This window comes from Pseudenemella bisphenolivorans (genome assembly GCF_051133435.1).
Classification (GTDB): Bacteria; Actinomycetota; Actinomycetes; order Propionibacteriales; family Propionibacteriaceae; genus JAAYAO01.
This window is the reverse complement of record NZ_JBPGNY010000001.1, coordinates 1-57,671: the sequence shown is the minus strand read 5'-3', so window position 1 is coordinate 57,671 and position 57,671 is coordinate 1. Positions and strand designations below refer to the sequence as shown.

At 66.8% G+C, this 57,671-nt stretch carries 50 protein-coding genes, 2 tRNA genes and 1 other RNA gene (1 of these 53 running past the window's edge); 36 read left to right on the top strand and 17 right to left on the bottom strand.

The window, feature by feature from the left end:
* Both ACR4XW_RS00265 and recO read left to right on the top strand, forming a co-directional pair.
* A protein-coding gene (locus tag ACR4XW_RS00265; RefSeq protein ID WP_434759377.1) for a ribonuclease J crosses the window boundary here: on the top strand, positions 1-928 show its 3' portion. The gene continues 758 nt to the left of window position 1, outside the view; the window shows 928 of its 1,686 coding nt (coding positions 759-1,686); its start codon lies beyond the left edge, outside the window; the stop codon is at positions 926-928.
* 10 nt (positions 929-938) lie between these two features.
* Positions 939-1,679: a DNA repair protein RecO gene (gene recO / locus ACR4XW_RS00260; protein WP_434758506.1), complete on the top strand. Its 741-nt coding sequence runs from the start codon at positions 939-941 to the stop codon at positions 1,677-1,679.
* Between the two features lie 130 nt (positions 1,680-1,809).
* On the opposite strand, the gene ACR4XW_RS00255 is transcribed toward recO, so the two are convergent.
* Both ACR4XW_RS00255 and ACR4XW_RS00250 read right to left on the bottom strand, forming a co-directional pair.
* Complete coding sequence (locus ACR4XW_RS00255; RefSeq protein ID WP_434758505.1) at positions 1,810-2,208, bottom strand: Fur family transcriptional regulator; 399 nt, start codon at positions 2,206-2,208, stop codon at positions 1,810-1,812.
* Between the two features lie 14 nt (positions 2,209-2,222).
* Entirely contained in the window at positions 2,223-2,522 is a 300-nt protein-coding gene (locus tag ACR4XW_RS00250) for a putative quinol monooxygenase (protein ID WP_434758504.1), read from the bottom strand.
* Positions 2,523-2,607: 85 nt separating this feature from the next.
* Between ACR4XW_RS00250 and ACR4XW_RS00245 the strand changes: the two genes are divergently transcribed.
* The 6 genes from ACR4XW_RS00245 to ACR4XW_RS00220 all read left to right on the top strand — a co-directional run bounded on the left by ACR4XW_RS00245 (position 2,608) and on the right by ACR4XW_RS00220 (position 9,440).
* On the top strand, positions 2,608-3,996 hold the full coding sequence (locus tag ACR4XW_RS00245) for a glycine--tRNA ligase (protein WP_434758503.1): 1,389 nt from the start codon (positions 2,608-2,610) through the stop codon (positions 3,994-3,996).
* Between the two features lie 113 nt (positions 3,997-4,109).
* On the top strand, positions 4,110-5,258 hold the full coding sequence (dusB, locus tag ACR4XW_RS00240) for a tRNA dihydrouridine synthase DusB (protein ID WP_434758502.1): 1,149 nt from the start codon (positions 4,110-4,112) through the stop codon (positions 5,256-5,258).
* Positions 5,259-5,319: 61 nt separating this feature from the next.
* The gene (locus tag ACR4XW_RS00235; protein WP_434759376.1) at positions 5,320-6,402 is read left to right on the top strand and encodes an HD domain-containing protein; all 1,083 of its coding nucleotides are present in this window, start codon (positions 5,320-5,322) and stop codon (positions 6,400-6,402) included.
* Between the two features lie 76 nt (positions 6,403-6,478).
* Entirely contained in the window at positions 6,479-8,344 is a 1,866-nt protein-coding gene (gene dnaG / locus ACR4XW_RS00230) for a DNA primase (protein ID WP_434758501.1), read from the top strand.
* Positions 8,345-8,465: 121 nt separating this feature from the next.
* Positions 8,466-9,308 carry a sigma-70 family RNA polymerase sigma factor gene (locus ACR4XW_RS00225; protein WP_434758500.1) on the top strand — a complete coding sequence of 281 codons (843 nt, stop codon included), beginning with the start codon at positions 8,466-8,468 and terminating at the stop codon, positions 9,306-9,308.
* Positions 9,309-9,364: 56 nt separating this feature from the next.
* Positions 9,365-9,440: transfer RNA gene (locus ACR4XW_RS00220), tRNA-Asn, on the top strand.
* A gap of 217 nt (positions 9,441-9,657) precedes the next feature.
* Here the strand turns inward: ACR4XW_RS00220 and ACR4XW_RS00215 are convergent.
* Positions 9,658-11,124 (bottom strand): apolipoprotein N-acyltransferase, encoded by a 1,467-nt coding sequence (locus tag ACR4XW_RS00215; RefSeq protein WP_434758499.1) that lies wholly within the window; start codon positions 11,122-11,124, stop codon positions 9,658-9,660.
* Between the two features lie 102 nt (positions 11,125-11,226).
* On the bottom strand, positions 11,227-12,351 hold the full coding sequence (locus ACR4XW_RS00210; protein ID WP_434758498.1) for an Rv3169 family protein: 1,125 nt from the start codon (positions 12,349-12,351) through the stop codon (positions 11,227-11,229).
* Between the two features lie 169 nt (positions 12,352-12,520).
* Between ACR4XW_RS00210 and ACR4XW_RS00205 the strand changes: the two genes are divergently transcribed.
* On the top strand, positions 12,521-14,140 hold the full coding sequence (locus ACR4XW_RS00205; protein WP_434758497.1) for an ABC transporter substrate-binding protein: 1,620 nt from the start codon (positions 12,521-12,523) through the stop codon (positions 14,138-14,140).
* A 126-nt stretch (positions 14,141-14,266) separates the two neighbouring features.
* On the top strand, positions 14,267-15,880 hold the full coding sequence (locus ACR4XW_RS00200; protein ID WP_434758496.1) for an ABC transporter substrate-binding protein: 1,614 nt from the start codon (positions 14,267-14,269) through the stop codon (positions 15,878-15,880).
* A gap of 32 nt (positions 15,881-15,912) precedes the next feature.
* On the opposite strand, the gene ACR4XW_RS00195 is transcribed toward ACR4XW_RS00200, so the two are convergent.
* Together ACR4XW_RS00195 and ACR4XW_RS00190 are read right to left on the bottom strand one after the other, a co-directional pair.
* Positions 15,913-16,425, bottom strand: coding sequence for a hypothetical protein (locus ACR4XW_RS00195; protein ID WP_434758495.1), 513 nt, complete (start codon positions 16,423-16,425; stop codon positions 15,913-15,915).
* On the bottom strand, positions 16,412-17,830 hold the full coding sequence (locus ACR4XW_RS00190) for an alpha,alpha-trehalose-phosphate synthase (UDP-forming) (protein WP_434758494.1): 1,419 nt from the start codon (positions 17,828-17,830) through the stop codon (positions 16,412-16,414). The genes ACR4XW_RS00195 and ACR4XW_RS00190 overlap by 14 nt, the downstream gene beginning before the upstream one ends.
* A gap of 62 nt (positions 17,831-17,892) precedes the next feature.
* On the opposite strand from ACR4XW_RS00190, the gene otsB reads away from it, so the two are divergent.
* Positions 17,893-18,705 (top strand): trehalose-phosphatase, encoded by an 813-nt coding sequence (otsB, locus tag ACR4XW_RS00185; RefSeq protein WP_434758493.1) that lies wholly within the window; start codon positions 17,893-17,895, stop codon positions 18,703-18,705.
* Here the strand turns inward: otsB and ACR4XW_RS00180 are convergent.
* Positions 18,702-19,640, bottom strand: a complete 939-nt coding sequence (locus ACR4XW_RS00180; protein WP_434758492.1) for an NADP-dependent oxidoreductase — start codon at positions 19,638-19,640, stop codon at positions 18,702-18,704. The genes otsB and ACR4XW_RS00180 overlap by 4 nt on opposite strands.
* Positions 19,641-19,682: 42 nt before the next feature.
* Here ACR4XW_RS00180 and ACR4XW_RS00175 point away from each other — a divergent pair.
* From ACR4XW_RS00175 to ACR4XW_RS00165, 3 genes are all read left to right on the top strand, one after another.
* Positions 19,683-19,756 (top strand) — tRNA-Ile (locus tag ACR4XW_RS00175).
* 111 nt (positions 19,757-19,867) lie between these two features.
* Entirely contained in the window at positions 19,868-20,461 is a 594-nt protein-coding gene (locus ACR4XW_RS00170; RefSeq protein WP_434758491.1) for a TetR/AcrR family transcriptional regulator, read from the top strand.
* A 137-nt stretch (positions 20,462-20,598) separates the two neighbouring features.
* Positions 20,599-21,006 carry a hypothetical protein gene (locus ACR4XW_RS00165; RefSeq protein ID WP_434758490.1) on the top strand — a complete coding sequence of 136 codons (408 nt, stop codon included), beginning with the start codon at positions 20,599-20,601 and terminating at the stop codon, positions 21,004-21,006.
* 78 nt (positions 21,007-21,084) lie between these two features.
* Here the strand turns inward: ACR4XW_RS00165 and ACR4XW_RS00160 are convergent, their stop codons facing one another.
* From ACR4XW_RS00160 to ACR4XW_RS00140, 5 genes are all read right to left on the bottom strand, one after another.
* Positions 21,085-22,350 (bottom strand): sulfotransferase family protein, encoded by a 1,266-nt coding sequence (locus tag ACR4XW_RS00160; RefSeq protein ID WP_434758489.1) that lies wholly within the window; start codon positions 22,348-22,350, stop codon positions 21,085-21,087.
* Positions 22,351-22,432: 82 nt separating this feature from the next.
* Positions 22,433-23,107 carry a potassium channel family protein gene (locus ACR4XW_RS00155; RefSeq protein WP_434758488.1) on the bottom strand — a complete coding sequence of 225 codons (675 nt, stop codon included), beginning with the start codon at positions 23,105-23,107 and terminating at the stop codon, positions 22,433-22,435.
* Between the two features lie 8 nt (positions 23,108-23,115).
* Entirely contained in the window at positions 23,116-24,456 is a 1,341-nt protein-coding gene (locus ACR4XW_RS00150) for a TrkH family potassium uptake protein (protein ID WP_434758487.1), read from the bottom strand.
* Positions 24,453-25,307: an HAD hydrolase family protein gene (locus tag ACR4XW_RS00145; protein WP_434758486.1), complete on the bottom strand. Its 855-nt coding sequence runs from the start codon at positions 25,305-25,307 to the stop codon at positions 24,453-24,455. Before ACR4XW_RS00145 ends, ACR4XW_RS00150 begins: the two co-directional genes overlap by 4 nt.
* Positions 25,304-26,266, bottom strand: coding sequence for a hypothetical protein (locus tag ACR4XW_RS00140; protein WP_434758485.1), 963 nt, complete (start codon positions 26,264-26,266; stop codon positions 25,304-25,306). The genes ACR4XW_RS00145 and ACR4XW_RS00140 overlap by 4 nt, the downstream gene beginning before the upstream one ends.
* A 133-nt stretch (positions 26,267-26,399) precedes the next feature.
* Here ACR4XW_RS00140 and ACR4XW_RS00135 point away from each other — a divergent pair, with 133 nt between their 5' ends.
* From ACR4XW_RS00135 to ACR4XW_RS00115, 5 genes are all read left to right on the top strand, one after another.
* Positions 26,400-27,428, top strand: coding sequence for an AAA family ATPase (locus tag ACR4XW_RS00135; protein ID WP_434759375.1), 1,029 nt, complete (start codon positions 26,400-26,402; stop codon positions 27,426-27,428).
* A gap of 3 nt (positions 27,429-27,431) precedes the next feature.
* A complete protein-coding gene (locus ACR4XW_RS00130; RefSeq protein WP_434758484.1) occupies positions 27,432-28,478 on the top strand; it encodes a DUF58 domain-containing protein in 1,047 nt (348 codons plus the stop codon).
* Positions 28,478-29,437 carry a VWA domain-containing protein gene (locus ACR4XW_RS00125; RefSeq protein ID WP_434758483.1) on the top strand — a complete coding sequence of 320 codons (960 nt, stop codon included), beginning with the start codon at positions 28,478-28,480 and terminating at the stop codon, positions 29,435-29,437. The genes ACR4XW_RS00130 and ACR4XW_RS00125 overlap by 1 nt, the downstream gene beginning before the upstream one ends.
* Complete coding sequence (locus ACR4XW_RS00120) at positions 29,428-30,387, top strand: VWA domain-containing protein (RefSeq protein WP_434758482.1); 960 nt, start codon at positions 29,428-29,430, stop codon at positions 30,385-30,387. The genes ACR4XW_RS00125 and ACR4XW_RS00120 overlap by 10 nt, the downstream gene beginning before the upstream one ends.
* Positions 30,388-30,494: 107 nt before the next feature.
* On the top strand, positions 30,495-31,205 hold the full coding sequence (locus ACR4XW_RS00115; protein WP_434758481.1) for a YggS family pyridoxal phosphate-dependent enzyme: 711 nt from the start codon (positions 30,495-30,497) through the stop codon (positions 31,203-31,205).
* Positions 31,206-31,239: 34 nt separating this feature from the next.
* Here the strand turns inward: ACR4XW_RS00115 and ACR4XW_RS00110 are convergent, their stop codons facing one another.
* The 4 genes from ACR4XW_RS00110 to ACR4XW_RS00095 form a co-directional block, all read right to left on the bottom strand.
* The gene (locus ACR4XW_RS00110) at positions 31,240-33,165 is read right to left on the bottom strand and encodes an alpha/beta hydrolase family protein (RefSeq protein WP_434758480.1); all 1,926 of its coding nucleotides are present in this window, start codon (positions 33,163-33,165) and stop codon (positions 31,240-31,242) included.
* A 5-nt stretch (positions 33,166-33,170) separates the two neighbouring features.
* Entirely contained in the window at positions 33,171-33,539 is a 369-nt protein-coding gene (locus ACR4XW_RS00105; RefSeq protein WP_434759374.1) for an FKBP-type peptidyl-prolyl cis-trans isomerase, read from the bottom strand.
* 157 nt (positions 33,540-33,696) lie between these two features.
* Positions 33,697-34,065, bottom strand: a transfer-messenger RNA (tmRNA) gene (ssrA, locus tag ACR4XW_RS00100).
* A gap of 54 nt (positions 34,066-34,119) precedes the next feature.
* Positions 34,120-34,686 carry a DUF1707 domain-containing protein gene (locus ACR4XW_RS00095; RefSeq protein ID WP_434758479.1) on the bottom strand — a complete coding sequence of 189 codons (567 nt, stop codon included), beginning with the start codon at positions 34,684-34,686 and terminating at the stop codon, positions 34,120-34,122.
* An 85-nt stretch (positions 34,687-34,771) separates the two neighbouring features.
* Between ACR4XW_RS00095 and ACR4XW_RS00090 the strand changes: the two genes are divergently transcribed.
* From ACR4XW_RS00090 to hpf, 9 genes are all read left to right on the top strand, one after another.
* A complete protein-coding gene (locus ACR4XW_RS00090; protein ID WP_434758478.1) occupies positions 34,772-35,350 on the top strand; it encodes a YqgE/AlgH family protein in 579 nt (192 codons plus the stop codon).
* Between the two features lie 57 nt (positions 35,351-35,407).
* Positions 35,408-36,088: a hypothetical protein gene (locus ACR4XW_RS00085; RefSeq protein ID WP_434758477.1), complete on the top strand. Its 681-nt coding sequence runs from the start codon at positions 35,408-35,410 to the stop codon at positions 36,086-36,088.
* A 16-nt stretch (positions 36,089-36,104) separates the two neighbouring features.
* On the top strand, positions 36,105-37,400 hold the full coding sequence (locus ACR4XW_RS00080) for a hypothetical protein (RefSeq protein WP_434758476.1): 1,296 nt from the start codon (positions 36,105-36,107) through the stop codon (positions 37,398-37,400).
* A 3-nt stretch (positions 37,401-37,403) separates the two neighbouring features.
* Entirely contained in the window at positions 37,404-38,396 is a 993-nt protein-coding gene (locus ACR4XW_RS00075) for a hypothetical protein (protein WP_434758475.1), read from the top strand.
* Positions 38,397-38,519: 123 nt separating this feature from the next.
* The gene (gene mtrA / locus ACR4XW_RS00070; protein WP_434758474.1) at positions 38,520-39,218 is read left to right on the top strand and encodes an MtrAB system response regulator MtrA; all 699 of its coding nucleotides are present in this window, start codon (positions 38,520-38,522) and stop codon (positions 39,216-39,218) included.
* Complete coding sequence (gene mtrB, locus ACR4XW_RS00065) at positions 39,218-40,783, top strand: MtrAB system histidine kinase MtrB (RefSeq protein ID WP_434758473.1); 1,566 nt, start codon at positions 39,218-39,220, stop codon at positions 40,781-40,783. The genes mtrA and mtrB overlap by 1 nt, the downstream gene beginning before the upstream one ends.
* Positions 40,784-40,794: 11 nt before the next feature.
* Positions 40,795-42,513 carry an LpqB family beta-propeller domain-containing protein gene (locus tag ACR4XW_RS00060; protein ID WP_434758472.1) on the top strand — a complete coding sequence of 573 codons (1,719 nt, stop codon included), beginning with the start codon at positions 40,795-40,797 and terminating at the stop codon, positions 42,511-42,513.
* Positions 42,513-43,187, top strand: a complete 675-nt coding sequence (locus tag ACR4XW_RS00055) for a ComF family protein (RefSeq protein ID WP_434758471.1) — start codon at positions 42,513-42,515, stop codon at positions 43,185-43,187. Before ACR4XW_RS00060 ends, ACR4XW_RS00055 begins: the two co-directional genes overlap by 1 nt.
* Before the next feature lie 203 nt (positions 43,188-43,390).
* Positions 43,391-44,047 carry a ribosome hibernation-promoting factor, HPF/YfiA family gene (hpf, locus tag ACR4XW_RS00050; RefSeq protein ID WP_434758470.1) on the top strand — a complete coding sequence of 219 codons (657 nt, stop codon included), beginning with the start codon at positions 43,391-43,393 and terminating at the stop codon, positions 44,045-44,047.
* A gap of 268 nt (positions 44,048-44,315) precedes the next feature.
* Here the strand turns inward: hpf and gnd are convergent, their stop codons facing one another.
* Positions 44,316-45,770: an NADP-dependent phosphogluconate dehydrogenase gene (gnd, locus tag ACR4XW_RS00045; protein ID WP_434758469.1), complete on the bottom strand. Its 1,455-nt coding sequence runs from the start codon at positions 45,768-45,770 to the stop codon at positions 44,316-44,318.
* A 167-nt stretch (positions 45,771-45,937) separates the two neighbouring features.
* Between gnd and ACR4XW_RS00040 the strand changes: the two genes are divergently transcribed.
* From ACR4XW_RS00040 to ACR4XW_RS00005, 8 genes are all read left to right on the top strand, one after another.
* The gene (locus tag ACR4XW_RS00040) at positions 45,938-46,555 is read left to right on the top strand and encodes an SMI1/KNR4 family protein (RefSeq protein ID WP_434758468.1); all 618 of its coding nucleotides are present in this window, start codon (positions 45,938-45,940) and stop codon (positions 46,553-46,555) included.
* Positions 46,556-46,558: 3 nt separating this feature from the next.
* Positions 46,559-47,380: an SDR family NAD(P)-dependent oxidoreductase gene (locus ACR4XW_RS00035; RefSeq protein ID WP_434758467.1), complete on the top strand. Its 822-nt coding sequence runs from the start codon at positions 46,559-46,561 to the stop codon at positions 47,378-47,380.
* Between the two features lie 98 nt (positions 47,381-47,478).
* Positions 47,479-48,048: an RNA polymerase sigma factor gene (locus ACR4XW_RS00030; protein ID WP_434758466.1), complete on the top strand. Its 570-nt coding sequence runs from the start codon at positions 47,479-47,481 to the stop codon at positions 48,046-48,048.
* Positions 48,035-49,090 (top strand): hypothetical protein, encoded by a 1,056-nt coding sequence (locus ACR4XW_RS00025; RefSeq protein WP_434758465.1) that lies wholly within the window; start codon positions 48,035-48,037, stop codon positions 49,088-49,090. The genes ACR4XW_RS00030 and ACR4XW_RS00025 overlap by 14 nt, the downstream gene beginning before the upstream one ends.
* A 198-nt stretch (positions 49,091-49,288) precedes the next feature.
* Positions 49,289-50,308: a hypothetical protein gene (locus ACR4XW_RS00020; RefSeq protein ID WP_434758464.1), complete on the top strand. Its 1,020-nt coding sequence runs from the start codon at positions 49,289-49,291 to the stop codon at positions 50,306-50,308.
* Between the two features lie 29 nt (positions 50,309-50,337).
* Positions 50,338-51,519 (top strand): winged helix-turn-helix domain-containing protein, encoded by a 1,182-nt coding sequence (locus ACR4XW_RS00015; RefSeq protein WP_434758463.1) that lies wholly within the window; start codon positions 50,338-50,340, stop codon positions 51,517-51,519.
* A gap of 319 nt (positions 51,520-51,838) precedes the next feature.
* Entirely contained in the window at positions 51,839-54,358 is a 2,520-nt protein-coding gene (locus ACR4XW_RS00010; protein WP_434758462.1) for a helicase-related protein, read from the top strand.
* Positions 54,351-57,671 (top strand): class I SAM-dependent DNA methyltransferase (locus ACR4XW_RS00005; protein ID WP_434758461.1); only part of this gene is annotated, 3,321 nt, incomplete at its 3' end. The genes ACR4XW_RS00010 and ACR4XW_RS00005, both read left to right, overlap by 8 nt.

The window sequence follows — 57,671 nt, the reverse complement described above, 5'->3', positions numbered from 1 at the left end:
CGCGGTGCGCTCGGGCCGCAAGGTCGCCTATGTCGGACGCTCGATGCTGCGCAATATGAAGGTCGCCGCCGACCTGGGCTACCTGCAGGTGCCGCCCGGGGTGCTGATCAACCTCAACGACCTCGACAACCACCCGGCCCACGAGGTTGTCATCATCTCCACCGGCTCCCAGGGCGAACCGCTGTCGGCGCTGTCGCGGATGGCGAACCGGCAGCACCAGGTGGTGCACCTGACCGAACGCGACACCGTGGTGCTGGCCTCCTCGTTGATCCCGGGCAACGAAACCTCGGTGTTCCGGGTGATCAACGGGCTGATCACCCTGGGCGCCAAGGTCGTCCACCAGGGCAATGCGCTGGTGCACGTGTCGGGGCACGCCTCGGCCGGGGAGTTGCTGTATTGCTACAACATCGTCCAGCCCCGCAATGTGATGCCGATCCACGGTGAATACCGGCACCTGATCGCCAACCGCGACCTGGCCGTGGCCACCGGGGTGCCGGCCGACAACGCGATCGTCACCACCGACGGCGGCGTGGTCGATCTTCGTGACGGCAAGGCCGAACTGGTGGGCAAACTCGATGCCGGCTACATCTTCGTCGACGGCACCTCGGTCGGTGCGGTGTCCGAAGCCCTGCTGACCGACCGGCGAATCCTCGGTGAGGAAGGTTTCGTCTCGGTGATCGCCGTGGTCAGCACCCAGAGCCGGGAACTGATCTCCGGGCCCGACATCCACGCCCGCGGATTCGGAGTCGACGAATCGGTCTTCGACCAGATTCGCGACGAGATCGCCCAGGCCCTCCTCGACGCCCTGGCCGAAGGGGTGGACGACCCGCACCGCCTGCAACAGGTGATGCGCCGCCGGGTCGGTCGCTGGGTGGGCAACACCTTCCGTCGCCGGCCGATGATCGTGCCGGTGGTGATCATCGCCTAGGTGTGACGTCGTGCCCACCTATCGTGACGAGGCGCTGGTGCTGCGCACCCACAAACTGGGGGAGGCCGACCGGATCGTCACCCTGCTCACCCGCCGCCACGGCAAGGTGCGGGCGGTCGCCAAGGGAGTGCGGCGCACCTCGTCGAAGTTCGGGGCCCGGCTGGAACCGGCCAGCCATGTCGACCTGCAGCTCTACGAGGGCCGTAACCTCGACACGATCACCCAGGCCGAGTCCCTGCATCCGTACGGGGAACGGATCGCCCACGACTACGGTCGCTGGACCGCCGCCCAGGTGATGTTGGAGACCACCGATCGGCTGGTGGCCGAGGAACGCGAACCCTCCCACCCGCACTTCCGCCTGTTGCAGGGGGCGCTGCGGGTGCTGGGGGAGGGCACCACCGACGGGCCGCGGCCGGCGACCATGATCCTGGCCTCCTACCTGTTGCGGGCCCTGGCGCTGGCCGGTTGGGAGCCGGCGTTGAACCAGTGCGCCACCTGCGGGCGGCCCGGGCCGCACGAGTGGTTCGCCCCGGTCGCCGGTGGCATGGTCTGTGTGCACTGCCGCCCGGCCGGTTCGGCCCGCCCCCGGCCACGCACCTGGCAACTGCTGGGGCAACTGATGGTGGGCGATTGGGCTGCCACCCGCGATGTCGATGAAGCGGTGATGCGCGAAACCGACGGGTTGGTGGCGGCCTTCGCGCAATGGCACCTGGAACGGGGCCTGCGGTCGCTGCCGCACGTCGACCGCTGAGACCTGCGGCCGCCACGCGCGTGTTTACCCGCGCTCAGCCTGCAGCGCGCAGGTTCTGATGCTCAGCCTTCTGCTGCAGCACGCATGTTCTGAGGCTCAGCCTTCGGCTGCGGCACGCATGTTCCGGTGCTCAGCCTTCGGCTGCAGCACAGTCGCTGCACAGGCCGTGCACCTCGAGCTCGTGGGTGATGTCATGGAATCCGTGCGTGGTGGCGAGTTCGGCCGCCCAGCGTTCCACCACCGGGGCGCTGATCTCCACGGTGTGTCCGCAGTTGCGGCAGACCAGGTGATGGTGGTGCCCGTCGGAGCACTTGCGATAGGAGGTCTCCCCGTCGGCGGTGCGCAACATGTCGAGTTCACCGGCCTCGGTCAGCGCGGTCAGGTGCCGATACACCGTGGCCAGACCGATCTTCACACCCCGTCCGCGCAGTTCGTCGTGTACTTGTTGGGCGGTTCGGAACTCGGCGATCTCGCTCAGCAGATCGCGCACCGCCGCGCGTTGCGGGGTATTGCGGGTGGCCGGTTGCATCGGATGGTCCTTTCTCACAGCGCCTCCGGTGCGAGGTATGCCGACGGCTCGTCGATCACCCATTTCATCACCGGCAACCACATCGTCTTGGCCGGGCCGCCCAAACCGATCCTGCGGTAGGCCCCGACATCGGCCCAGCGGGCCCACAGCAACCACAGGTCGGGCTCGTCCAGATTGCGGGTCAGACCGCCGTCGAGCCAGCCCGGGTTGGTTCGCCAGTGGGCGAGCAGCGCCTCCACCCCGTCGCGCAACGGCGCCACGTCGTCGGCGGGCACCCGAAAGCGGTGAATGGTATGCAGGCTGTGGTCGCTCACCTCACTCACCATAATCGGCTAGCCTGTGAGCTTGTGTGACCGACGCCAGCCGGGCGTGCGGTTCTGTGGTGAGAAAGTGGGAGTTGTGGCACCGACCAGCAAGCTCGACAACGTGATCAGCCTCGCCAAGCGGCGGGGTTTCGTCTTCCCCTGCGGCGAGATCTACGGCGGTACCCGCTCCGCCTGGGACTACGGCCCGTACGGCGTCGAGTTGAAGGAGAACATCAAGCGTCAGTGGTGGCGTGCGATGGTCACCGCCCGCGAGGACATCGTGGGCCTCGACTCTTCGGTGATCCTGCCCACCAAGGTGTGGGAAGCCTCCGGCCACCTCAAGGCCTTCGTCGACCCGCTGGTGGAGTGCAAGAACTGCCACCGCCGCTACCGGGCCGACCACCTGCAGGAGGAGTACGCCGAGAAGAAGGGCATCGACAACCCCGACTCGGTCGATCTGGCCCTGATCGCCTGCAGCAACTGCGGCAACCGCGATTGGTCCGAGCCGCGGATGTTCAACGGTCTGCTGAAGACCTACCTCGGTGCGGTCGAGGACGAGTCCGGCCTGCACTACCTGCGCCCCGAAACCGCACAGGGCATCTTCGTGAACTTCGCCAATGTGGTGCAGAGCGCCCGCAAGAAGCCGCCCTTCGGCATCGCACAGACCGGTAAGTCGTTCCGCAACGAGATCACCCCGGGCAACTTCATCTTCCGCACCCGCGAGTTCGAGCAGATGGAGATCGAGTTCTTCGTCAAGCCCGGCACCGACGAGGAGTGGCACCAGTACTGGATCGATGCCCGCCTCGACTGGTACACCGGGCTGGGCCTGAACCGCGACAACCTGCGGCTGTACGAGCACCCGCAGGAGAAGCTGTCGCACTACTCCAAGCGCACCGTCGACATCGAGTACCGCTTCGGATTCGCCGGTTCGGAGTTCGGTGAGCTCGAGGGCATCGCCAACCGCACCGACTTCGACCTGTCCACCCATGCCGAGCACTCCGGGCAGGACCTGTCGTACTTCGACCAGGCCGCCGGTGAACGCTGGGTGCCGTACGTGATCGAGCCCTCCGCCGGTCTGACCCGCTCGCTGATGGCCTTCATGATCGAGGCCTACACCGAGGACGAGGCCCCCAACACCAAGGGCGGGGTCGACACCCGCACCGTGCTGAAGCTCGACCCCCGCCTCGCGCCGGTCAAGGCCGCGGTGCTGCCGCTGTCGCGCAATGCCGACCTGTCACCCAAGGCCCGGGACCTGGCCGCCCAACTGCGACAGAACTGGAACGTCGACTTCGACGACGCCCAGGCGATCGGCCGCCGCTACCGCCGCCAGGACGAGATCGGCACCCCCTACTGCATCACCGTCGACTTCGACACCCTCGAGGACAATGCGGTCACCATCCGCGAACGCGACTCGATGACCCAGGAGCGGATCGGGCTCGATCAGGTCGAGGGCTACCTCGCCACCCGCCTGATCGGCTGCTGAACCCACCCCAGCCGCAAGCGCCGGGTACCGGAGTGATCCGGGCCCGGCGTTTCGCATGTAGTGGGCTGCTGCACGTGGTCGGGCCGGCTTGTCCGGCACCCTAGAATGGCGCGGTGAGTTCAGCCCTGGTTCTTGATGCGCCGTCCCGTCCGGGGGCGGTGCAGGTCGACGTTCCGGTCATCCTGGCGCCGATGGCCGGCATCACCAACGCCGCCTACCGGCAGTTGTGCCGCGAACAGGGCGCCGGGCTGTACGTCTGCGAGATGATCACCTCCCGCGGCCTGGTCGAACGCGACCGCAAGACGATCTCGATGCTCGAGTTCGATCCGGGCGAGACCGTCCGGTCGGTGCAGTTGTACGGGGTCGACCCGGGCACGATGGCCGAGGCCACCCACATCCTGTGCACCGACTTCGGCGTGCAACACGTCGACCTGAACTTCGGCTGCCCGGTGCCGAAGGTGACCCGCAAGGGCGGCGGCGGGGCGCTGCCGTGGAAGCGCGATCTGCTCGAGGCGATCCTGCGTCGCACCGTCGAGGCCGGGGACGCCCACGGGGTGCCGGTGACGATGAAAACCCGGATGGGCATCGACGACGACCACCTCACCTACCTGGATGCCGGCCGGATCGCCGCCGACACCGGTTGTGCCGCGATCGCGCTGCACGGTCGCACGGTCGTCCAGGCCTACTCGGGGCAGGCCGACTGGTCCGCTATCGCCGAGCTGGTCGAGGCGGTCGACATTCCGGTACTCGGCAACGGCGACATCTGGGAGGCCGGCGATGCACTGCGGATGGTCGACGAGACCGGTTGTGCCGGGGTGGTGATCGGACGCGGCTGCCTGGGCCGTCCCTGGCTGTTCGCCGACCTGGCCGCGGCCTTCACCGGCCGGGAACACCGCGCCCTGCCGACCCTCGGCGAGGTGGCCGCGATGGTGCGTCGGCATGCGGTGCTGTTGGCCGGGTTGATGGGCGAGGAGCGCGGCCTGACCGACCTGCGCAAGCACATGGCCTGGTACTTCAAGGGTTTCCCGGTCGGCGGGGAGATCCGCCGCGGGCTGGGTTTGGTGTCATCACTGGCCGACCTGGATGAACAGTTGGCGAAGTTTGACCAAAACGTCGCCTTCCCGGCCGAAATCCTGGGTGCGCCGCGTGGACGCCAGGGATCGCCGCGTGATCGAGTAGTGGTTCCCCAGGGATGGTTGGACGACCGGTGCGGTCTGGGACTGGACCTGTCGGCGGCAGAATCGGACGTCTCGGGCGGTTGAGCAGGAGGAAGACAGGTTGAGCGGCGAACTCATGCCCCGGGCCAAAGCCTGGGCGAACACGATGGCCGGCCACGATCACGGCGAGTTGGTGCGCGCCCACCGCAACTCCACCGCCACGATCGGCCCCCGCAAACCCCAGAGCCGTGAGGAACGCGAAGAGCTCGAGCGCCTGATCCTGCTGCCCGGCGCCACCTTGGCCAAGGGGGCCGGCAACCGGCTGATCGAAGAGGAGCCCGACAGCGAACGCACCTGCTTCGAACGCGACCGCGACCGAATCATCCACTCCACCGCCTTCCGCCGACTGGCCGGCAAGACCCAGGTGATGGTGCACCCCACCGACCACCAGCGCACCCGGCTCACCCACGCCATGGAGGTTGCCCAGGTGGCCACCTCGATCGCCCGCGGGCTCGGGGTCAACGTCACCCTGGCCGACGCGATCGCGCTCGGCCACGACTGCGGCCACGGCCCCGGCGGCCACGCCTCGGAGGACGCCTTCGACGCCTTCATCCCCGAGGGGTACGACCACGGCCCCTGGGGTGCCGATGTGGTGCTCACCGGGCTGAACCTGTGCGCCGAAACCCTCGACGGCATCCGCAACCACTCCTGGTCGCGGCCGGCCCCGAGCACCGTGGAGGGTGAGATCGTCTCCTGGGCCGACCGGATCGCCTACGTCGCCCACGACCTCGAGGACGCCTACCGCGCCGGCGTCGTCGACCTCGCAGACCTGCCGCCGGAGATCACCGAGGTCTGCGGCAGCACCCGCCGCGACCAGATCCGCACCTTCGTGCACGCGGTGGTGCGTTCCACCACCAGTACCGGGGTGGTCGGGATGGACCCGGACAATGCCGCGGCACTGGCGGCCCTGCGGGCCTTCAACTACGAACGGATCTACACCCGACCGGCCTCGGTCGCCCAGGCTCACGCGGTGATCGCGGTGCTGCACGGGCTGGTCGAGCACTACGCCGCCCGTCCGCACAAACTGCCCGGACGGGTCGAGGCCGACCCGGATTCCCCCGAGGCGGTGCGCGCAGCGGTCACCTGGATCGGTGGGATGACCGACCGGTACGCCTTCGACACCGCGGTGCGCGAGCTCAACTGGGACGTCGACAAGCTGCCCAAGTCGATGGACGAACTGGGCGAATGAGCCCCGATCGGTTCGCGAGCACGGTCGGCACCCGCGGGGCCGGGTCGTTGCGTCCCTAGCGCTACACTCACCGACCATGGCGGGACGGATTCGGGACGAGGACGTGGCGCTGGTGCGCGAACGTGCCCGGATCGAGGACGTCGTCGGCGCCACGGTGATGCTGCGCAAGTCCGGTGGCGGTTCACTGAAGGGCCTGTGCCCCTTCCACGAGGAGAAAACCCCCAGCTTCCAGGTCACCCCCAGCCGCGGGCTGTTCTACTGTTTCGGCTGCGGTGAGGGCGGGGACGTGATCACCTTCCTCGAGAAGCTGGAGAACCTGAGCTTCACCGAGGTCGTGGAACATCTCGCCGACAAGTACGGGGTGCAACTGCGCTACACCGACGAGCGCGGCCCCCGGGTCGAACCGGGCCTGCGTCAGCAAATCATCGAGGCCAACAAACAGGCCGCCGAGTTCTTCGCCGAACAACTTGCCCGTCCCGACGGATTGACCGCCCGACAGTTCCTGGACAGCCGCGGCTTCAACCGCGCTGCGGCCGAACACTTCGGGGTCGGCTACGCCCCCCGCGGCGGCCGGGAACTGGCGAGGTTGCTGCGGTCGCGTGGTTTCAGCGACGAGGTGTTGATCCGGGCGGGGCTGATCCGCTCGGGAGGTTGGGACTTCTTCCAGGGCCGGGTGTTGTGGCCGATTCGCGACGCCGGCTCCTCGGTGCTCGGTTTCGGGGCACGCCGGTTGTTCGACGACGACCGGATGCCGGCGAAGTACCTAAACACCCCCGAAACCCCCGTGTACCGCAAATCCCACGTGCTCTACGGGCTCGACCTGGCCCGGCAGAACATCGGCAAACGCCACCAGGCCGTGGTGGTGGAGGGCTACACCGACGTGATGGCCGCCCATCTGGCCGGGGTGACCACCGCGGTGGCCAGTTGCGGCACCGCCTTCGGCGATGACCACGCCCGGTTGCTGCAACGGCTGATGGGTGGTGACGCCTTCGCCGGTGAGGTGATCTTCACCTTCGACGGCGATGCCGCCGGCCAGGCCGCGGCCCTGAAGGTCTTCGGGGGTGACCACCACTTCATTGCCCAAACCTATGTGGCGGTCGAACCCAGCGGGCTGGACCCGTGCGACCTGCGCCTGGAACGCGGTGACGAGGGGGTGCGCGACCTGGTGGCCCGCCGGATCCCGCTGTACAAGTTCGTGATGCAGAACGTGCTGGATCGCCACGACCTGGACCGCGTCGATGGCCGGCTGGCGGCTCTGCGGGAGGCCGCACCGTTGGTTGCCAGCATCCGCGACCGGTCGATGGTCGACGGCTATGCCCGGGAACTCAGCCAACTGCTCGGCATGGATCTGGACGAGGTGCGCCGCGAGGTGCATGGCGCCGCCGGTCGCGGCCGACGACCCGAGCCGGCCGAACGTCCGGCCGAGCCGGTCACCGAGGCACCACGCAGCGGAGTGCCGTGGCCGGACCCCGGCGAACGCGAACTCAGTGTGGAACGCGGTACCGCCCACCTGCTGGTGACCCGTCCCGACCTGTTCGGCCCCGAATGGTCGGGGTTGACCGAACAGGACTTCCGGCACCCGGCGTACCGGGAGATCTTCCGGGCGGTGTCCCGGGCCGAACCGACCCCGGCCGGCCCCGAATGGGTGCAGGCCCTGCGGTCGGTGGTCGATGACCCCACGGTGGTGCGGTTGCTGGCGTCCTTGGGGGTGGAAACACCGCTACGGGAGCCGGACGCGGCCTACGTCACCGCGCATGTCGCGAGCCTCCAGGTGCTCACCGTCACCCGGCAGATCGATGACCTGAAATCGAAGCTGATGCGCACCAACCCGGTGGAGTACCAAACCGAGTACAACCAGATGTTCTCGACGCTGCTGGGCCTGGAGAACCGCCGCCAGGAACTCGTCCAACGCAGCGTGGTCACCAGCACCGACCTGATCTGAGGGGTGCCGCGGGCGGGCACGATTGTGAGGCGTCCACAGAGATTGGTGTTGTCCGGTTGAGTCATCCACCGATTCGTTGCGGGGTCTTGTCGGACGTTCGGCGTCGGGGTGTGCTGAGGGCATGGACCTCTACGAAGATCTGGACCGGCGCATCTTCGCCGACCTGTGTTGTGACAACCCGTCCGCGCGGCTGACCGCCGAGCAAGAAGCGCATCTGGCCCGCACCATCGAGGTCGGAACCTTGGCGGTGGATGCCTCTGCGGAGGTGTTGGACGAGACCGAGCGACGGATTCTGATCGCCCGTGGGCTGGTCGCCCACCAACGGATGATCCTGGCGAACCTGCCCCTGGTGTCGTGGGTGGTGGCCCAGGAATGGCGCAGCGACGAGCGCGAAGACCAGTTCCAGGAAGGAGTGCTGGGGCTGGATCGGGCGGTGCGCGGCTACGACCATCGCCGGGGCGGTTTCGGCACCTATGCGATCAAGTGGATCCGTGAGGCGGTCTTCGGGGCCCGTGCCCACCAAGTCGGGCGCGGTGCGCGCTGGATGCGCGAATGGCACCGGCTGCGCGGGCTGGAGGATTCCCTCACTCAGGAGTACGGCCGCACCGTGGACGCCGGCGATCTGGCCGAGGCGGCCGGGCAGAGCAGTGATTGGATCCATGACCGGCTGCAACGACCGGGCCCGCTGCTGGGCCTGGAACCGGAACTGGCCGACTCCGCCGTCGAACCCGAGCAGATGGCCCTTCCGGCCGAAGAAGTGACCGCGATGCTCGATCGGTTGGCACGCCTGCCGCGAAGGGTGCTGGAACTGCGTTTCGGCATCGGTCGGCGGCCCCATTCCCGGGTCGAGATCGCCCGAACCCTGGGGCTCAGTACCAAGCAGGTGGCCGGAATCGAGGAGCGAGCCCTGGAGGAGTTGCGCGGGGTGTGCCCCAGCCAACTGGGGGAGTACCTGGCCGCGTGATACCGATTGGGCAGTTCGGTGCGGTTGCGCTACAGTTACTGGTCGCAGCACAGCGATCCCCTGTAGCTCAATTGGCAGAGCATTCGACTGTTAATCGAAGGGTTACTGGTTCGAGTCCAGTCGGGGGAGCCACGAAAACAGGCCTCTGACTACGGGCAACACCGACGGTCAGAGGCCTTTAGCTTTGCCCGGGCATCACGTGGGCGAGCGCTCACGGCCCGGCATGAGCAGACCGATGGATGAAAACGCACCCGGAAACCGATTTCTGGGAGACGAACGCAAGGGATTCCCGGTTCTGGGGTGCGTTTTCATCCATGCAGCTTCGGTAGCGAGGCAAGAGGAATCGGCGCTACTGATCCGTCCGGCGGCCGAAGGCGGCATAGCCGATGACGCCGATCGCGAAGAGCAACGAGGCCCAGCCGAAGCCGTCGCCGATGTGGCTGTAGAGGGTGGTCGCCCGGGGCGTGTTCGGGATGTGTGCTGCAAGAACCTGGTGTGGCGTGCCGGACGGAGCTTCGGCCAAGACCCGGCCCCGCGAGTCACTCACCGTGAGCCGGCCGTTGCGGGCACTGCGCACCACGGTCGTGCCGTTCTCGACCCCGCGCAGCATCGCGATGCGGGAGTGGAACCAGGCGTCGGCGTCGAAGTCCCAGGCCGGTACCAGCATCACCGCTGCGTCGTAGCCGCGGATGGTGCCCGGAAAGTCCATGTCCTTGCAGATCGCGACCCCGGCCTCCATCCCGTCCAAACGGGTGGTCAGGTTGGTCGAGCCTCGGTCGAAGTGGGATTCGAACCCGGGAATCATGTGCCGCTTGTCGTAGTGGATCGCGTCGGCGCCGGGGGAGATCAGGTAGGCCCGGTTGTGGTCCTCGATGCCGAGTTCGGTGATACCCACCACCAGATGCACGCCGTATTGCTCGGCCAACTCCTCGGCACGGGACAGGAACACCTGAGCGTCCTCGCTCGAGACCTGGAACAGCTTCTCGGGCAGCACGATGATCTGTGGTTCGGTTTCGGTGGCCTCGGTGATCGCCGACTCGTAGCCCGCCCAGACCCGGCGCCAGTCGTCGGGGGTGTTGTCGAACTCATCGCCGGCGATCAGCGCCACCGGGACGCCGTCGACAGGTACCTGGCCGGCCAACCGCCAGGCCCCGAAGCCGAGCGCGAGAACCAACACCAACCCTGGTGCGATCACTCCGCGCCGGGTCCGCTGTCGATGCGCCAGCAGCGAGGCGACCGCACTGGCGAAGAGCATCGGCAGGAACACCACCCCCGCGGTGCCGCCCAGAGCGGCCACCTGGATCACCGGCAGCGCGTCCATTTGGCTGTAGGCCGGTGACCCGGCCGAACCGTGCGGCGAAGCGATGGTCATCAGGACATCGAAACCGGCCAGGAAGGCGGGCACCACGAACATCGCCAACACCACCGGCAGCCGGGTGATGGCCAACCGGGCGACCAACGCCACGATCGCCCACTGGGCCGCGCGCAGCGCCGAGATCGACAGCGCATCGATCGGCCCGCTCAACCCGATCAGATACGGCAGCAAGGACACCGACGCGACCGCTCCGGTGATCGCGCCCAAGCCGGCAGCCGTACGCCACCGCACGGATGCGACCACCGCAAGTAGCGGAATCGGCGCCAGCCAGGTCGCACCCCACCAGGGAGTCAGCCCATAGGCCCAGGCGAGCAACAAGCCTGAGACCACCGCGGCAACAATCGGCAACCACGTCGGCAGGGTGCGGAACCGGGAGTCACCCGGGTCTCCCACTGCCTGCCGGGTCGTCGACTCGGGGACGGTGCGGGACTCGTCGGCCACCTCAGCTCCTCATCCGGTGAACTGGATGACAAGCTACCCAACCCGGAGCCCATCCTCGGCCCACCACGAAACCGTGGAGGGCGAAGGCGGCTGCGAGCGGGCCTACCCCCGCCAACCGTCGTACATGCCGCTCAGACCGGACGGTTCGTGATCACCGATCACCAACTGCTCCAGGAGCCCGACCCCCTCGCGGTCACCCCAGGTGACCCGACAGACGGTTTGGACGTGCACGTTCTCGTATCGTTCCCGGTCGACCTCGGTCAGCACATGGGTTTCGCGGCCCACCTGCAGGTCGCCGTGCGCCCGGCCGTGCAACCAGTGCGGGTGACCGTAACCAATGCCCATCTGTAGAAAGGTCGCCACCGGGGTGAACTCCATCCGCTGTGGCCCATCGGCACTGTCGAAGGTGATCGTGGCGGCCTCGATCTCGCGGGTACCGGGACGCCACCGCAGGTCGTGCACCACATTGCGCACCGGCTGCGGGGCCGGCACCGACGTACCCCAGGTGGGGGAGGAGGCCGGGTCGTCCAACAGCGGCACCAACACCGCCTGCTCCAACCACCGGAAGCCGTTCGAGAGTTCGAAGGCGGCCAGGTGGGTGCAGACATCGTCGAAATGCAGCGGCGCCCACAGCCAGAACACTTGCGGGGTGCGCGCCGGCAGATTTGTCGGCGTCCTGTCGCCGAGCGGCCGCACGCCCCAGGAGCGGTCGCGCACCCCCACCACCCGGTCGTCCGAGACCTCGAGGGTGTGCTCACCGACGCTGATCCGGCCCGACCAACGGCCCCACTGCGCCATTCGGGTGTAATCCATCGTCAACACGCCCTCGCGGCTGCTGGTCTGCCGGGGTTCGGCCAGAGCAGCCGTCCTGGCCCGGAAGGTCAGCTCGGCCTCGATCCCGGACTCGGCGTCGTCGATCAGCAGCCGCACCACCCGCAGGGGTTCGTCGATCTGCACCGTGATCGGGCCGAGGGACGTACTGCGGTCGCGCGGCAGCCGTCCGGAGGCGAACACGCAATGCTGCACCCCGTCGATCACCACCGAGAAGGCCGCGTCCATCACATTGCGGTTCGGATACAGCCCCATCGCCGCCGCGAACAGCACCGTGCCGGAGGCGTCGTGGCCACCGAAATAGAACCGGTCGTAGAAGTTCGGGTCGCTGGTGCCAGGTTCGGTCACCGGGGCCGGGGTCTGGTGAATCGGAAAATCATCGAAGGGCGTGATCATCGAGTACTCCGCGCTTGCCGTTGGGTTTCGCCAGACTAGGGCTCCCGGCCCGGTGCCCGGCAGCAACGATCCCGATCAGGGGTAAACCTTTTCGACATCGTGGGCAAGCGGATGTTGCTGAGTGGAAAGACTGGTTGTGCCGCGATAGGCGACGCTTCACACTGCCGGTGTGTTTCAGAAACCATTTTCCGCCGCACTGGCGATGAAAGCGACCGCCGGGCTGCTCGGCCTGGCCCTGGCGCTCAGCGGCTGCGCCCGCCCCGACACCGACCCCGACAAGCCGGGCACGGACAACCAGAGCGAATCGATGTTCCGCAACGGGATGATCGGCGAGCAGGATGCTCCCGGTGAGCCCACCGAGGGCGGCACCCTGAGCTTCGCCGCCTACTCCGAGGCCCGCAGCCTCGACCCGGCCAAGACGATCAACACCGGCTCGACCGGGGGTACCGAGATGGCTGCGGTCTACGACGTGCTGTTGCGCCACAACGAGGAGACCCTCGAGTACGAGCCCTGGTTGGCCGAGTCCTTCGAGACCACCGATGACAAGACCTATGTGCTGAAGCTGCGCGAGGGCGTGACCTTCAGCGACGGCACCCCGCTGAATGCCGAAGCGGTGGTGTGGAGCATCAACCGCTACATCACCAACAAGGGCGGCCAGACCGCGGTGTGGATGTTGGCGGTCGAGAAGTTCGAGGCCACCGGCGACCTGGAAGTCACCTTCACCCTGACCCGTCCCTGGACCGGCTTCGGCTACCTGCTGGCAACCGCGCCGGGCATGATCGTGGCCAAGTCTTCCGATGGCGCCGGCGAGGAGTTCACGCCGACCGGCGCCGGCCCGTTCACCCTGGAGAGGTACGCCCCGGGGGAGGAACTGGTGCTCAAGCGCCGCGACGACTACTGGAAGGGCACACCGCACTTGGAGAAGCTGCGGTTCTTCAGCATCACCAGCCCCACCGGCCGCTACGAGACGATGACCAGCGGTCAGTCCGACATCGCTTATCTGCGCGAACCCCACGTGGTGGTTGACGCCCTGAAGGCCGGGTACCCCGGATTCATGGAGGTCTCCAGCCTCGGGCGGCTGGTGCTGGTGAACCACCGCGAAGGGTCCAACACCGCCGACGTGCGGATTCGCCAGGCGATGTCGATGGCCCTGGATCCGCAGTTGATCGCCGATCGGGAGTTCGAGGGCGAAGGCATGCCGACCCTGGCGATGTTCCCGAAGGAATCGGAGTGGGCGCTCGACACCGAGCCGCTGCCGCACGACCCCGAGCAGGCCAAGAAGCTGGTCGAGGAGGCCAAGGCCGACGGACACCCCGGCACCGTGCGCTTCCTCGGTATCGCCAATGCCGGTGAGGCGCAAGGGTTGGCGCTGAAAGCGCAGTGGGAGGCCGTGGGTCTGGAGGTCAAGATCGAGAACGCCCCGTCGGTCAGCGACCTGGTGCAGACGATGTATGTCAGCGGCGACTTCGACACCGTGACCTGGAGCTTCGGGGTGCCCGACGGGGGTGTGTTGCCCGAGATGTACGAGTCCTTCCACTCCAAGGGTGGTGGCCCCAACGCCTATGCCGACGAAGAGATGGACAAGCTGGTGATCGAGCTGATGGAAGCGCCCGACCACGACGCGCAGAAGGCGGTGCTGGAGAAGATCCAGAAGCGCTACAACGAAACCGTCCCGTCCATCTCATTGGGGGCCACCCCCGAGTACGTCGCCTGGCAGAAGAACGTGCACGGCGTGATGCCTTCGGTCGACTCGGTGGTGCTGCTCGGAGAGGCGTTCAAGGCCGAGTGAACACCTGACCCGCACCGGTGGGAGGAGCCCCGGCACGTCGGACGGGCTCACCCCATCGGTGCGGCACTCCCGCTGCTTGAGTCTTGCGCTTGACCATGGGGCATGACATGCGCGCACACTGCGCGCGTGAAAAGAACTCATTTCGCCGCGATGGCGATGAAACTGACCGCCGGATTCCTTGGGCTCGGCCTGGTGCTCAGCGGGTGCGCCCGTCCGGGTGAGGAAGCCCCCACCGAGGAGCCCGGCGGCAACACCGATTCGGTGTTCCGCAACGGGATGATCGGCGAGCAGGATGCTCCCGGTGAGCCGACCGAGGGTGGGCAACTGACCTTCGCCACCTACTCGGAGGCCCGCAGCCTCGATCCGGTCAAGACCATCAACACCGGGTCCAGCGGCGGCATCGAAATGGCCGCGGTCTACGACGTGTTGCTGCGCCACAACGACGAGACCCTCGAGTACGAGCCCTGGTTGGCCGAGTCCTTCGAGACCACCGATGACAAGACCTATGTGCTGAAGCTGCGCGAGGGCGTGACCTTCAGCGACGGCACCCCACTGGACGCCGAGGCCGTGGTGTGGAGCATCAACCGCTACGTCACCAACAAGGGTGGGCAAAGCGCGGTGTGGCAGGCCTCGGTCGCCTCCACCGAGGCAACCGGGCCGTTGGAGGTGACCTTCACCCTGCAACGTCCGTGGTCGGGCTTCGGCTACCTGCTGGCAACCGCACCGGGCATGATCGTGGCCAAATCCTCCGACCAGGGTGAGGACTTCACCCCGATCGGGGCCGGCCCGTTCACCTTGGAGAGGTTCGCCCCGCAGGAAGAACTGGTGCTCAAGCGCCGCGACGACTACTGGAAGGGCAAGCCGCACCTGGAATCCCTGCGGTTCTTCCACCTGACCGACGAGTCGGGCCGATACGACACCTTCAAGAACGGCCAGACGGACATGGCCTACCTGCGGGAGGCGAAGATTGTCACCGACGCCATCGAGAACGGGGCTGTCGGGTTCATGGAGGTCTCCAGCCTCGGCCGACTACTGCTGTTGAACCACCGCGAGGGCTCCAATACCGCCGACGTGCGGGTGCGCAAGGCGATCGCCCAGGCCATCGACCCGAACTTCTTCGGTGACCGGGTGGACGAGGGTAAGGGCATCCACACCACGGCGATGTTCCCCGAGATGTCTCAGTGGCATCTGGACACCGAGCCCCTGCCTCATGACCCGGACGCGGCTCGCAAGCTGCTCGAGGAGGCCAAGGCCGACGGGCACAGTGGTGTGGTGCGGTTCTCCGGGGTGGCCAAGACCAGCGAGAACGCCGCCCTGGCGCTGAAGGCGCAACTGGAAGCGGTCGGTTTCACCGTCGAGTTCAAGTACTCGCCCTCGATCAGCGACCTGGTGCAGGACATCTTCGTGAGCGGTGACTTCGACACCGCGATCTGGAGCTTCGGGGTGCCCGACGGTGGTGTGCTGCCCGAGATGTACGAGTCCTTCCACTCCGCGGGCGGCAACCCGGGCCAGTACTCCGACGAGGAGATGGACGCCCTGGTGCTGGAACTGCAGCAGGCCATCACGCCCGAGGATCAGAAGGCGGTGCTGGAGAAGATCCAGAAGCGCTACAACGAAACCGTCCCGGCGGTGTCCCTGGGCGCGGCAGGCGAGTTCGTCGCCTGGCAGGACAACGTGCACGGGGTGGTCACCTCGATCGACTCGGTGGTGCTGCTCGGGGAGGCCTTCAAGGCCGAGTAACGCCCCAGCACCCCGTTCCGTAGCCGGTGGGGTCAGCCTCGTTCGTACTCGTTGCGGAGTCGGGCGAGGATGACCTCACCGGTTTCGCGTGCCCCGGGGGTCTGCCAGGTCGTGCCGCGGCCGAGGGTGACGTGCCATTCGACCTCACCACCGGTCAGCGGACGCCGGGCGGCGATCACCAGGCCGTCGCCGGGGTCGCCCGGCACCTTCGCCGCGTGCTGCAGCACGATCGAGGCGTTGATCCGCTCCCGGAAGAACTCGGGGAAGTCGCCGGCGTCGTCGAGGGTGATTCGGCGGCGCGTGCGGTCGTAGGAGGTCCACCGCATCTGATCGGTTTCGCGATCCCAACTGCCGCGGGCGATCCGGTGCCATCCGATCTCTTCCCAACGGCCGGGGCCGCCGACCAGCATCCGATCGATCAGGCCGATCAGCCACACCTCGTCGCTGTCGAAGCCGTGCGCCCACGACAGCACCCGATCCGTGGTCGTGGTGCGGATCTGCGCGGCGACCTCCGTGGGGAGTTTGCGGCGGTCAAACAGCCCCATCGCGGGCCTTACCGACCTCGTCCAGATCGTTGAGGAAGGAACTGGCCCACCGGTCGATGTCGCGCTCGAAGACGGTCTTGCGCAGGGCTCGCATCCGGCGGGCCTTGTTGGAGCCGGCGTCGTGATGAGCCAACTCCATGGTGGCCTTCAGTCCGTTGATGTCGTACGGGTTCACCTGGTAGGCCTGTCGCATCTCCTTGGCCGCCCCGGCGAACTCGCTGAGCACCAGCGCGCCGTGGTTGCCGCTGCGGCAGGCGACGTACTCCTTGGCGACCAGGTTCATGCCGTCGCGCAGGGGAGTGACGACCATGACATCGGCCGCGGCGTACATCGCGGCCATCTCCTCGCGGGGGAAGGACGCGTGCAGGTAGGTGATCGGCGGATTGCCGATCGTGCCCAGGTCACCGTTGATCCGTCCGACCAACTGGTCGATCTCGTCGCGCAGCATCTTGTATTGGTCGACCCGTTCCCGTGACGGGGTGGCGACCTGCAGGAAGACCGCTTCCTCCGGGTCGATCCGGCCCTCGGCGACCAGCTCCCCGAAGGCTCGGAGGCGCTGTTTCAGGCCCTTGGTGTAGTCGAGGCGGTCGACACCGAGGAACAGCGTCTTGGGGTTGCCCAGGTCGGAGCGGATCTCCTTGGAACGCTCTTGGACATCGGGGCGGTGGGCCAGTTCGTGGAAGGCCTTCGCGTCGATCGAAATGGGGTAGGCCCGCGCGGTCGCCACGCGTCCGTTCGGCAGGGTCACCCGGTCGCCCTTGGTCTCCATCCGCAGTCGCTGGCGCACCAGACGGACGAAGTTCTGCGCTCCACCTGGCACCTGGAAACCGATCAGGTCCGCACCGAGCAGGCCCTTGATGATCTCGGAGCGCCACGGCAACTGGTGGAACAACTCCGTGGGCGGGAACGGGATGTGCAGGAAGAAGCCGATCTTCAGATCGGGCCGGGCCTCGCGCAAAAGCTGGGGTACGAGCTGCAATTGGTAGTCCTGCACCCACACCGTGGCACCGTCGTCGGCGACCGCAGCGGCCCGCTCGGCGAAGCGCCGGTTCACCGAGACGTAGGCGTCCCACCATTCCCGGTGGAATTCCGGCGGGGCGACCACGTCGTGGTACAGCGGCCACAGGGTCGCGTTGGAGAAGCCCTCGTAGTACTCGGCGACTTCCTGTTCCGACAGGGGCACCGGCACCAGGTGGATGCCGTCTTCGACGAAGGGTTCGAGTTCTTCGTCGGGGGCACCGTGCCAACCCACCCAGGCGCCCTCGTGTGCGCGCATGACCGGTTCGAGCGCGGTGACCAGTCCACCCGGGGAGGTTCGCCACGACACCGATCCGTCGGGTAGTTCGACCCGGTCGACAGGCAGACGATTGGCAACGACTACGAACGAAGCTTTATCTGTGCCCATGCCCTGACGATAGTCGATCGGGCTGGATTCGCCCGGGCAGGGTGACGTGGGAGACTGCTGTCATGACCGATGTGACCCCCGGTTCCGACGGCCTCTCGGCACTGGTTGCCGCCCCCGAGCGGGGACTGGTCGCGGTGGATTTCGACGGTACTTTGGCGCCGATCGTGCCCGATCCCGAACAGGCCGTGGTCGATCCGACGGCTCGGGCCGCGTTGGCCCGGATGGGCCGGTTGGTGGGCACGGTGGCGGTGATCACCGGTCGTCCCACCCGTACCGCTGTGCGGCTCGGCGGGTTCGAGGGGGTCGAGGGTCTGGAAGACCTCATCGTGTTGGGCCAGTACGGGGTGGAGCGCTGGGATGCGGCCACCGGCGAATACCTCGACCCGCCCATACCCCGCGAGGTCATCGAGGCCAAGGACGCCATGGCCGAGTTGATCGCTGACGAGGGCGTGATGCTGGAGGACAAGGGACGCGCCATCGCGCTGCATTTCCGCAATGCCGAACGTCCCCAGGACACGATGGACCGCTACCGGGATGCGGTGCGCCGGATCGCCGAGCAGCGCGGCCTGACCGTCGAGCCCGGCCGGCTGGTCTTCGAAGTGCGCGCCACCGGGATGGACAAGGGGCAGGCGCTGCGGGCACTGGTCGCCGAGCGGGAGGCCCGGGCGGTGATCTTCTGCGGTGACGACCTGGGGGATGTCGCGGCCTTCGCCGCTGTCGACGAACTTGCCGCCGAGGGTGTGCCCGGGGTGAAGGTGGCCGTGGTCAGCCAGGAACAGCAGGCGCTTGCTGCTCGCGCCGACGTGGTGGTCACCTCACCGGCAGATCTGGCCGGGTGGCTGGACGAAGTGGCCGAGAAACTGGCCCGACCCTAACGGCGCAGGTCCAGCACCAGCTTGCCGGGCGCATGCCCGGTCTCCAGGATCCGATGCGCCTCGGCCAGGTCTTCCATCGCGAACACCTGCGCCACCTTGGTCGACACCCGCCCGGCGGACAGGTCGCGGCCCACCCGGGCCAGCACCTCGGGGTCGGATTCCATGATCGCGATGTGGGCCTCGATACCGCGTTCCTCGGCGGGGGAGAGGTCGGCCAGGGACGGCACCGCGATGATCCGGCCGCCCTCGGCCACGTGGTCCAAGGACGGTTCGAAGGTGTCGAAGTAGACGAGGTCGATGACCACATCGGCCGGCTCACCCATCGCGGCGAAGACGTCACCGGCGGTGTAGTCGAGGTGCTCGGCCCCCAATTCGGTCAGCCTCTCCCGGTGCCTGGTGGAGGCACTGCCGAAGACCGTGGCCCCGGCCAGCACGCACCACTGGACGACCCATTGGCCCACCCCGCCACCGGCGCCGTGAATCAGCACCCGGTCACCGGACTGCACCCGGCCGTACGTGTGCACCGCCGTCCATGCGGTCAGGGCGGCCATCGGGGTGCCACCCAGGATGATCGGATCCACGTCCTCGGGCGCATGGGCGATCCGGTCGGCGGCGAAGACCGCGTACTCGGCGTGGCAGCCCTCCTTGGGGGCCATGCCCGGGTGACCGAACACCAGGTCGCCGACGGCGAAGTCGCTCACACCGGAACCCAGGGCGGTAATCCGACCCGCGCCCTCGCGTCCGGGAACGAAGGGGAAGTCGGTGAACCCCTCGAGCCACACCGACTTGCCCTGGCGCATCTTGTAGTCGACCGGGTTGATGCCGGAGGCGATCATTTCGACCAGCACCTCGCCGGGGCCCGGCTCGGGCACCGGGGCCTCGATCACCTGGAGTACTTCGGGGCCGCCGTATTCGAAGATCGCCACCTGCTTCATGTCCGACAGTCTAGGCACAGGCTCGCTAGACTGCCGATGCTCGGGGCATTAGCTCAGCCGGTCAGAGCAGGGGACTCATAATCCCTGGGTCGCGGGTTCGAGCCCCGCATGCCCCACCCCGCACGACCAACAACGTGTGACATCTTGTGCGTCAGTCGAACAAGAAGTCACACGTTGTTTTGCGTCCGGTCTTTACAGTGGCAACTTTACAGTGGATAGTTACTTCCATGGGCAAGTACCACCACGGAGATCTCCGGCGGGCAGTGCTCGATCGAGCACTGGAAGTTGTGGCCGAGAGCGGGCCCCGGGCACTGAGCCTGCGGGCCATCGCGGCCGACCTCGGTGTCAGCCACACCGCCCCGCGGCACCACTTCGGTTCCAACGCGGGCCTGCTGAGCGCGATCGCGGTCGAAGGATTCCGAATGCTGCGCGAGCGGCTCGTGGTGTTGCGCGAGGCCGGTGCGCCGCTGCTGGACCTCGGCGTCGCCTATGTCGAGTTCGCGACGGAGTATCCGGCGCACTTCGCGGTGATGTTCGAACCGACCCTCACCGACCCGGACGACCCCACCCTCGCCCAAGCCGCGGACGAGGCATTCGGTGAGCTTCGCGCGGGCGTGGCAGCCATGGCCCCGCACAGCGGCACCGAGGATGCGGCCGCCCTGGTCATAGCCGCCTGGTCGTTGATGCACGGTCTGGCCACCCTCGAACTGACCGGAAATCTGGCCCGTTCACAGATCCGGGGGCTGCTCGGACTGACCGACTTCTCCGAAATCGCACGTCGCGCCGGTGTGCTCCTGACCGGCGCGGAGGAAGACACGTAGCAACCCGAACCCACCCAACCCGATGATCGCGATCCGGATCGGCACAGGTCCGGCTCGTTCACCCTGCCCCGAGAATCTCGGCCGAGAACGACAAGGAATGTCATGAACAGAGCCCACCTCGACGAACGGAATCAGACATGAGCAACATCCACACCATCGTGGCCGGAGTGGTACTGCTGACGGTGATCAGTATCGCCTTCGGTGGCGGCTTCCTGCTGCGCGTGCTGAACCGCACCTTTGCGGCCAACGACCTGCAACGCGGCTACTTCCGCGCCGGCCACGCCCACGCCGGGGTGCTGGTGATCCTCGGTTTGGTGGTGATGTTGCTGCTTGCCCAGGCCGGGGTCGGTGGCATCCTCGCGACCCTGTCGCTGGGGGTACTGGCCTCGGCCATCCTGATGCCGGCCGGCTTCTTCCTCAGTGTGGTGGGCAACAGCCCGCACAAACCCAACAGCCTGCGCCACCTGATTCCCGCGGGCGGGATCGTGCTGGTTATCGGCGTCGGATCAGCCGGTATCGGGTTGATCCGCGCCGGAATCGGCTGACCCCCACAACCAACAACGTGTGACATCTTGTTCACCTGTCGAACAAGATGTCACACGTTGATTTGGGTCTGTGTTGGGTCAGACGATCTCGACCGGCACGTCGTGGGCGGCCATGTAGTCGGCGAAGTGTTCCCGGACGGCCTCGGGTTCGACCCCGAACTCACCACGCAGGTCGTAGCGCACTCGCCCGGCGCTGCCCTGGGTGTTGGAGTCGATATAGGCCTGGATCTCCTGGCGGGCCTCGTCGGTCACCTCCAGGTCGAGCTTCTTGTACACCTCGTTGATCGCGTACCAGTTGTCCTCGACGAACGGCTTGTAGTCGATGTCGACCACCTGGTTCTCGGCCAGGTGCCGATCCCGCACCCCGGCCTGCAGCAACCGGGAGCACACCCCGGTCCAGTAATCCAGGTGACGCTTCGGGTCGACCTCGGTCTGCCACATCGGGGCCATATAGGTGGCCATGCTGGCGTTCGACAACACCGCCCCGACCGGGTCGCGGTGGGTCTCGACCAGGATCGCGTCGGGGAAGACGTTCAACAGCGCCGGAATGTTCTCGATGTGGGCCGGGTACTTGGTGACCCACTGATCCCGCGGACGGAAGTAGGTCATGATCTGCAGGACCTTCTTCAGGTACTCGTAGTGCGGGGTCTGGTCGTGGGCCAGGTAGTAATCACGCCACTGCTCGGCATGCTGGTAGAGGTGCTCGGGGTAGTAGCCCGAGAAGTCCTGGGCGAAGATCTCGATGTCCTCCTCGATCCGGTACGGCTGCATCGGATGCCAGGCGGGCAGGATCGGGTTCGCGGCGACCGCCATCTGCCAGGAGACCTCGCCGTTCTTGTAACGCGGGTCGATGCCGTCGGGGCCGGCACCCTGACCGGGGTCGGGCACCGGCTGATCGAGTTCCCAGATCGGGGCGGCGCGGAAGCGGGAGTCGGCGGCGAGCAGGTTCACCAGATGTGAGGTGCCCGAGCGCGGCATGCCCATCACCATGACCGGCTTCTTGATCTCGATCTCCAACACCTCGGGGTGCTGCTCCAGGAAGTTGTAGACCCGGCGGCGATTGGCCAGGAACTTGGTGGACAGGGCGAACATCGACATCCGGGCCAGCGGGGTACGGCATTCCTCATTGGCCACGTCGATCCAGACCTGAAGGCGCTCGATGTAGTCGTCGGGGCCTTTCTCGTCCAGGCCGGTCGCCGCCTTGGCGGCCTCCTGGACGGCCTCCACGGTGTAGGGCACGGGATTCGCGTTGGCGTAGTCGACCATCTGCTGCTGGGCGGGGGTCAGTTCACGGTTGACCAGATTGGTCATGTAGATGTCTTGCGGTGCCTGGTTCTCGGTCATGGGAGAACGCTAGGAACCCGATGAACGTCGTTCGCAGCCAGTCTTGGTGATCGGGATCACATTCATGGCTGCATAGTCCCGCTCACAGCAGCCGGCAGAACTTCTCGACCTCACTGCGCCGACCGGAGACGATCAACTGGTCGTCCTTCTCGATCATGGTGTCGGCCTTGGCGTAGGTCACCGGAGCGCCGTCCCGTTTCACACCCACCACCGTGACATCGCATTTGCGTCGCACATCGGAGTCGGTCAGCGAACGGCCCCAGGTGAACTCGGGTGCCCGGGTGCGCGCGAAGGCGTAGTCGTCCTCCAACTCGAAGTAGTCGTAGAGGTTGCCTGCCACCGTGTGGGCCACCCGCTCACCCATCGTGCGTTCGGGGTACACCACGTGATGGGCGCCGATCCGCTCCAGGATCTGGCCGTGTTTGCGCGAGATGGCTTTCGCCCAGATGTTCGGCACACCCGCCTCCGACAGGGCCAGCACCGTCATGATCGACGCCTCGACATCGGTGCCGATCGCCACGATGACCTTCTCGAACTGGCCGGCGCCGATCTGTTCCAGGGCATCGGGGTCGGTGGCGTCGACCTGCATGGTGTGGGTGAAATCATCGGCGTACTTCTGCACCAGGGTTTCGTCCTCGTCGACCGCGAGCACCTCGTGGCCCATCTCGATCAGGGTTTCGGCGACCGAGGTGCCGAATCGGCCCAGGCCGATGATCAAGATGGTGCCGGACGCGCGACGGCTTCTGCGTGCTCGCATGGGATCTCCTAACCGACAATCGGACGTTCTTCGGGCAGGTCGTACTGATCGTGGCGACGCCGCACCGCCAGGGCCGATGCCACCGTGATCGCCCCGATGCGGCCACAGAACATCATCACCATCAGGGTAAGTTTCGCCGACGCCGGCAGGCCGGCGGTGATACCCGCCGACACACCCACGGTGCCGAAGGCGGAGATCGTTTCGAACAACACGATCGACAGGTCGTGATCGGTGACCGCCAGCAACACCGCGGTGCCGGCCGCGATCAGTGCCAGGCCGAGCAGGGCGACGGTCAGGGCCTGACGCATGGTCGGGGTGCCGATCCGGCGGTGACCGATGTGCACATGGGGTTCGCCGCGGATCTCCGACCAGATCACGAAGGCGAGCAGCAGGAAGGTGGAGATCTTGATGCCGCCGGCGGTTCCGGCCGAGCCGCCGCCGATGAACATCAGCACGTAGTACAGCGCGAAGGTGCCCTCGGAGGCATGGGCGTAGTCGATGGTGTTGAACCCGGCGGTGCGGGGGAAAACGCCGCCGGCGACCGCGTTGATGAGCTTGCCCCAGGTGTCCATCGGGCCGAGGGTGGCGGGGTTGTTCCATTCGTAGGCCCCGAACAGCACGGTGCCGATGATCAGCAGGCCGATCGTGCCGCCGACGGTCAGCCGGGCGTGCACCGACCACCGGGACGGGTGGAACAGCCGGCCGCGGCGGATCAACTCGAAGTAGACCGGAAATCCGAGGCCGCCGGCCACCACGGCCGCACACAGCGGAAAGATGATCCAGGCGTCGGCGGCGACACCGATCAGGTTGTCGGTCCACAGCGCGAAGCCGGCGTTGTTGAAGGCCGATACCGCGTGGAAGATGCCGTGCCAGATCGCCGACGGCCAGGACTGCCCGTGGCCCAGCGCGAAGCGCAGCGTCAACACCACCGCGATCACCAGCTCCGACAGCAGCATCGCGATCGCGATGCGTTGCGGCATCTTGCGGGCAGCGCCGAGGGCAGATTTCACCTGCGATTGGGCGACCAGGGTGCTGCCCAAGCCGAGTCGTCCGGTGACCGCCATGGTCAACAGGGTGGCCAGGGTCATCACCCCGAACCCGCCGACCTGGATCAGGGCGAGAATGACGATCTTGCCGAACAGAGACCATTGGGTCGCGGTGTCGACGGTGATCAGGCCGGTGACGCAGGTGGCCGACACCGAGGTGAAGGCGGCGTCCACGACCGAGGTGTGTCGTCCCGGGGCGGAGGCCACCGGCAGCGACAGCAACACCGTGCCGATCGCGATCGCTGCGAGGAAGGACCAGAAGACGACCCGCACCGGAGACCGGAATCGAGCCGGGGGTCTCATGGCAGCCAGCTGAGAATGGTCCGTCCCACTGCATCGTCGGCATTGCTGCCGATCACCGGGAATCCCAGTTCGGTCATCGTCGGGTCGTGGTCGGCCATCAGATGCGGACGACCGGCCCAGTGCAGCATCGCCAGGTCGTTCGGCATGTCCCCGAAGGCGGCCACCTCGGCCGAGTCGATGCCGAGACTCTCGGCGTAGGTCGCCAGGGTGGTGGCCTTCGAAATACCGGGGGCACTGAGCTCGAGCAGCCCGGTGGCACCACCCATCGAGTAGGTCGCGGTCACCTCGCCGCCGGCCACCTGTTCGACCACCTCGGCCATCTCGGCCGCGGTGGCGGTGGGGTGTTTGACCAGTACCTTGACGAACTCCCCGGCCGTCACCAGTTCGGACAGTTCACCCTCGACGAGGCCGGACAGGAAACGCGACACCGTGGCCCGGTCGACCGAATCGGGCACCGAGGTCAGCGACACACCCTCGAAGTACCCCGGTTCGTGGCCGAAACGGTCGTTCTGCTGAATCCCGAAGACCACCCCGGGCAGGGCGGCCCGCAGCCGCTCGGCCAGATCCAGGACCACCTCGTTCGACATCGCATGCTGCTGCAGAACCTGGCGGGTGGCGATGTCGTACAACAGCGCCCCGTTGGAGGCCACCACGACCGTGTGGGCCAGATCGAGTTCTTCCAACACCGACAACCACGACGGTGGCCGGCCGGTGGCGAACACCACATGCAGGCCGGCCTCGGCCGCCGCGCGCACCGCCTCACGGTTCAGCGGGGAGACCGCACCGGTCGGGTCCAGGAAGGTGCCGTCCAAGTCGCTGGCGATCATCCGGACGGGGGCCGAGCCGCTCACAGTCGTGACCTCGGTGACGGCTCGCCGCCGGCCGACTCGCTCGGCGATCCCGACGGACTACCCTCCGACGGTGACGGCGAACCCGACTCACTGGGGGTGGGTGATCCCGACTCGCTGGCCGAAGGGGAACCCGAATCACTCGGCGAGGGTGATCCCGAGTCGGGGGACGGCGACCCCGACTCCGGTGAGGGTGACCCCGACTCCGGCGACGGGGATGCCGAATCCGGTGAGGGGGAGGACGAATCCGGCGGGGGTGACCCGGATTGCGGTGGCGGCGATCCGGTCTGTTCCACCGGCGGTGGCGGAGCCTGCGGCGGTTCGTTGCGGAACAGCAGAATCGCGATCAGCACCGCCAGCGCGGCCAACAACAGCATCAGGATCCACGACACCAGGATGGTCACCCAGCCGGCCCGGTCGTGACGGCCCGGCCAGGGCAGCGGCCAGATCCGGGAGCGGCCCGGGTTGATCCGGTCGATCCAGTAATGCCGGTAGTCGGGCCCGGCGGCTCGGCCCTGCTGCGGCAGCAGGGCCATGGTCACCTCGGTCAGAATCTCCTCGGCGACCCGCGGTGAGCTCGTCGTCCCGTCGTGGGCCAGCGCCACCCAGGGGGCGTTGGGGGCTTCGGACGGTTCGACCGGGGCATCGTTGTCGTGCACATAGCGCCGCGCGAGGCGTCCGGTGTCCTGGCCTTGGCCGCCACGGGCGACCACCTGATCGATGTGCAACCGGTTGACCATCCCGGCCATCCGGTCACGGGCGGCGGCATCGCCGGCGGCACCCTCCGACAACAACACGACCACCAGGGGGTTCCCGATGTCGTCGTGGGCCAGATAGGAAACACCCGAGGGCTGGGCGTGCAAACGGGCATCCAGCCAGTACCCACCGACCGACGGGGGGTCTTGCGGAAGCAGCGGAAAGGCCTCCGGCTGAGGGTCGGACGGGCCTGCTTGATCGGACATCGGGATATATCTCATCACACTTGCGCGCCATGATCGCCTCTTCGGTCGCGTATCGTGGCCCGTGGCGTTTGTCCGAACGTCGCAGCACACCCAGGAGTAATGCGTAGTGAGCACCACCCAACCGACGGCCAGCATGGACACCCAGCAAGCCGCCAAGTTGCTGGGAGAAGCGATCGCCCAAGTGCAGCGGGTGATCGTCGGCCAGGAGCACATGGTCGAGCAACTGATGGTTGCCCTGCTGGCGAAGGGACACTGTTTGCTCGAAGGTGTCCCCGGCGTGGCCAAGACCCTGGCGGTTCGTTCCTTTGCGACCGTGGTGGGTGGGGAGTTCTCCCGCGTGCAGTTCACCCCCGACCTGGTGCCCAGCGACATCGTCGGTACTCGCATTTACAAGGCCTCCCAGGAGGGCTTCGACGTCGAACTGGGCCCGGTCTTCGTGAACTTCGTCCTCGCCGACGAGATCAACCGAGCCCCGGCCAAGGTGCAGTCGGCGATGCTGGAGCTGATGGCCGAGAAGCAGGTCTCCATCGGCGGTATCACCTACCCCGCACCGGAACCGTTCATCGTGATCGCCACCCAGAACCCGGTGGAATCCGAGGGTGTGTACCCGCTGCCGGAGGCCCAGCGCGACCGCTTCCTGCTCAAGGTCGACGTGCCCTACCCGCGCGGCAATGAGGAATTCGAGATTCTGCGCCGGATGAGCGTGCGTCCGCCCGAGGCCGGACGGATCCTCGACAACGACACCGTGCTGGCGCTGCAGCAGAAGGCCTCGTCGGTGTTCGTGCACAACCTGGTGGCCGAGTACATCGTGCGGCTGGTGCTGGCGACCCGCACCCCGGCCGACTTCGGGATGCCCGACCTGACCAACGTGATCTCGATCGGCTGCAGCCCCCGCGCCACCCTCGGCCTGGTGGCCGCCTCCCGGGCCCTGGCGCTGATCCACGGACGCGACTACGTGCTGCCCACCGATGTGCAGGCGGTCGCCAAGGACGTGATGGCGCACCGCCTGGTGCTCGGCTTCGACGCCGTCGCCGACAACATCGACCCGGCCCAGGTGGTGGAGCGGGTGGTGGCGATGGTGCCGCCGCCGACCCCGGTGTGGAATGCCGAACAGCGTGAGGCCAGCCAGACCCAGCACCGACACCAGCCGGGTTTCCACTGATCCATGAGCTCGCCCGACTTCGCAGCTCCCACCGCACCACAAGGGGCCCTCGCATCGGTCATCGGGCCGCCCACCGGGGCGACCCTGCCGTTGCACAAACTCGCGCCCGAAGCGGCCCTGCGCAGGCTGGAGTTGACCATCGTGCGTCGCCTGGAGGGGTTCCTGCAGGGCGACCACCTCGGCCTGCTGCCCGGCCCCGGCGCCGACAACAACGACGCCCGTCCCTACCAGGTCGGTGAGGACGATGTGCGCAAGATGGACTGGGCGGTGACCGCGCGCACCACCGTCCCGCACGTGCGCGACACGATGGCCGACCGCGAGCTCGAGGTGTGGGCCCTGCTCGACGTCACCCCGTCGATGAACTGGGGAACCGCCGGGGTCACCAAACGCGACCTGGGCATCGCCGCGATCGCCACCATCGGCTTTCTCAGCCAGAAGATGGGTGACCGCTTCGGCGGCATGATCATGCGTCCCGATCGGGTGCGCCGGCTGCCCGCCCGCTCGGGACGCACCGCCCTCTACGGTCTGCTGCGCACCATGCTGAACGAGCCGATCGTGCCCGACCACGCCGAAGGGCACCTCACCCTGGATGCCGGCATCCAGGAAATGGCCCGGATGCAACGTCGGCGCGGGCTGCGGGTGGTGGTGTCGGACTTCCTCGAACCCGGCGATTACGAACTCGACCCGAATGTGCCACCGGCCTGGGAGCGGGCGATCCGCCGACTCTCGGTGCGCAACCAGGTGATCGCGATCGAGGTCGTCGACCGGCGCGAGATCGAGTTCCCCGATGTCGGCGAGATGCTGATCCGCGACCCCGAGACCGACTTCGAGCGGTACGTCAACACCGCCGACGCCGGGGCCCGGCAACGCATGGACGCCGCTGCCGCCGCGCAGCGGGAACGGATTCGGATCGCGCTGCGGCGCGCCGGCGCCGGACACATCCAACTGCGCACCGACCGGGACTGGGTGCAGGACATCGCCCGGTTCGTCCTGGCCTACCGCCGCGTCGCCTCGATGCTGCACGCCCCGCCGCAGGGGGTGAGCCGCTGATGGAGATCGGCCTGACTCATCCCGACCGGCTGCTGTTGCTGCTGGTGATTCCGCTGCTCGTGGCCGGCTACATCTGGGCCAGCCGCAGCAAGAACCGGCGCGGGATGCGGTTCACCAACACCTCGGTGCTGGGTCGGGTGGTTCCGAAACAGGGCCAGTGGCGCCGACACCTGGCCTTCGCGGTGTCGCTGCTCAGCCTGATCTCGTTGACCGTGGCCTTCACCAAGCCCTATGCGCCGGTGCAGGTGCCCCGGGAACGGGCCACGGTGGTGGTCGTGCTGGACGTATCCCAGTCGATGGCCGCGACCGACGTGCCGCCGGATCGATTGGCCGCGGCGAAGGAGGCGATCGTCAAGTTCGTCGAGGGCCTGCCGGACAAGTACAACGTCGCGCTGCTGACCCTGTCGGGCAACCCCGGCCAGGTGATTCCGCCGACCACCAACCACGCCAGCATCCGCACCGTGATGCAGAACGTGGGCCTGCAGGACTCGACCGCCATCGGTGAGGTGCTGTACCTGGCGGTGCGCACCCTGGAGCAGGTGCCGGGCGATCCGGACAACCCGAATGCGCCCGCCCCCGGAGCCATCGTGTTGCTGAGTGATGGTGAGAACACCGCCGGACGCTCACCGATCCAGGCCGCGCACGCGGTCGAGAAGGCCGGGGTGCCGGTGTACACGATCGCTTACGGCACCGAGAACGGCTTCGTGGACCTGGACGGCGAACGACACCGGGTACCGCCCGACGAGAAACTGCTGCAGGAGATCGCCTCGATCACCGGTGGCAAGGCGTACGCGGCCGGCAGCACCTCCGACCTCAGCGAGGTCTACGACAACATCGGATCCGAAGTGGGGTACGAGAAAGTGGAACACGAGATCACCGACCGCTTCGCCGGGTTCGCGATTGTGTTCGCGGTGATCGCGGCCCTCGGCGCACTGTCCTTGGCGGCGCGATGGAACTGATGTTCATCGAGTTCCTGGCCCCGCACCGGCTCTGGCTGTTGCTGCTGGTGCCGATCCTGGCGGTGGTCTACATCGCTCTGCTGGATCGACGCCGCAAGGGCAGGGGCAGGCACAACGCCCTGGCCCTGGTGCTGCCCCAACCGCGTGGCTGGGTGCGCCATGTCGCGGTGGTGTCCGCCCTGCTCAGCCTCGTGTCGTTGACCGTCGCCTTCGCGATGCCGAAACAGGACGTCAAGGTGCCGCGGGAGCGGGCGACCATCGTCGTGGTGATCGACGTGTCCCTGTCGATGCAGGCCGAGGACGTCGAGCCGAACCGGTTGGCGGCCGCCCAGGAAGGGGCCCGGGCCTTCGTCGAATCGTTGCCCGACCAGTACAACGTCGGCCTGGTGGCCTTCGCCGGCAGCGCCACCACCCTGGTCGAACCGACCACCGAACACGGACGGGTGCTGGCATCGATCAACGACCTGCAACTCGACCGGGCCACCGCGATCGGTGAGGGGATCTACGCCGCGCTGGCCTCACTGGCCACCGTGCCACCCGACCCCGACGACCCCGACGCGGTCGTCCCGGCCCGGATCGTCCTGCTCTCGGACGGCAAGACCACCGTGGGACGGGACCCGATCGTGGCCGCCGAGGACTCCAAACGTCAGAACGTGCCCGTCTACACGATCGCCTACGGCACCGAGAACGGGTACACCGAGATCAACGGTCGCCGCGAAAGGGTGCCGGTCGAATACGAGGAACTCCAACGGGTTGCCGACGTGTCCGGCGGCAAGGCCTACCGGGCCGCCACCGCCGGTGAGCTCAAGGAGGTCTACGAGGACATCGGCTCCTCGGTCGGCTACGCCACCGAGAGCAGACAGGTCACCACCCGCTACGCCGGCCTGGGCCTGATCTTCGCCCTGGTGGCAGCCGTCGGGGTCGCTTCGATCGCCGCGCGCTGGCCATAGCCACGGTGGGCCTGCAGCAGGGGTGGCCGGGGTCGTCGGCCGTCCGTTGTGGAACTGTGAGCAATCACACCTACCCCGAACTGCACCGATCTGAGAAGCTCCCATGCATGACGCTCGCCGAGAACTTGTCGCGCGTGCAACAACGCATTGCTGATGCGTGCCTGGCCGCCGGACGCGACCCCGATGAGGTCCGGTTGTTGCCGGTGTCGAAGACGTGGCCGCCCGACCACGTCCGCCGTGTCGCCGACCTCGGGTTGGCGATGATGGCGGAGAACCGGGTACAGGAGGCCAAACGCAAGGCCCACCTACTGGCCGACGCCGGACTGCGCTGGTCGATGATCGGGCATGTTCAAACCAACAAGGCCAAGGACGTCATCGCTTTCGCCGACGAGGTGCAATCGCTGGACTCGCTGCGCCTGGCCCAGGAATTCCAGCGTCGGTTGGAGGCCTCCAACGGGCTGCGCAACAGCGGACGGCCGTTGCCGGTGTACCTGCAGGTCAACACCTCCGGTGAGCCATCGAAGTTCGGGGTCAGGCCCGACGAGACGCTCGCGGCGGCCCGGGAGTTGGTGGCTCTCGACCAGTTGCGGCCCGTCGGCCTGATGACCATCGCCGCTCAGGACCCGAGCCGGGCCCGGGAATGTTTCCGCACCCTGCGCACCCTGCGCGATCAGCTCGTTGCCGACCCCGTCGCCGCCGAGGCGGGGGAGTGGGCCGAACTGTCGATGGGCATGTCGGGTGACCTGGAGGACGCGATCGCCGAGGGGTCGACGGTGGTGCGCATCGGCCGGGCGATCTTCGGTGACCGCCTGGAATGAGCCGGGCTCACCGCAGCGCCGACAGCCGGGCCGGTTACCGGAGTTCGAGTTCGGGTACCTCGGCGGCCGGGGTGAAGCCGTAGAGCTGGCTGAGGAAGGACTCCTCGGCCTGAACCGCGGCGATCACCGACTCGGCCTTGCGGAAACCGTGCCCCTCGCCCTCGAACACCACCAGGGCATGCTGCAGGCCTGCCGCCCGGGCGGCTTCGGCCAGCGCCTCGGCCTGATTCAGCGGCACGATCTTGTCGTCGGCGCCCTGCAGCAGCAGTACCGGGGCACTGAGCCGGTCGGCGTGCAGCAGGGGGGAGCGCTCCTGATACAGGTCACGCTGCTCGGGGTAGGGCCCGATCAGTGACTCCAGATAGCGCGACTCGAACTTGTGGGTGTCGCGGGCCAGCATGGTCGGGTCGGCCACCCCGAAGCGGCTGATTCCGGCGGCGAAGAGGTTGGTGGTGCACAGTGCCTGCAGGGTGGTGAAACCCCCGGCCGATCCACCCTCGATGCTCACCCGTGCCGGATCGACCTCACCGTCGTCGATCAATTGCTGGGCCCCGCTGATGCAGTCGGATACGTCCAACACACCCCATTGGCCCCGCAACCGTTGGCGATAGTCGCGGCCGTAGCCGGTCGATCCGGAGTAGTTCACCCCCAGCACCGCGTAGCCGCGGGTCGTCCAGTACTGGGTGGTGAGGTCCAGCGAGGCCGACATGTGTCCGGTGGGTCCGCCGTGGCAGATCACTCGCAGCGGGGGCAGTTCATCGTCCGGGCCGGTGTGTCCGGGCAGGTGTGGGCGCCACAGCCAGCCGTGCACCTTGTGGCCCTGGTTGCGCCAGGTCAACGCGGTGGGCACACTAGCCGACTCCCGGGGCAACGGAACCTCGAAGCGACGCAGTACCGACCACTGCCGGTCGTCCAGATCGAGCACCACCAGCGCCGGACCACGATTGCGGTGTTGCACCAGGGCGGCGCAGCGTCCGGCACTGCCGACCAGGGCACTCACCCCGCACGCGGGGGTGTCCAGGGCGGTGAACTCGCCACTGGTCAGGTCGAGCGTGCCGATGGTGGATTGCCCGTCGGTCCACCACGAACACACCACCGTCTCGCCGTCGACCACCGCATAGGGATCCTGGCCCAACTGCCACATCGGACCACTGAAATCGGCGTCGCGGAGCAGCAGGGTGTCATGGGAGTCGTCGGTCCACCGGTGCAGATTCCAGAACCCGTCCCGGTCGGTCAGGTAGAGCAGGCCCTCACCGGGAATCCAGCGGGGATGGATCGCGGCTTCGTCATCGCCACCGGCGATCGCGAAGGGGTCGGTCACCACCGGCAGCCCCTGCGGGCCGCGGCGGAAGCCGGCCACCATGATTCGGGTGGCGTCCCAGGGCATCGACGGGTGGTCCCACTCGCACCAGGCGATCCGCTCATCGGTGGAGACCTCGGGGCTGGCGTAGAAGTCGGCCCCGGCACACAGAATCGTGCCGAAGCCGGGTTTGGCGTCCAGGTCGATCGCCACGATCGTGTTCACCGGTTCGCCGGAGACGCGATGATCTTCGCGGACAGCGACCACCAGGCGTTGCCGGCCGAGCAGGCGCAGATCGCCGTACCGTACATCGGCGCCCTCGGCGGTGATCGGACGCGGTTCATTGCCGGGTTCGAACAGCCACAACCGACCGTCGGTGATGTCGGAGATCACCGCCATGGTGCGGTGGGTGGCGTAGGCACCGCCACCGTATTCATGCACCCGGCTGCGCACATTCCACGAGCCGGGGGTGATTTCCTCGGCCACGCCGCCGCCGGTGACGTCGCGGCGCCACAAACTGGTGCGACCGCCCTCGTCCGGGCGCGATTCCAGCCACCACAGCCAACTTCCGTCCAGTTGTGGTTCGGCCGGCGTGACGATGCCGGTGAGGTCTTCGCCGGCGAGGGGGGACGGCCAGGTGCCGTACGGCAATTCGGACATCGACGTCAGCGCACGGCCACCAAATCGCACACGAAGATCAGTGTCTCACCGGGGCCGATCACATCCCCGGCACCCTGGTCGCCGTAAGCGAGATATGGGGGAATGATCAACTGCCGGCGGCCGCCGACCCGCATCCCGGTGATGCCGCGGTCCCAGCCGGTGATCACCTGGCCGGCGCCGAGGACGAAGGCCAGCGGTTGGTCGCGGTTGTAGGAGGCGTCGAATTCCTCCCCGGTGTCGTAGGAGACCCCGACGTAGTGCACCAGCACGCGCGAGCCCTTCTCGGCCTCGGGGCCGTCTCCCACGATCACATCGGTGATCTGCAGTTCATCCGGCGGCGGTCCGCCGGGAAAGTCGACGTCGGGCTTCTCGATGCTCATGGAATCAGCCTACTGAAACGAAGGCGGTTTGCGCCCGGCGGCCGGGGGTCAACCGTGACCGGGCGGCGGCACTCGAACCGCGAGGACCGAAAACAACACAGGGCCCGAATCCGCGCCACCGATGGTGGCAAGAACTCGAGCCCTGCGTGAGGGGTGGAGGTGGCGGGAATCGAACCCGCGTCCTCGTGAGGTGAACCAGGACTTCTCCGGGCGCAGCCGGTTGGGCGTTCTACTCGGCTCCTGCACTCACACCGGCAAGTTGCAGACGAGCCCAGTTCCGAAAGTGTCCCTGATGGTTCTCGGAACCAAAACCATCAGGCAAGCCTTCTGAGTTGAGGCCAGGAACCGGGGCAAAGGCGACCCCGGGCTGACCCTTCGGTCACTGCTCAGGCAGCGAGAGCGAAGTCAGTGCGACTGTTATTGGCACTTATTGGTTTCCAAGGAACATTAACGAGTTGACCTTGGCTTCTCGGCCCGCTTCCCCTGGGACTACCGTCCCAAGTCGATACCGATCACCCCCATGTTGAGTTGTCCGCACCAGTTTACCCGCCATCGCCAACCCGATGAAATCCAATTACGGCTTGACCGGTCGGAACCTGGTCAGTGCCAGCACCGGGTTGCGGAACTCGGCACCCTGCAGCGCCTTGATCCCGCCGTAGATCGTGAACACCAGCCAGCCGATGGTGACCACGGTGATCAGGATCTCCCAGCCGATGATGCCGGCGGCGATCAGCGCCAGCAGACTGAGCAACTGGAAGTTCAGTGCCTCGGCCGACTGCCTGCGGGCGTACGAACCCGGCTTGGCGATCGCCATCGTGATGATCGGCCCGATGAACGAGCTCATCAATGGCGACAGGTGCCCGGCCGCGGCCAGCAGGTCGGCGTGGCCGGGTGCCGGAGCGTTGGTCGGGCGACGGGTGGCCAACACTCGACCGTGGGGACGCGCCGGGGCGGTGAGACCGTGGAAGGCCCGGTTCAACTCGCCGCGGGTGCGGGCCTGCAGGGCGATGCCCATGCGCTGGTCGAACTCCAGCGCATCGAGGCGACCGTCGGCATAGGCGTCCTGGAGCCAGCTTTCGGCACGCTCGCGCTGCTCCTCGGTGATCAGCATCTGCTCGTTGTTTCGGCCCATAGTCATCATGTATCCAGTGTCGGTGGGCGGCGGTGGGCGGACATCAGGCATCGACCCCGATCGATCCCTGATCCGACCCCCATAAGATCGTGTCATGACCAGTCTGCCGGACTCGGAACAGTTGCTTGCCCCGGGCAAGCTGCTGGTTTCTGCGGTGGAACTGCGCGACGGGGTCTTCGACCACGCGGTGGTGTTGATGCTGGACCTCGACGTCGACGGAGCTCTGGGATTGGTACTCAACCAGGTCAATGAACTGCCCTTGGAATCGGTGCTGCCGCAATGGGTGCCGTTGGTCTCCGAACCGGCCCTGCTGTTTCGTGGCGGCCCGGTCTCGCCCGAGGGCGCGATCTGCCTGGCCAGCCCGTCCCAGCCCGACGAGCACCCACCGGGGTGGCGACCGGTCTTCGACAACATCGGGTTGTTGCACTTGGACACCCCGGTGGAGATCGTCGAGGGTGCCTACGACGACATGCGCATCTTCGCCGGCTATGCCGGGTGGGGGCCGGGGCAGTTGCAGAACGAACTCCTGGCCGGGATGTGGCACATCTGCGAGGTCGCCTACGACGACGTTTTCGGACGGGACCAGCGCCAACTGTGGCGCCGGGTGCTGCGCCGCCAAGCGGGCGAGTTGGCGTGGTTCGCGACCTGGCCCGATGATCCCGATCTGAACTGAGGGGCTGACCCCGACGTCTGCCAAACTCGAACGCGATCTCCACCCACCAGGAGGACCATGTCCGGTTGGCCCAGTGATGACCACGATGACCTCGACCCGACCGCTGCCCTGAGCGGCTCCTACGAGGAACCCGAATACACCGAGGAAGGCGGCGAGCCCGAAGGGGAGCCCTTCGTCGATGATTCCGAATCGGTGAAGGTATGGGTCGACGAGGACGGGCTGCTGGTGAAGGTGTACTTGTCCAATCGGTGGCGGGAACGGTCCAAGGATCCACTGGCCGAGCGCTTCCAGAAGGCCCTCGGTCAGGCTCAGGCCAACATCGAGAAACCGCGGCCGCTGCCGACCTCGGATCTTCCGGGTCGCCAACCCGGGGCCGAGATTCCTTTGGACACCGTGGTGCGCCGGTTGTTGGAGTTGGCCGAACGGCGACGCCAGTTGAAGCAGAAGCCCGCCGACCAGGTGCGGCGCAGTTCGTGGACCGGCACGGTGGGTACCGGCACCAGCGCTGATCACAAGGTGGAAGTGGTGCTGGATCGGGATCGGCGCACCGAGCGGTTGACCATCGACGACGCGTGGGCGCGCACGGCGCGTGCCGAGAAGATCACCGAAGCAGTGTTGGAGGCACACCGGGCCGCTTACGAGGCTCACGTGCCGGGGGAGTACACGGTGGGTGAGTTCGGTGAGTTGGCTCAGGAAGCAGCCGCGCTCGCCAACGAGTTGATGCCCCGAACGAAATGACGGTTGAGAGGACACCATGAGTGATGCGGCCCAGCCACGCAAGCGGGTTGTCGAATCCGGCTACGTCGGCGTCGGCGCGGACAGCAACGACGAACTGGACGACCTCGACCTGTACGAGGCCCTGATCAACCCGCACGACCAAAGCGGTGAGGGCAAGGGCGCTGGACGCGGTGGCCCGATGATGATGCCGCCGATGGGTATGGCCGGTGGTGGCGCCGGAGCCGGCGCCGGCGGGATGCCCGGTGGAATTGCCGGTCGGCAGATGGCCGGCGGCGGTATCGGCGGCATGGCCGGTGGCCCCGGTGCCGGCCCGGGTGCTGGCCCTGCCGGTGGCGGGATGCCCGGTACGGGTACCGGACCCGCCGGTGGCGGCATTCCCGGTGGTTTCGCCGGGGCCGGCGGTGGTGGCGGAACCATGGCCGCGGGCATCGGTGACGGTGGTCTGGGTGGCGGCTCGGCGCCCGGCGGTGGTTATACGCCGCCCGGCGGTGGCGGCAACCCCGGAATCGACCCTCCCGGTGGCTCCCGACCGCCGATCGCCGACCCGCCGAAGGTGGATGTGCCGGAACGGCCCGGACCGCCGAGGGTGGATCCACCGAGGGCGGACCCGCCGAAGTACGACCCGCCGGAGCGGCCCGGTCCGCCTCCGGGAGGCGACCCGCCGGGGCCGCCGAAGCCCGGTCCGCCGGGGGTGGACCCGCCGAAGACCGATCCGCCCAAGACCGACCTGCCCAAGACGGATCCGCCCGGAGGTATGCCTCCTCCCGGTGGCGGAGGACCTCCTGGTGGCAGCATGCCTCCTCCCGGTGGCGGTGGGCCTCCCGGTGGTGGGATGCCGCCCGGCGGCGGTGCTCCCGGTGGTGGAATGCCGCCCGGCGGCGGTGCTCCCGGCGGGCCCGGTGCGCCCGGTGGGCCACCGACCGCCGAGCAGTTGGAGGTTTCGGTCAAGGCACTGCGCACCGAAGCCCAGTTGTGGGAGGACATGGCCGACGAGTATCAAAAGCTCGCCGGTGATGAGGAGTCCCTGTTCATCGAGACCGAGTCCTTCGGCTGGCTCGGCAACTGTGACGCCTCGCCGGGCCTGGCCACGGCTTACCACAAGCTGCACGGCAACGTCTTCGACTGCTTGGGCCTGGCCGAGAAGGAGTTCCGCGCGATCGCCAAGACTCTGCGCACCAACGCCGACAAGTACGACGAGACCGAGGAATCCAACGAGGATGCGAGCAGCAAGGTGACTGCGGAAACCAATCAGACTCCGACCACCACCCGCCCACCCGGCAGTGGCGGTCCCCACGCTCAGCAGGCGGTGTGATCCATGCCCGAGTACACGATGAATCAGTGGGACAGCTTTGTCGGCGAATTGGACGGTGCCTTCGAGGAGCTGGCCGGGTCGTTCGGCACCGTGGTGGAGACCGACAATGACAACATGCCGTGGTACGTGGCTTTCTGGGAGTGGGCCAACATGATCAAGGTGGAAGGTGGCGCTGTCACCGGAACCTCGTTCACGTGGCGTTCCGATTGGATATCGCATATGACCGGCCAGCTCAACGCTGCCAATGGGCACATGAAGGAAAAGTGGCAAGCAGAGTTCGACGGCTTCAAGCGGATTCCGAAGTTCCTGTACGAGCAGTCCGAGAAGTGGTCGGATTTGGTTCCGAAGCTGCAAACCGCGGACGAGGAACTGCGGTCCAGCACCACCAACCAGAACTGGGTGGGCGCCGGAGCCGAGGCCTATTTCGAGACCCAGCCCAAGCAGCTCAACGCGATCGCGGACATGGCGCAGATGGCCAACAACGCGGCCACCCAACTGCGCAGTTCGGCCGAAGTGATGGCGGGCCAGTACGCCTGGGCTCTGGCCAGCGTTCAACAGTTGACCAATGCGGTTGACGACATCGACGGGGGCATGTACCCGCGCAGCACGTCCTTGGCATACTGGCTGTTGGATTTCGCCGAAGTCCTCGAAGAGGTGGCCAGCGGTATTGGGCAGTCGTGGAACTCCGCGATGCAAACCCCGGTCACGACGATGGGTGACTACGCCTCGCAGAACAACGAGTTGAAGCAACCGGACACGTGGCCCAAGGCCGCGAACCTCGATGGTGACTTCGACCCGATCGCGCCGCAACCCGGTATGCCCGGGGGTCAGCCCCCCGGCGCACCACCGATGCCGGGGCCTCCTCCGGGGACGACCCCTCCGCCGACCCAGCCCACCGTGGAGGTTCCCGGGGGCGGACCGGGCGGAGCGGGAGGGCCGTTGGATCTGGAAGCGGCCGACGGACACAAGGACTCCGGCTCGGCTTCGAGCAGGTAGTTCCCCGATCAACCCGCACTGTGACGCGCCGAGCCGGCTCAGCACCGGTTCGGCGCGTCTGTGCGTACCATGGCGCTGGGAATGGTCGGGTTCCTGCCCGGCACATGCACGACAGGGGGAGTAGTGGTCGACAATCAGCGAGCACGCATTCTGGTCGTCGATGACGATGCCGCGCTGGCCGAGATGCTGCAGTTGGTACTGCACCAGGAAGGCTTCGAGCCGACCTGGTGTTCTCGGGGTGACACCGCCCTCCAGGCGTTCCGGGATTCCCGGCCCGACCTGGTGCTGCTGGACGTGATGTTGCCCGGCAAGGACGGGGTGGACGTCTGCCGTGAGATCCGCACCGAATCCGGGGTGCCGATCATCATGTTGACCGCCAAGTCGGACACCACCGATGTGGTGGAGGGCCTCGAGGCGGGCGCCGATGACTACGTCCCCAAACCCTTCAAGGCCAAGGAACTGATCGCCCGGGTACGTACCCGGCTGCGTCGGCTGCCGTCGGACGAGGTATCGGACGAGCTGCGGATCGGTGACCTGGCGATCAGCGTGTCGGCCCACACCGTCACCCGCGGCAGCACCGAGATCTCGCTGACCCCGTTGGAGTTCGACCTGCTGTTGGCGTTGGCTCGACGTCCGCGTCAGGTGTTCAGTCGTGAGCAACTGCTGGAACAGGTGTGGGGTTACCGTCACGCCGCCGACACCCGATTGGTCAATGTTCACGTCCAGCGGCTGCGGTCGAAGATCGAGCGTGACCCCGAACACCCCGAGATCGTGATCACGGTGCGTGGAGTGGGCTACAAGGCCGGCGAACTGAGCAACTGATGTCGCGCTTACTGCGCGTTTTCGGCACCCCGATCCGCGTCTGGCGGGGCTCCCTGCCACTGCGCGTGGTCGCCTCCACCCTGGTGGCATCCGTGGTGGTGCTCGGGATGGGTGGCTGGTTGTTGCTGCAACAGGTCACCAGCGGTGTGCTCGACACCAAACAGCGCACCGCCCTGGCCGAGGCATCGGTGGCCTACGAACAGGCCCAGCGGCAGTTGACCGCGGCCAACGCCTCGGGCACCAACGCCAATGAGATGCTCACCCAGTTGGCCTTCGAAGTGGCCAACCGCGGGTCGGTCACCGACCAGTACCAAGTGGTGGTGCAGGGCCCGGTCTCCGACATTCGTTCCGGCAGTATCGAGGCCGAGAGCGTCCCCGAATCGCTGCGTCGCACCGTCAGTGAGGAAGAGAACCTGTGGGTCACCCCGACCCGGGTGATGTACACCGACGGCACCAGCGAACCCGGCTATGCCGTTGGCGGATCGTTGTTCGCCCCCGGTGCCGGCCGCTACCAGATCTACTTCATCTTTCCGCTCACCGATGAACTGCGCACCCTGGAGGTGATGCAGCGGGCGGCGCTGACCACCGGCGCGGTGATGGTGATCGCTCTGGCGTTGGTCTCGGCGATCGTGGCCCGTCAGGTGGTGTTGCCGGTGCGCCGGGCCCGTTTGGCCGCCGAACGGCTGGCCTCGGGCGAACTGGGGGCCCGGATGGAGGTGCACGGCACCGACGACCTCGCCAGCCTCGGCATGTCGATGAACCGGATGGCCACCGAACTGCAGGGTCAGATCACCCAGTTGGAAGACCTGTCGCGGGTGCAGCAGCGGTTCGTCTCCGACGTCTCCCACGAACTGCGCACACCACTGACCACCGTGCGGATGGCCTCGGAGATGCTGTATGACTCCCGCGAGGATTTTCCACCGTTGATGGCCCGGTCGGCCGAACTGCTGCACGACGAGGTGGAGCGCTTCCAGTCGCTGCTGGACGATCTGCTGGAGATCAGCCGCTTCGACGCCGGTGCGGCGGTGCTGTCGACCGAGGAGATCGACCTGGCCGACCTGACCCAGACCGAGATCGACGCCCTGTCGGGGGTGGCCGAACGACAGAACACCCCGATCAGCCTGCACGTCACCGGCCCGGTCACCGCCGAGGTCGACCCCCGGCGGGTGCGGCGCATCCTGCGCAACCTGATCAGCAACGCCATCGAACACGGCGAACAACAGCCGATCGACGTCTACATCGCCGGCGACGCCAAGGGCGTGGCGATCGCGGTGCGCGACCACGGGGTCGGATTCCAGGCCAACCAGGTCACCCACGTCTTCCACCGCTTCTGGCGTGGGGACACCGCCCGGGCCCGCACCCTGGGCGGCTCCGGGCTGGGCCTGGCGATCTCGATGGAGGATGCCCGGCTGCACGGCGGCTGGCTCAACGCCTGGGGGCGTCCCGGCCAGGGTGCCCAGTTCAGGTTGACCTTGCCCCGCAAACAGGGGGCGATCGTGGAGGTGTCGCCGCTGCCGGTGATGCCCCGCGACTATCAACCCCACCTCGATGGGAGTGGGCAGTGAAACGTTGCCGGATGTTCGCGGTACTGCTGATGCTGATCGGGTTGATCGGCACCGGCTGTATCTCGGTGCCCACCTCCGGGCCGGTCGTCCCCGGTGGCACGCCGGGCCCGGCCGAACCCGAGAATGTCGAGATCGCCCCCGAACCACCGGCCCCCGGGGCGAGCCCGACCACGATCGTGGAGGGCTACCTGCACGCGATGGCCAGTTACCGCGGTGGCTACGACGTGGCCCGCCAGTACCTCACCGGACGGGCGAGCGCGGAGTGGCGTCCCGAAGCCGGGGTGCAGATCTATGCCGACGGTTACCCGATCGTCGCCACCGAAGAAACCGTGCGGTTGCGGGCACCCAAGATCGGTTCGGTGGCCGCCGACGGGGGATACCGCACCTCGTCCGATTCGATCGACGTCGATTTCGGGCTGGTCCAGGTCGATGGCGAATGGCGGATCGACACCCCACCGCAGGGCTTGTTGATTCCGGAGTACCTGTTCAAGCGCTTCCACCAGCGGGTCGACCTGTACTTCTTCGACCCCTCCTACAACACCCTGGTGCCTGACCCGATCTATCTGCCCACCGGTAGCCCGACCACCTCGGTGATCCGACGACTGTTGGCCGGGCCCACCAAGTGGTTGTCACCGGTGGTGGTGACCGCGATCCCGAACGGCACCGAACTCAACGTCGCCGCCCCGGTGGACGAGTCCGGGGTGGTCGAGGTGTCGTTGTCGGAATCGATCGGACGGCTGGACGAGAACGGTCGCAGCCGGCTGGCCGCCCAGATCACCTGGACCCTGGGCCAACTGTCGCCGAACATCACCGGGGTGCGGATCCTGAACTCCGGGCAGGCCTTCGCGATCCGGGAACAGAACGAGGACGGCGTGGTGCCGATCGACGCCTATCAGGTGCTGGACCCGATCCCGCGAGGCCAGCGTGCCGACCTGTACGGCAGCGACGACGTCGGCGTGGGGCGGGTCACCGAAACCGACGGGCAAGCCCGCTTGGAGCCGGTGACCGGACCGGCCGGCAGTATCGGCCACCTCGACACCATGGGGGTCAGCCTGCTCGGCGACTACGTGGCGATGGTCAGCGACGACGGCACCGTCCTCCGCTCGGCCCCACTGGCCGAAGGAGAGGTGACCACCCTGCTGACCGGGGTCAGTGGGCTGGGCCGCCCCCAGTACACCCGGTTCAACGAACTGTGGGTGTTGGCCGAGGTGGAGGGCCAACAACACGTGGTGGTCTTCGTCGACGGCGAACAACAGTTGGTCGACATCTCGAAGCTGGGTTACGTCAAACGCATTCGGATCTCACCCGACGGCCTGCGCGCAGCGGTGGTGCGGCAGGCCAACAACGGTGGCGACGAACTGCTCATCGGCCGGATCACCCGCACCGACCGGGTGCTGCTGGACGGGTGGCAAACGCTGCCGTTCACCGTGACCAAATCGCAGGTGCAGATCGCCGACGTCGGCTGGACCAACCCGACCATGATGATGGTGCTGGTCGCCGAGGGCACCGACGTGCCGGCCAAGCCCTACACCCTGGATCAGGCCGGGGCCACCTGGCAGTTGGTCGGCCAGCCGGACAACTGGAATGCGGTGGCCCTGGCCACCTCACCCCGAGGCGCTGAACCGCGGGTGATGATGCTGGCCTCCGACGGCACGGTGTGGCGGTTCGAGGAACAGTTCCGCTGGCCGAGGATGCTCGAGGGTCTGAGCGCGATCGCCTATCCGGGCTGATGCAGGCACCCGCGTGGTGGCAGGCCGCCACCGATCTGATCCTCGGTGCGACCTGCCCCGGGTGTAACCGCCCCGGCGCGGGATTGTGCCCGAACTGCCGGGCCGAACTCGCTGCCCGCGGGGTGCGAACCATCGACCATGCTGCGCTGCCGGTGTACTCCGCCGGCAGCTATGACCGGACGGCCCGGAGAGTGCTCGAGGCCTGGAAGGAACGACAGGCCTGGGGATTGCGCCGGGTGTTGGGGGAGCGGCTGGTGCTGGCCACAGCGGCCGCACTGTTGGCCGCCGACCTGCCCGGCCGATGGTGGTTGGTGCCGATGCCGTCCACGCGCCGGGCGGTGCGCCGACGCGGCATGGACGTGACCGCCGTCCTGGCCGGCGAAGCCGTCCGGCAGTTGCGCCGTGCCGGGGTGAACGCAGGGGTCTGGCGAGCACTTGCCGGGCACGGCCGGTTGCGCGATCAGGCCGGGCTGGGCGTGGCCGATCGGCAACGCAATGTGGCCGGGGCGTTCGGGCTGTGCGGCTCGGTACGGGAAGGCCGGGTGCTGTTGGTCGACGACATCGTCACCACCGGCGCGACCCTGGCCGAGGCACACCGGGTACTCACCGCCGCAGGGGTCCCGGTGGTTGCGGCTGCGGTGATCGCCGACACCCCACGTCGCGGTCGCGGTTGAGGTTTTCGTCGCTTTTTTGCGGTTCCCGGAAGGTGATGGACGCCGGTCGAAGGGCAAACACGCGGTGGGCAGGGGGTGACGTCCCGGTGAATCAAGTCCGTACTAAAGTTGTTGCATGGCGCAGCCGATCAGCTTCCAACGACCATTGGTCGACCGGGAGCGGGGGCTGCGCCGTTTGTTGCTACGACCCCATGGAGGTTGAGATGGACGTTCTCGTGACCGGTCGCCACTGCACCGTGTCGGACGAGTTCCGCGATCACGTGATGGAGAAGATCAGCAAGGTGGAACGCCTGCGTGATCGGGTAATCCGGATCGAGGTGCAAGTGTCCGCGTACGGCAACAAGCGGAACCCCGATGAAGGTTCCCGGGTTGAAATCACACTGCACAGCAAGGGCCCGCTGGTGCGGGCCGAAGCCACCGCCGATGACAAGATGGCCGCCTTCGAGCATGCGATGGACCGGCTGCGCACCCAGTTGCGCCGGGCCGCCGACCGCCGCAAGGTACACCGCGGGCAGCGTTCCCCGCAGGGTCTGCGTCAGGCCACCGCCGCGCTGCCCGACCTGCCGCTCGAACCGTCACCGGAACCCCACGATGAGGAGGAGAACGGCAAGCGCAACGTTGCCGGTATCGAGGTGGAGGGCGACGGGCCCCTGGTGGTGCGGGAGAAGACCTTCCCGCAGGTGCCGATGACGCTGGCCCAGGCGCTGGACCAGATGGAACTGGTCGGCCACGACTTTTACCTCTTCCACGACGCCGACACCGGTCTGGCCAGTTGCGCCTACAAGCGCAAGGGATACACCTACGGTGTGATCCGGCTCGACCCGGAGGCCACCACGGAGACGAACTCCGAAGCCAGCTGACCCACCGGTGTCACCGAGGGCCGGTTCCCCGAGCGGGGGCCGGCCCTCGAGCATGTCCGGGCGGGGCCGGCCTTCGATCATGTCCTGGCGCCGGCTGCTGCAAGGTGCCTGATTCTGGGCCACAAAGCCGTATACGTGGATGGCGGGCCGAGAACGGGCCAGTTGCAGCTGGCCGGGGACGTGCCAGGACCGCCGAACCGGCGGTGTGGTGGCCGAATCGCTGGTTCGGAAGCCGGCGCGGCGCCGGTACCGGGTTGGGGCCGAGGCCTCAGCTGATCCGGGTCTCGGAGCGGTCGGTGACCCACTCGGTGTGGAAGGTGCCCTCGTCGTCGATCCGCTGGTAGGTGTGCGCGCCGAAGTAGTCACGCTGGCCCTGGATCAACGCGGCCGGCAACCGCTCGGCCCGCACCGTGTCGTAGTAGCCCAGTGCGGCGGCGAAGCCCGGCACCGGAACCCCGGCCGCGACCGCACGCGCCACGGTGCGCCGCCACCCGTCCTGAGCCTCGTTGAAGCCGTCGACGATCGAGGGGGCCTCCAGCAGGGTGGTCAGGTTACCGGCGGCGTACTCGGAGCGGATCCGTTCCAGCAGCCGGGCCCGGATGATGCAACCGGCCCGCCAGATCTTGGCCACTTCGGCGACGTTGATCTCCCAGCCGTATTCGTTGGCGCCGATCCGGATCTCGTCCAGGCCCTGGGCGTACGCCACCACCTTCGAGGCCCACAGGGCCTGGCGGACGTCGTCGATCAACCGGGCCCGGTCGTCGGCTTCGATGCGACGTTCGGGGCCGTGCAGCGCAGCCTGGGCGGCGGCGCGCAGTTCGGGGTCGGAGGAGGCTGATCGGGCGAAGACCGACTCACCGATGGTGTTGACCGGTACCCCCAGTTCGAGGGCGATCTGCACTGTCCACCGGCCGGTGCCCTTCTGACCGGCCCGGTCGAGAATCACGTCCACCAGGGGCTTGCCGGTGCGTTCATCGACCTGGCGCAGCACCTCGGCGGTGATTTCGATCAGGAAGGAATCCAGGTCGCCGGTGTTCCATTCGGCGAAGACGTCGGCGATCTCGGGCACGCTGAGCCCGGCACCGCGCAGCACGTCGTAGGCCTCCGCGATGAACTGCATGTCGGCGTACTCGATGCCGTTGTGCACCATCTTGACGAAATGTCCGGCCCCGTCGGTGCCGATGTAGGTGCAGCAGGGCTCGTTGTCGTACTGGGCGGCGATCGTCTCCAACAGCGGGCCGAGCGCGGCATAGGACTCCGGCGAACCGCCGGGCATGATCGACGGACCGTTCAGCGCACCTTCCTCACCACCTGAGATACCGGCGCCGACGAAGTGCAGGTTCTTCTCGCGCAAGTACTTCTCGCGGCGCCGGGTGTCCTCGTAGTGGGCGTTGCCGCCGTCGACGACGATGTCGCCGTCCTCCAAGTGCGGCAGCAGCGATTCGATGGTGGCGTCGGTGGCTGCACCGGCCTGCACCATGATCACGATCCGGCGGGGACGCTCCAGCGAGGCGACGAATTCCTCGACCGTCGCGGTCGGACGCAGATCGCCGTCGCCGCCGTGTTCGGCCATCACCGCATCGGTCTTGGCCTGGGTGCGGTTGAACAGGGCCACTGCATAACCGTGGCGGGCGAAGTTACGGGCCAGATTCGAGCCCATCACCGCCATCCCCATCACGCCGACATCGGCGAGCTTCGAGGTGCGGGTATCGGCCTGCGTCATGGGGTCTCCTTGGCTGCGAGAGGTTCGGGGTCAGTTTGCCGGGTTGGCACATCGTCCGTCCATCCGGGGTCGCATTGGCAGGAGACCGTCGTCCCAGCCCTTGCGGCGACGTCCCGGTCCAGTACCGTCCGGAGGTATCGCCACCACAGCCTCGGTCAGGATCAACCATGGATGCCAAGCTCGAACGATTGCTGTCTGCCTGCGCCGGACCCCTGTCCGACGAACCGATCGGCGGCCTGCCCGCCGGCCGACTGGGTGGTGAACTCGCCGAGCTGCTGACCCGCACGAACGGGTTCATCGGTTTCGAGTCGGCCCTGCTGGTTCGCGGCACCGGCGATCAACCCGGTCGGCTCGGCAACTGGAACCACCACACCGGCTGGCGGATGAACTACGGGCCACTTGCCGAAGGCTTGTTCTTCTTCGCCGAGGACATCTTCGGCACCCAGTTCGCCCTGTGCGACGACCAGGTGGTGGTCTTCGACCCCGAAACCGGTGGGACCGAGGTGGTCGGCGACTCGCTGGCCGAGTGGGCCGGCTACATCGTGGACGACTGGAAGGTGGTCACCGGGCATCCGCTGGCTCACCAGTGGCAGCAGCAGCACGGTCCCTTACGTGTGGGGCAGCGTCTGGTACCGATCCAGCCCTTCGTCCTGGGTGGGGAGTTCGAGATCGCCAACCTGCGGGTTGCCGATGATGTGCAAGCCATGACCGGACGCGGCGCGCTGGCCCAAGCGCTGCACGACGTGCCCGATGGTGCGTCGATAGAGTTCGAGATCCAAGACTGAAGCGTGCGGCCACGTCGCCGTGCGGAAACCAACCTGGGGGACGACATGGGTCGTGGTGACGACACCGGCCGGCTGCACAACAAGGTCGCGATCATCAGTGGGGGAGCGTCGGGAATCGGCTTGGCGTGTGTGCGCCGCTTCACCGAGGAAGGGGCCCGGGTGGTGGCCCTGGATGTGAAGGAACCAGCGGAAGAGGTGCGGGCGACCCGGGCCGAATCCGGGCCGCAGTTCTCGATGGTGGACGTGCGTGATGACGAACGGTTGGCGGCCGTCGTTGATGAGGTGATGACGCAGTTCGGTCGCATCGACGTGCTGGTCAATGCGGCCGGTATGGCGCTCACCGGAACGGTCACCAGCATCGACATGGACGATTGGCGGGCGATGATCGATGTGCACCTGACCGGAACGATGGTGCTCAGTCGGCATGTGCTGCCGCACATGGTCGCCGCTCGATCCGGGTCGATCATCAACCTGGGTTCGGTGTTCGGGTTGCAAGGCTGCCCGGGAAATGTTGCCTACAACACGGTCAAGGGCGCGGTCATCCAATTGACCCGGTCCATCGCGGTGGACCACGGACGGGACGGTGTTCGCGCCAATGCCCTGTGTCCGGGCCTGATCGAGACCCCGATGACGTCGATGATTCCCACCGAGTCGTGGGATCACTTCGCCTCCCAGCACGCCATGGCACGGGCCGGACAGCCCGACGAGGTGGCCGCCGCAGCGCTGTTCCTGGCCTCGGACGAGTCGTCGTTCGTCAGCGGGGAGACCCTGGCGGTGGACGGTGGATTCTCGGCATTCAAGTTCGCGGGGAAACCGCAGAGCTGAGCCTCCGCTCACGGCCCGGGACGCCCGGGGCGACAAGAAAACAAAAAAAGTTGGCCACGAACTGTCGAATCGGAACTCGTGGTGGACATATCCAGATCATGAAGGAAACCGAACGAGGCGAAGAAGCCGAGGAGTTGCGCGAACTCGTCAATGGGTTCGCGTCACGGGTGTATGCCTATGTTCGCCGGCGTGTGCCGGTCGACGACGCCGAGTCCATCGTCAACGACGTGTTCTTGACGGCTTGGCGCAAGTTGAACCGGTTACCCGACGATCCGCTTCCATGGCTTCTGGTCACCGCCCGCAAGCTTGCGGCGAACCAGATTCGGGCCAATGGCCGGCAACGGGACCTGCACCAGCGGGTGGCCGATCTGGGCGACATCGCGCACCATCCGGCGGTCGATGACCTGGCGGTGGAACGGTCGATGCTGCTCACCGCGCTGGCCGAACTGTCCGACGACGACCGCGAAGCGCTGCTGTTGGTCGGCTGGGACGGACTGGACCACCGGGAGGCAGCCAAGGTCGCCGGATGTTCGGCGGGAGCCTTCAGCGCCCGACTGGCCCGGGCGCGCACTCGACTGCATCGCAAGCTCGACCCCGATGCCCCTGAGACGTTGCCCACCCTCACCCCCTTCGCTCAGATGACTGGAGACTGCCATGACCGAGTTTGACCCCCATTCACCTCTCGACGACGACTTGCACCGTCTGCGACCCCCCGATTCCCTGATGGATGAGGAACTCGGCCATGACTCCGCCCAGCGGATGACCAACCGCATTCTCGATACCCCGGCTCCACGCCACAACTGGCGGGCGATCGCGGTGGCTGCCGTGGCCGCCCTGGTGGTCGGTGGGGTGGGCGCAGGCACCTGGGCATTGGCCCCCAACGGCGGGAGCAACGCCCCGGCCCAACAGCCCGCCCAGCCGACCGAGCCCGCCGACCCGACCGAGCAGCCGTCGGAGTCGCCCACGGAACCGACCGAGGAACCCTCCGACAGCCTGTCGGACGACGCCACCGAGGGCAACGGGGACCTGGAGAACACCCCGAGCGCAAAGCCGATCGAGTCCATCCCCGAGGACAAGTACCTCTTCGCCCAGTGCACCTCCGAGCAGCAGGACGGCGTGGTCACCTCACGGCGCGAGTTCATCGCCTCCGACGGGTGGAAGTGGGTTGCGCAGAGCACTTCCGGCGGTGATCAGTTCTACCTGCTGGTCGACCCTGCCAAAAACGCGGCCATGCTCGAGGGCCTGCCCACCGACCCGGCCGAGCTGATCGGGACGCTGCGTTCCGGAACCGGCAGCAACTCGGCCACCGAGCGGGCCTTCAAGGCCGCGCAGGAGATCATGATGACCGAAATGGCGGGCCCGGAACTGGGTAAGGCCTTGGTGGAAGCTTTGGCCAAGGATCCCCAGGACGAGGGCCGCACGATCACGGTCAAGGACGTCGATGTCGACGGGGTGCCGGCGAAGGAAGTGACTCTCACCGTGCAGGGCGGCGCACCCGATCTGTCGGGCAAGGGCGATGAGATCACCGACTCGACTGAGACCATGGTGGTTGGTACTGACGGCCGCTTGCTGGACACCACGTCGCGTTACCGCGAATCCGAGGGCGAGTCCTGGTACGAGTCCACCTGCCGCCGGGTTCTGGTCGACGAGATCGAGAAGGACGTGACCGACAAACTCGGCACCGACCGGGTTGCCAAGGACGTCAACTGACCCTCCGGGTCGCCGGTCTCACACCGGATAAATCCCACCCCCAACCGGGCCCTGCGCATCGCACTGACTGCGCAGGGCCCGGTCGTTTCTGCACGTTCGGAAGGGCATCCGGCCGTCCACAGCCGGCTCAGCACCGTTGGGCGGAGTATCCCCGTATTCGCCGGACAAGGGCCGGAGGAAAAACTCAAAAAGTTGGCCGTGAACTGTCGAATCAGAAGCGGCGGCGGACATTTCCAGAGTATGAAGCCGAACGAACGAGGTGAAAAAATCATGGAACGACATGAGTTCACGAATAAGACCCGCACTTTCGAGAAGTCGACTGTCCGGCGCAACTGGCGCTCGATTGCCGTGGCCGGTGTCGCGGCCATGATGGTCGGCGGTATCGCGACCGGTTCGTGGGCAGTGTCCACCGATGGCGCTGCCGGCGCTGCGGTCCAGCAGCCGCCCGCCACCAGCCCCGGCGACCAGCCGAAGCCGGCCGAGCCGGCTGAGGATGGGCCCATGCCCGACAGCCCGTCCGACGATGCCACTGGCAAGCCCGATGAGCTCAGCAAGCGCCCGATCACGTCCATCCCCGAGGGTAAGTGGATGTTCACCCATTGCGTCAGCGAGCAGGACGGCGACCGGATGTCGGTTCAGCGTGTTTTCCTCGACTCCGATGGGTGGCGTTGGATGGCCAACAGTTCGAACGATGGCACGCAGAGCTACCTGCTGGTGGATCCGGCCGGGACCCAGGCCGAACTCGACGCCCTGCCGACCGACCGGGCCGAGCTGCGCAAGCACCTGCGCTCGGGAACGGGCGGCAACTCGCCCACCGAGCGGGCCTACAAAAAGGTCAACGAGCTGTTGATCAGCGAGCTGGCCACCCCTGAGCAGGCCCAGCGGATGATCGAAGCCCTGGCTGACGGTCCCCAGGACGAGGGCCGCACGATCGAGGTCACCGACACCACGGTGGATGGCTTCAAGGCCAAGAAGGTGACCCTCACCGTTGCAGGCGGATCGCCCGATCTGTCCGGCAAGGATGACACGGTGACCGACATGAGCTTCGGCATGGTGATCGGTACCGATGGCCGCGTCCTGAGCGCCGACAGCCGCGCTCGTGAGGGCGAGGGCGAAAGCTGGTACGAGTCTTCCTGCCGTCGCTCCCTGGTCACCGAGATGGATCAGGATGTGATCGACGAACTCGGCACCGAGCACAAGGCCAAGGAAACCTACTGATCCTTCGGTCGCCGGTAGTCTCACACCGGATGACCCGAACTCTGACCACCGGCCGGGCCCTGCGCATCGCACTGACTGCGCAGGGCTTGGCCGTGGCGCGTCCGGACAACGTGACGATGCGGCAGGTGCAAGGTCAGATCGACCGGCTGGCCCTGCTGCAGATCGACTCGATCAATGTCGTCGCCCGGGCCCACTATCTGCCGCTGTTCTCCAGGCTGGGGGAGTACGACCCGCGGCTGCTCGACCGGGCGGCGCATCGCAGCCCGCGCAGACTGTTCGAGTACTGGGGCCACGCCGCCTCGCTGATCGACGTCCGGCTCTACCCGGCCCTGCGGTTCCGGATGGCCGCGGCCGACCAGGAAGCCTGGGGCGGGATGCGCCGGGTGCAACAGTCCCACCCGCACCTGGTCGAGGAACTGCGGCATGTGGTGGCCGAACACGGCCCGGTGACCGCCCGGCAGGCCGAAGCCATCGTCTTCGCCGAGACCCCGGCCCGCGAGCGGGAGCATTGGGGTTGGAACTGGTCGGTGGTGAAACAGGCACTGGAGTACCTGTTCTGGGCCGGTGAGATCAGTTCGGCCCACCGCAACGCCCAGTTCGAACGCGCCTACCTACCCACCGCCGAGGTGGTCGGCCCGGCACTGGCCGCCGCTCCCACGTTGAGCACCGATGAGGCCAGGACCGAACTGTGCCGGCGGACGATCCGTGCCCTGGGGGTGGGCACGACCGGCTGTGTCGCCGACTACTTCCGGATCTCGAAGGCATCGGCGGCCGCGGCCTTGACCCGGTTGAGTGCGGCCGGGGAGGTGGAGCCGGTGGTGGTCGGCCCGGATCGAGTGCCGGCCTGGCTGGACGTCACCGCCAAGGCCTCGACCCCCCGCCCGGGCGGCACCCTGTTCAGCCCCTTCGACTCGATGGTTTTCGAACGTGCCCGGCTGAAGTGGCTGTTCGACTTCGACTACCGGATCGAGATCTACGTCCCCGAGGCCAAGCGCCGCTACGGCTACTACGTGTACCCGTTCTTGTACCACGACCGGTTCGTCGGCCGGGTCGACCTGCGCGCCGACCGCGCCAGTGGCGTGTTGCAGGTCAAGGGACGCTGGTTCGAACCCGGTGCCGACGCCCCAGCAGCCCGCGAGGCTCTGGACGAGGAACTCCACCGGCTCGCCGATTGGCAGGGCCTCGACGCCGTCGTGGAGGTACGTCGCTAGGCTGGCCACGATGCGCAGCGATGACATGTTCGCTCCGGGCAGCGTGGTCCGGGTACGAGACGAGGACTGGCTTGTCACTTCGGTGGATGAGTCCGCGGACGGGCCGGTGCTCAATGTGCAGGGTCTGTCCGAGTTGGTACGTACGCACGAGGCAGTGTTTTACCCGTCGCTGGACAAAGTCACACCAAATGACCCCCGCGACGTACAAGTCAGAGCCGACGATTCTTCCAGATACCGGCGCTCCCGGCTCTGGATGGAAGCGACCCTGCGCAAGACTGCGGTACCCCTCAGCGATCCCTCGCTGACAGTGTCAACCCGAATGCTGGCCAGGCAACTGGGGTATCAGCAAAAGGCGGTTGCCAAAGCCCTGGATCCCGACACTCTGCGGCCCCGGATTCTGCTCGCCGATGCTGTTGGTTTGGGCAAGACCCTCGAGATCGGCATGATCCTGGCCGAGTTGATCCGCCGTGGACGAGGGGAGCGGATTCTGGTAGTCACCCCCCGGCACGTGCTGGAACAAATGCAGCACGAGATGTGGTCACGCTTCGCCATTCCGTTCGTGCGGCTCGACTCCCAGGGTGTGGCGCGGGTTAAGCAGAAGCTGCCGGCCAACCGGAACCCATTCTCCTACTTTCGCCGCGTCATCATTTCCATCGACACCCTCAAGCAGGAACGCTTCGTCCATGATCTGCGCAGGCACCATTGGGACGCGGTGGTCATCGACGAATCCCACAACATCACCAACACCGCCACGCTGAACAACAGGCTGGCCGCGATCCTGGCCCCACAGGCCGACGCCCTCATTCTCGCCTCGGCAACCCCGCACAACGGTTCTCGTGACTCCTTCGCAGAACTGGTTCGCCTGCTGGACCCGACCGCGGTCAAGGCCGATGGCGAACTGGATCTGGAACGGGTGGAGCAACTGACCATCCGGCGGCACCGACACAGCGCCGAAGTAGCCGAGGAGGTCGGCGCCGACTGGGCCGAACGGCTCGAACCCGACAACCGCCTCATCGACGCGTCACCGCAGGAGAACGCGGTGATCGACGAACTGGTCGACACCTGGATCCGTCCGGCAGACTCATCGCCATACTCGGGCAACAACAAGTCACTGTTCCCCTGGACGCTGGCCAAAGCCTTCCTGTCCTCCCCGGAGGCCCTGCGCGACACCATCGAGAACCGGTTGGAGCGGCTGGACGACACCCCCGCCGCTCAGCGCGAGGCCCGCGCCCTGCAGACCCTTGCCGAACTCAACGAAGCCACCATGGCGAACTCGTCGAAGTACCAGGCATTGGTGGCATACCTACGCGACGAAGTGGGCATCGGCAAGCGTTCATCGATGCGCGCTGTGGTGTTCTCCGAACGCGTCGCCACCTTGCACTGGTTGCAAACACAACTGCGCAAAGACCTCGGCTTGAAGGACAACCAAGTCGAAGTTCTGCACGGCGGTCTGGCCGACGACCAACAGCAGGCCATCGTCGAGAGCTTCAAACAGACGAGTTCTCCGATTCGGGTGTTGGTCACCGGTGACGTCGCCTCCGAGGGTGTCAATCTGCACAAGCAATGCCACCACCTGATCCACTTCGATATTCCGTGGAGCCTCATCCGGCTGGAGCAACGCAACGGCCGCATCGACAGGTATGGCCAAAAGCAGTCACCGCAGATCACAACGCTGCTGCTGAATCCCGAGAATGACCGATTCGCCGGTGATATTCGGGTACTCACCTCACTGGTAGCCCGCGAGCACGAGGCACACCGCGCCTTGGGCGATGCTGCGAGCCTGATGGGCTGCTACAGCGTCGCTGCCGAGGAGGAGGCAATCCGCCAGGTACTCGCCGGCGCCAAGCAACTGCCCGATGTGGTTGCCGACCCGGCTGATGTCTCCACGTCGGTGGAGGATTGGTTGGCTCAGTACCTCGATGACCCCGCGGACGAACAGCCGGCCCCGGCGGTCGAGGGGAGCAACCAGCTGTACCCGAGTGAGGTCGATTTCCTCCGGGACGCGCTTCAGGAGTATTACCGGGGACAACCGGAGAAAGACCCCGCCGGAGGTGGTGTGGGCTGGCGCGAACACGACGGCGGACAGATCGTCGAGTTCGTCCCGCCGGCTGACCTTCGGCAGCGATTCGAAGTACTACCCCAGGGGTACCTGGACGACCGCAACGTGTTGGACAGACTGCAACTGGTCACCGAGCCTGGTACCGGCAGCCAGATCCTGGAGGACGCCCTCACTGACACCACCTCGTCGTCGTGGCCTGCCGCGCACTATCTCGGACCCCTGCACCCGGTACTCGACTGGGCCGCCGACCGGGCCTTGGCAACCCTCGAGCACAACGTGATCTTCGCGGTGCGCGGCGACGTCGACGTCCCCACGGTGCTGTTGAACGGCACCTTGATCAACCGGCGAGGCCAAGTGGTGGCTTCGTCGTGGCTGACAGCCCGATTCCACGGCCCGAAGCCGTTCATGGACACCCATGCCTCCGCTGGCGAGATGCTTGCCGCGGCCGGACTGATCGGCGAGCACGCCAACCCCGGGCCGGTGCAACTGCCCGGCATCGATCTGGTGCGGCCCGCGGTCACCCAAGCGGAGCAAACCGTCCGGTTGCAGTTCCAGGCGGCCCACGCAGCCGCCAAGACACGGGTGGACGAATGGGTGGCCCGCGCCGAGGAGTGGCAAGCCGATGCGGACGCCTTGGACCAGCGCGAGAATGTGCGGCAGCGGCGCACGTTGGTGGAGGCTCAAGAACGCTTGAGTCGAGACATGACCCCCGACCGTCAGCTGGTACGTCCACTGCTGGTGGTGCTTCCCGACGACACCCCGGAGGCCGGCCATGGCTGACAGCGACGCCTTGTTGGTCGTTGAAGACTGGATCAGCGAACACTTCTTCACCACCGATTCGCGCAAGGAGTCATATCTGGCCCGGGTGCTCGAGCGGGTCAAACAATGGAAATCGGCAGAGCACCCGACCACGCGCTCCCGGTTCACCGCCGAAAGAGCCAAACTCGCCACCGCCATGGCCGCCCTCTACTCGGATGATGGCAACGGGGCCCATGCCGCAGCCGACCTGCACGCCGAACTGCGCCGGATCCTCGGATATGAACCCGGGCCCTATGAAGTCAGCATCAACGGCCCGGTGCGGTTGCTGCGCTCACCCGGCTTGGAGCCCAGCCTCGCTCTCGTTGAGGCGAACCCGGTCGGTTCACTGGACGAACTATTTGCCCGCCGCGCCGAGACTCTCGCCGAACCATACGTCGGCGATGACGAGGAACCGATCACCTCGGCCACCAAGCTCGTCTCGACCCTGTTCCTGAATGACGACCAGACGAAGTACGCGCTGATCATGGCGGGACGCTGGCTCGTGGTCGCCGAAGCCTCCCGCTGGCCCGAGGGCCGGTATCTGGCAGTCGATCTGCACACCATCGCCGAACGCGGGCAACTGAAACAGGGCGGAGAGACCGACCGTGCTTTGGTGGCGCTGGATGCCGAGTCCCTGGCTCCGGACGCCGAGGGCAGTATCTGGTGGGACGAAACCCTCGAGAAGTCGGTGGCCCACACCGTCGGGGTATCGGCCGACCTGCGTGAAGGGGTCCGCGAATCGATCGAGATCATCGCCAACGAGGTGGTCGATCGACGCCGAGCCCAAGGGCTCGCCCCGCTACCCGCCGACCAAGCGCAGCCGTTGGCCCTGCAATCGCTGCGGTATCTGTACCGCATCCTGTTCCTGCTCTATGCCGAGGCGTCGCCGGAGTTGAAAATCCTTCCCGTCGGAGACCCCGATTACGCGCGCGGATACTCGCTCGACCGGCTGCGTGAGTTGGTACAGGTCGAACTTGTTGCACCGGGTACTCGCTCCGGCACCTACTTCTACGACTCTTTGGGGCTGCTGTTTCGGCTGGTCGACCAGGGGCACAGCTTGCCCGACAACTCGGATCGCTTGGTGGAGCGAGGACTGGAGTTCCAGCCGCTGCGCGCCGACCTGTTCGCTCCCAGGGCCACGGCCCTGATCGATGAGGTCGGACTGGGCAACCACGCCCTCCAGCAGGTTTTGCGGCGGCTGCTGTTGAGCAAGGAACGCCCCGGCAAGGAGCGCGGCTTCATCAGCTATGTCGAACTGGGCATTAACCAGCTCGGAGCCGTGTACGAAGGCCTGATGAGCTATTCAGGCTCATTTGCCGATGCGGACCTCTACGAGGTGGCCAAGGACGGGAACCCGTCCAAGGGGTCGTGGGTGGTTCCGGTCGACCGGGCCGATCATTTGGACGACAAGGACTTCGTCCGGGACAAGGATCCGATCACCGGGCAGGAGAGTCGCCGTCGCTACACCCGGGGGCAGTTCGTCTTCCGCCTGTCGGGCCGAGAGCGGCAGCGTTCCGCCTCTTACTACACCCCTGAGGTGCTCACGAAGTTCACCGTCTCGGAAGCACTCACCGAACTACTCGATCAGAACGGTCGCACCAGTGCTGAGGATATCTTGGCGCTGACCGTGTGCGAGCCCGCTCTGGGGTCGGGCGCCTTCGCCATCGAGGCCGTGCGGCAACTTGCCGAACAGTACCTGCGGCGTCGGCAGGAAGAAGTGGGGGAGCGGATCGACCCTGACTTCTACCCTGCCGAGTTGCAAAAGGTGAAGGCCTACCTGGCACTGCACAACGTCTACGGCGTCGACCTGAACGCCACCGCCGTTGAGTTCGCCGAAATCACCCTGTGGCTCGACACCATGGCAGAAGGCCTGCAGGCACCTTGGTTCGGTCTGCGACTGCGCCGCGGTAACTCATTGGTCGGGGCATCGCGGTCGTTCTACTCGCGAGACCAGGTCAACGACAAGTCCTGGCTGAAGACCCCACCCGCCGCAAAACCTCTCACCGACGTTGCCTCGCGCATCGAGCAGGACCGGCCCGAACTCAGCGGCTCCGACGGCCGCATCCCCCACTGGTTGCTTCCGGCTTTCGGCTGGGGAGCCACCTCCGAATCGAAGGAAGCCAAGAAGCTCATTCCCGAACGCGTCGCTCGCGTCAAGCAGTGGCAAAAGAAGGTGCGGGGCAAACCCACCAAGAAGCAACTCGACCGACTCGTGGCCGTAGCCCAACAAGCCGAGGAACTGTGGGCGATGGCGTACCGCCGTCTCAAGGTCGCTGAGGAGCAATCCGCGAGGCACATTCCACTGTGGGGGCGTGGGGAAACAGCGTCGGATTCGGTACGCAGTCATGTGTCGAGGGAGCAGATCGAAGAATCGCTTGCCGATGAGAACGGGGCCTACCGGCGCTTGCGGCGAATGATGGACGCTTGGACAGCCCTGTGGTTCTGGCCGCTGACCGGTGACGAGGTGGCGCCACCAACTCTCGACGACTGGATCGACGCCGCCGAAGGCATTCTGGGAACGCGCAAGCTGGCCAGTCGAGGCGCCCGTGGTATGAGCATGCTCTCGCCGGCCGACCAGTGGGAAGCCATGGCCGATCAGGAGACCCTGGAGCTCGCCGGGTCGGGGGCCAAACCGGTGCGTTCGGTGCTCGAGGAACATCCGTGGCTGGCCGTGTGCGAGAAGGTTGCGAGTGAGCAGGGCTTCTTCCACTGGCATCTCGACTTCGCGACGGTATTCGGGCGTGGCGGGTTCGACCTACAGGTGGGGAACCCGCCGTGGGTTCGACCGCGATCCGACTTGGATGCGCTGCTGGCTGAAGTCGATCCTTGGTGGCTGCTCAAGGCCAAGTCGACCTCAGCCGAAGACAAACAGCATCGTGAGTACGCCTATGGGTTCGCTGAAACAACCGATCTCGTTGTTTCCGGTACCTCCGAAGTCGCGGCTATGGCGGCGTTCGTCGGGTCCGACGAGCAGTATCCGTTCTTGGCGGGATTGCAGCCGGATCTGTACCGGTGCTTCATGGAAACCACCTGGCGAAATGCCAAATCGCCTGGTTCGGCCGTTGGCCTGATTCATCCCGAGACGCACTTCACCGACGAGAAGGCCGGCCGCCTGCGCGAGGAGACGTACCGCCGGTTACGGCGTCACTGGCAGTTCATCAACGAACTGGTGCTATTCGAAGTTGACCATCACGTCAGTTACGGAGTGCATGTGTACGGGGTGGATCGGGAGCCAGCGTTTCTCCACGCCACTTCGCTGTACCACCCGGACACCATCGAACGGTCATTCAAACAT

Coding starts and splice junctions, on each gene's coding strand:
- ACR4XW_RS00135 (WP_434759375.1), top strand. CDS start 26,400: ATGGACACCCAGCAAGCCGCCAAGTTGCTGGGAGAAGCGATCGCCCAA.
- ACR4XW_RS00040 (WP_434758468.1), top strand. CDS start 45,938: ATGGATGCCAAGCTCGAACGATTGCTGTCTGCCTGCGCCGGACCCCTG.
- ACR4XW_RS00030 (WP_434758466.1), top strand. CDS start 47,479: ATGAAGGAAACCGAACGAGGCGAAGAAGCCGAGGAGTTGCGCGAACTC.
- ACR4XW_RS00060 (WP_434758472.1), top strand. CDS start 40,795: ATGTTCGCGGTACTGCTGATGCTGATCGGGTTGATCGGCACCGGCTGT.
- ACR4XW_RS00095 (WP_434758479.1), bottom strand. CDS start 34,686: ATGATGACTATGGGCCGAAACAACGAGCAGATGCTGATCACCGAGGAG.
- hpf (WP_434758470.1), top strand. CDS start 43,391: ATGGACGTTCTCGTGACCGGTCGCCACTGCACCGTGTCGGACGAGTTC.
- ACR4XW_RS00055 (WP_434758471.1), top strand. CDS start 42,513: ATGCAGGCACCCGCGTGGTGGCAGGCCGCCACCGATCTGATCCTCGGT.
- ACR4XW_RS00150 (WP_434758487.1), bottom strand. CDS start 24,456: ATGAGACCCCCGGCTCGATTCCGGTCTCCGGTGCGGGTCGTCTTCTGG.
- ACR4XW_RS00225 (WP_434758500.1), top strand. CDS start 8,466: ATGGACCTCTACGAAGATCTGGACCGGCGCATCTTCGCCGACCTGTGT.
- ACR4XW_RS00235 (WP_434759376.1), top strand. CDS start 5,320: ATGGCCGGCCACGATCACGGCGAGTTGGTGCGCGCCCACCGCAACTCC.
- ACR4XW_RS00195 (WP_434758495.1), bottom strand. CDS start 16,425: ATGGGGCTGTTTGACCGCCGCAAACTCCCCACGGAGGTCGCCGCGCAG.
- ACR4XW_RS00120 (WP_434758482.1), top strand. CDS start 29,428: ATGGAACTGATGTTCATCGAGTTCCTGGCCCCGCACCGGCTCTGGCTG.
- otsB (WP_434758493.1), top strand. CDS start 17,893: ATGACCGATGTGACCCCCGGTTCCGACGGCCTCTCGGCACTGGTTGCC.
- ACR4XW_RS00075 (WP_434758475.1), top strand. CDS start 37,404: ATGCCCGAGTACACGATGAATCAGTGGGACAGCTTTGTCGGCGAATTG.
- gnd (WP_434758469.1), bottom strand. CDS start 45,770: ATGACGCAGGCCGATACCCGCACCTCGAAGCTCGCCGATGTCGGCGTG.
- mtrB (WP_434758473.1), top strand. CDS start 39,218: ATGTCGCGCTTACTGCGCGTTTTCGGCACCCCGATCCGCGTCTGGCGG.
- ACR4XW_RS00155 (WP_434758488.1), bottom strand. CDS start 23,107: ATGCGAGCACGCAGAAGCCGTCGCGCGTCCGGCACCATCTTGATCATC.
- ACR4XW_RS00015 (WP_434758463.1), top strand. CDS start 50,338: ATGACCCGAACTCTGACCACCGGCCGGGCCCTGCGCATCGCACTGACT.
- ACR4XW_RS00085 (WP_434758477.1), top strand. CDS start 35,408: ATGTCCGGTTGGCCCAGTGATGACCACGATGACCTCGACCCGACCGCT.
- ACR4XW_RS00010 (WP_434758462.1), top strand. CDS start 51,839: ATGCTGGCCAGGCAACTGGGGTATCAGCAAAAGGCGGTTGCCAAAGCC.
- ACR4XW_RS00025 (WP_434758465.1), top strand. CDS start 48,035: ATGACCGAGTTTGACCCCCATTCACCTCTCGACGACGACTTGCACCGT.
- ACR4XW_RS00165 (WP_434758490.1), top strand. CDS start 20,599: ATGAGCAACATCCACACCATCGTGGCCGGAGTGGTACTGCTGACGGTG.
- ACR4XW_RS00090 (WP_434758478.1), top strand. CDS start 34,772: ATGACCAGTCTGCCGGACTCGGAACAGTTGCTTGCCCCGGGCAAGCTG.
- ACR4XW_RS00115 (WP_434758481.1), top strand. CDS start 30,495: ATGACGCTCGCCGAGAACTTGTCGCGCGTGCAACAACGCATTGCTGAT.
- ACR4XW_RS00210 (WP_434758498.1), bottom strand. CDS start 12,351: ATGATCACGCCCTTCGATGATTTTCCGATTCACCAGACCCCGGCCCCG.
- ACR4XW_RS00130 (WP_434758484.1), top strand. CDS start 27,432: ATGAGCTCGCCCGACTTCGCAGCTCCCACCGCACCACAAGGGGCCCTC.
- ACR4XW_RS00110 (WP_434758480.1), bottom strand. CDS start 33,165: ATGTCCGAATTGCCGTACGGCACCTGGCCGTCCCCCCTCGCCGGCGAA.
- ACR4XW_RS00180 (WP_434758492.1), bottom strand. CDS start 19,640: ATGAAGCAGGTGGCGATCTTCGAATACGGCGGCCCCGAAGTACTCCAG.
- ACR4XW_RS00170 (WP_434758491.1), top strand. CDS start 19,868: ATGGGCAAGTACCACCACGGAGATCTCCGGCGGGCAGTGCTCGATCGA.
- ACR4XW_RS00125 (WP_434758483.1), top strand. CDS start 28,478: ATGGAGATCGGCCTGACTCATCCCGACCGGCTGCTGTTGCTGCTGGTG.
- ACR4XW_RS00255 (WP_434758505.1), bottom strand. CDS start 2,208: ATGCAACCGGCCACCCGCAATACCCCGCAACGCGCGGCGGTGCGCGAT.
- ACR4XW_RS00190 (WP_434758494.1), bottom strand. CDS start 17,830: ATGGGCACAGATAAAGCTTCGTTCGTAGTCGTTGCCAATCGTCTGCCT.
- ACR4XW_RS00160 (WP_434758489.1), bottom strand. CDS start 22,350: ATGACCGAGAACCAGGCACCGCAAGACATCTACATGACCAATCTGGTC.
- ACR4XW_RS00140 (WP_434758485.1), bottom strand. CDS start 26,266: ATGTCCGATCAAGCAGGCCCGTCCGACCCTCAGCCGGAGGCCTTTCCG.
- dnaG (WP_434758501.1), top strand. CDS start 6,479: ATGGCGGGACGGATTCGGGACGAGGACGTGGCGCTGGTGCGCGAACGT.
- ACR4XW_RS00080 (WP_434758476.1), top strand. CDS start 36,105: ATGAGTGATGCGGCCCAGCCACGCAAGCGGGTTGTCGAATCCGGCTAC.